The organism is Maribellus luteus (genome assembly GCF_003576475.1).
In the GTDB taxonomy this organism is placed as follows: Bacteria; Bacteroidota; Bacteroidia; order Bacteroidales; family Prolixibacteraceae; genus Draconibacterium; species Draconibacterium luteum.
This window is the reverse complement of sequence record NZ_QWGR01000001.1, coordinates 403,700-461,370: the sequence shown is the minus strand read 5'-3', so window position 1 is coordinate 461,370 and position 57,671 is coordinate 403,700. Positions and strand designations below refer to the sequence as shown.

The following is a 57,671-nucleotide window of genomic DNA, read 5'->3' as shown; positions in this document are numbered from 1 at the left end:
ATCGCCATCAGCAGTGAAAACGGAACGGGTTACAACCTACTCGAAGAAACGATGCAGGCCAATGTTACCTATTGCTTTGTGGGTTCTTCGGGCGTTGGAAAATCAACCATTATCAATCATCTTTCCAACGAAGAAAAGCTCACCACCTCGGCCATCAGCACCAGCACGCAAAAAGGAAGGCACACTACCACACACCGCGAATTGTTTGTACTCGAAAACGGCAGTATTGTGATTGATACCCCCGGAATGCGCGAGTTGGGAATGACCGACGATAGTTCGGGAATCGATCTTACCTACGACCACATTACTGAACTCGCCAGTTCGTGCAGGTACGACGATTGCTCACACACCGGTGAAAAAGGATGCGCCGTGCTCGCAGCTGTTGAAAACGGCGAACTTTCGGAAGAAACCTACCAGAATTACCTGAAACTAAAACGCGAGCAGCAACATTTCTCTAGTACCATTCATGAAAAACGGCAAAAAGGAAAAGAGTTTGGAAAAATGGTTAAAGCGGTGATGAAAGAACATAAAAAGAATAAATACTGACGTCCCTAAAGAATTCTGTTGTAATTTGTAGGAAGCTTTTAATTCTGAAAAATGCATTCTTATGAAAAAAGTCGGAATAGAAATTAAATGGGCCTTCATTTTCATCCTGGTCATGCTTCTTTGGATGGTAGCAGAACGCATTACCGGCCTGCACGACAAAAACATCGAATACCACTACCTCGTAACCAATTTCTTTGCTGTGGCCGCCATTGCCGTTTATGTGCTGGCTTTGCTCGATAAACGCAAAAAAGACTTTGGCGGAAAAATGAACTGGATTCAGGGATTTATTTCCGGCCTTATCCTGACATTGGGCATCACCGTTCTTACACCGGTTGCCCAGTACATAACGCTGGAAGTGATCACACCGCATTACTTCGAAAACATGATCGCCTTTGTGGTTGAAAAAGGGCAAATGAGCCGCGAAGAAGCAGAAGCTACCTTCAACCTGCAGTCGTATATGGTCGAAAGCACGATGTTTGCCCCGCTGATGGGCTTGTTTACGTCTGCTATTGTGGCCATTTTTACCCGTAGGAAATAAAGAGCTCTAAAATTGAAGATGTGAACATGTTCAACAGGAAGCTTTAAGAAATGATTCCGAATAAAAAGAAGCCTTTATTCTTTTGCCAAAAAGAAACAACGCGCGTTTAACGCCGGTTTGAGCGACAAATACAGGAAATGATTTTAGCTTTCGTGAATTAGTTCTATTTTCATCGACAAAATACAATACCCATGAAAGTCTGCATTTCAAGTATCGTCCTGTTGCTTATTTCAGTTGCTGTGGTGGCCCAGTCCGCTCTCGAATTCGACCAAAAGAAAGCCGAATACCTGTATCATTTTGCCTACGAGTGCATCGATCAGGAATACCCGAATAAACCCGGCGGGGTGTTGGGCGACGACAGTTTTTTGATGCCACCACGAGAAATTCACCCGGCTTTTTACGGCTGTTTCGACTGGCACTCGTCGGTTCACGGACACTGGACTTTGGTTACTCTCCTCTCCCGTTTCCCCAATTTTGAACACCGGAATGAAATCATCGCAAAACTTCAGAAAAACCTGACCCTCAAAAACATCCTGAAAGAAATTGAATATTTCAACGACGGGCAAAACACCACATTCGAGCGCACTTACGGTTGGGCCTGGCTGCTGAAACTTGACGAGGCTCTTCGCGAATGGGAAACACCGGAAGCAAAAGAAATGCAGGAAAACCTATCGCCACTGGTAACCGTGATCTCTGAAAAGTTTATAGAGTTTCTCGAAAAGCTAAAATACCCGATCCGAATCGGGGAACACAGCAACATCGCTTTCGGAATGTCGTTCGCCTACGATTGGGCAGAAAAATACCACCCGCAGCTGGCTGACGAGATTCGAAAAAAGGCCATGGAATATTACAGCAACGATTGCAAATGCCCGCTTACCTGGGAACCCGGAGGTTTTGATTTTCTGTCGCCCTGCTTGCAGGAGGCTTCGCTGATGCAGAAAATAATGCCCCAAAAGGAATTTGAAAAATGGATGAAGAAGTTTCTTCCGGGTTTTGAAAGGAATCCGGCAAAATACATACAAATTGCGGAAGTAACCGATCGCAGCGATGGTAAACTCGCCCATCTCGACGGATTAAACTTTAGCCGGGCCTGGTGCCTCTTTGAAATGGGGAACGGATTGAACAATTCCAAAATGATGGAACTGGGAGTGGCGCATTTTAATTACAGTTACGAAAAAAATGGATTCGGGTGAATATGCCGGGGCACACTGGCTGGCCTCTTTTGCAACGTATGCCTTGGCAAAGTATGAGGGAGTGAAGGAGTGAAGGAGTGAGGGACTGATGGATTGATGGATTGAATGAATGCTTGAATGCGAAAATGCTTTAATGGGATGGAATACAAAACATATTCATGAAAGGTCAGACTTTGAACATTGAACGCTGAACTTTAAACTCGCAAGTATGGATTTACAACTACAAGATAAAGTTTTTATGGTAGCCGCATCGAGCAAAGGGCTTGGATTTGGCATCGCTCAGGAACTGGCCCGAAACGGAGCCAACGTTTGCATTGCCAGCCGTACAGAAGCCGATGTGGAGAAAGCGGCAGAAAAGCTCCGTTCGGAAACCGGGGCCAACGTTTATGCATCTGTGGCAGATATGGCAGATCCGGATTCGATTCGAAACTGGATATCTGATGTTTCACAAGCTTTTGAACAAATCGACGGACTGGTGGTAAACGCAGGCGGACCGCCTCCCGGGAATTTCGACGACTTTGACGACCAACATTGGGAAGCCGCCTTTAACCTGACGCTCATGAGTGCCGTTCGCCTTATTCGAGGTGTACTTCCGGCGATGCATGCCGGTGGCGGAGGCTCCATTCTCACCATCACTTCCCTCTCGGTGAAAGAACCCATCAACGGACTGTTGCTTTCCAATGTTTTTCGTTCGGGAGTTACAAGCCTTGTAAAAAGCCTGTCGAACGAGCTGGCTGCCCAAAATATCCGGGTAAACAACCTGGTTCCCGGCCGGATAGATACCGACCGGGTAAAAGCCCTCGATCAAAATATTTCAGAAAAATCGGGAGCAACCGTACAGCAAGTGAAAGAAAAGTTTGAAGCAAGTATTCCCCTCGGCAGATATGGCACTGTCGAAGAATTTGGGAAAGCAGGTGCTTTTCTGCTTTCTCCGGCAGCCTCGTACATTACCGGAGTAAGCCTTGCTGTGGATGGTGGAATTTTAAAAACGGTCTGGTAACATGCGCATTTCATCCATCCTGTTTTTGCTCTGCTTTGCTTTTTCCCTATTTCAGGCAAAGGCCCAAAATCACCAGCAGCGTTCTGAAAGCCTTGACGTGCAGCACTATCGTTTTGAAATTACGATCAATGACGACAACGACCGGATCGCCGGAAAAACAACTATCCTCATCCGTTTTCTTAAAGCGGGCAGCGAAATCCAACTCGATCTGGATGCTTTTGATTTCTCCTCCGGCAAGGGCATGAACGTGGAAAAAGTTTTCGCAAATTCCGCAGAACTGAAGTTCATTCAAACTAAAAAGCAGCTGCTTATCAATACCGGTAAAGAAATAAATGCAGGAGAAACTCTTGAGTTGACCATCGAATACTCCGGGGTTCCGGCCGACGGGCTGATTATTGACCAGAACCGTTACGGAGACCGCACTTTTTTTGGCGATAACTGGCCCAACCGCGCGCATTTCTGGCTGCCTGTCGTCGATCATCCTTCGGATAAAGCCACGCTTGAATTTGTTGTTAAAGCGCCCGGTCATTACAAAGTCGTCTCCAGTGGCAAGCTCGTTGAAGAGAAAAAGCTGGGAAATCGTCAAAAACTCACTCACTGGCAAGAAAACGTTCCTTTATCTACCAAGGTAATGGTATTTGGCGCCGCCGATTTTGTAGTGGGAAACGATACCGTTTGGAACCAGATTCCGGTTAATTCATGGGTATTTAAGGAAAACCGGGAAAAGGGTTTTCACAACTACCGCTACGGCACAAAAGCGCTCGAATACTTTTCGGCATCAATCGGACCTTATTCGTATGAAAAGCTGGCGCATGTTCAATCCAAAACACGTTATGGTGGAATGGAAAATGCCGGCTGTATTTTTTACAACGAAAACAGCGCCATCTCCGACAAAAGTCAGGAGGATTTGTTTGCACACGAAGTGGCGCATCAGTGGTTCGGAAATTCGGCCACCGAGGAAAACTGGCACCACGTTTGGCTTAGCGAAGGTTTTGCCACTTACCTCACGCATGTTTACAACCAGCACTTTTACGGCGAAGAAATGTTCCGGAACGGACTGAAAAAAGACCGCGCGCGGGTAATTGGGTATTTTCACCGTCATCCTGCCCCGATCATTGATACCACCGTTACCGAATACATACGGTTGCTGAATGCCAACTCGTACCAAAAAGCCAGCTGGTTCTTACACATGTTGCGCCACAAACTGGGCGACGACGTGTTTTTTGCCGGGCTAAGAAACTATTACCGTGAATACCAAAATAAAACGGCACTTACTTCCGATTTCAGAAAAGTGATGGAAGAAACCTCTGGTGAAAATCTCGAAAGCTTTTTTGACCAATGGCTACGGCAGGCCGGGCATCCCGTTATTGACTGGAGCTGGCAGCAAACCTCGGACAAAACCATCGAAATAAACATCAAACAAACTCAAAAGCAAGCTTTTTTCAGCTTTCCGCTTGAGGTAAAACTCGACTACAAAAATGGCGGTTCTGCTACCTTCCGGATTAATGTTTCAGACTCAACCACTCAACAAGTTTTACAGGTAAGTGGAAACATCCGCGATATTGAATTAGACCCGGAAGTAAAATTGCTTTTTGAAGCAGTCAAATAAACAACCACGCCTACAAGAAGTGATTTATGCCTTCATTCGGCAAACGGAAATTACCGGCATACAGATAACGCTGATTTACGCAGAAAATGATCACCCATTGGGCTGAATTAAAGAATCCACCCTCAAAGAAGGTGGACTTACTAGAAGGCCCCTATAAGGGGCCAAAGTTGAGCCGTTGTTGCTCTTCAATACGTTCTTGATCTTCTTGATATTTCACGTATTTCTTGATCTTGTCTTCGTCAAGACCAATTGTGTCAACACAATAGCCTTTTGACCAAAAGTGATTGCCCCAATATGGTTTTGTTCGCAACTGAGGATAACTTTTGAAAATCTTAATGGCTGTTTTGCCTTTCAAAATTCCCATTAGTTGCGATATCGAGATCTTCGGTGGAACACTCAAAATCAGGTGTACATGATCCTTTTGAACATTCATCTCGATCATTTCACAAGATTTCCATTCCAACAACATCGGAATGTCATGATGAAGAAGCTCCTTTACAAGACCTTCAAGAACACGAAATCGATACTTGGGTGTCCATACTACATGGTAGGTACACCTGTAAATTACATGATTTAATTTCTTGAAATTACTCATGTAACGAAGTTAAATAATTTTCAGGCTTAGCCAATTAAACATCACCACCCCCGAAGGAGGTGGTTTTAACGATTATAATAAAATTTGCGGTAATCAGCGCAATCAGCGTGAAATAAAAATTACTTTCGAAATGAAGGTAGTAATCAATGCATTTCTGGTTTGAACTATAATTTAAGGGCATTTTCCGTGTAAAATTCACCCTGCATTTCTGGATCAACGTAATTTTATTCAATTTTTGCGGTGTAAATCATTGAATCAAAAACCGACAAAAAGTACATTTGCCTGAATTACAAGCTGCAAAATAATTTTATATGCAATACTGGAAAAAACTAACCCGAAACGAAATCAACCAACGCGTGGATGAAGCGCTGAACCAGAACGTCGATTACCACGAACGAACCATCCTCGGAATTCCGGCCTCTCACCTCGATGAGACCGTATTTAACAGAGACGCTGCTTTTCAGAACAATGCGCCTTTTCTAAAAACAATGGTAGACAACCCCAACCACATTGGATGCCATACAATGGGCGAATCGGAGCCTTTTTTTGCGGGCACCCAGAAGCTGGAAAAAGAACTGATCGGGATTGTGGCCGAAGATATTTTACTGTGTCCGGCCGGACAGTACGACGGATATGTAGCTTCGGGCGGCACCGAGGCCAACATTCAGTCCATATGGATCTACCGGAACCTTTTTAAAAGAAACCACGGGGCTGCCTACAATGAGATTTGTATTCTTTGTTCCGAAGATTCACACTACTCGATGCACAAAGCCGCCAATCTGCTGAACCTGGATCTTGTGGAGGTTCCGGTTACCGACGACACCCGGGAAGTCACCCGACAAGAGGCAACAGCAAGCATTTCGAAAGCCATTTCAAACGGGAAGAAATATTTTATTGTGGTAGCCAACATGATGACCACCATGTTTGGATCGGTTGACGATGTTACCATCTTTTCGGAAACACTGGAGGCTGCCGGTGTTGATTTCAAAATCCATATCGACGGCGCATTTGGAGGCTTTGTTTATCCCTTCAGTACCGACAACGATCGAATGACGTTTAAAAACCCGCACATTAGCTCGGTAACACTCGATGCCCACAAAATGGTACAGGCGCCGTTTGGCACAGGTATTTTTGTGGCCCGGAAAGGCCTTATCGATTATGTATTTACCAACGAGGCACAATATGTACACGGACTGGATGCAACGCTTATCGGAAGCCGCTCGGGCGCCAATGCCATTGCCGTTTGGATGATCCTGCAAACCTATGGTCCGCACGACTGGTTTGAGAAAATTCATATTCTTAATTACCGCACCAACTGGCTGTGCAGGCAGCTGAATGACATCGGGATTGACTTCTATCGTCACCCAAGTTCCAACATTGTAACCATCCGTGCGAAACACATCAAGCCCGAACTGGCCCATAAATACGGGCTTGTACCCGATCAGCACAACAACAATGCCCGCTGGTACAAAATCGTAATGATGGAACATGTGCACGTAGATCATTTAATGCCATTTGTGGAAGAACTCAAAAAAGAAAAAGAGAACGAATCTTTATAATTAAGACCTCTGTTGGCCAGGTAAAATATTTACAAAAGAACAGATTGCTTCTTCCGATAGATTCAGGATCGCAATAATTATGTTGTCAGACAGTTAGCCATACGGGGATGGGTTGATTAGCGGCAATGCCGCTAATCAACCCATCCCCGCATAAAACCCTCGAGTTGGCCGTCATTGCGATCCGTCCGTCAACTGACGGACGAAGAAGCAATCTGTAAGAATTACCCTGACACCAATTATATCATTTATCATAAAACAATAAGTGGCAGTGCATTTACGTTTTTCAAAGAAAAAAAATGGCCCAAAGATTTGTACTGATCGTTCTGCTTCTTTTTTCGATAGAGACTTTTGCGCAAAACCAATATTTGCCCGAAATAAATTTTATTGAGGCCGAAAAAGTTCAAATCCGCCTTTCCTACAACCAAAACAGAAACAGCACCTTTTTCAGTGCATACAACCAAGCTGAATACCCTGTATTCATTCATATAAATTTCAAAGAAGTCAGCAGACTTTCCTTTTTCGAGAAACAGCCTTACGTAAAAAAAATTCCTCCCGGTTTTACCGATCTATTCGTTTTGGAACAATCGCACGAGCGAAACCTCCCCCGGTTTCCGTTCGAGTTTAAAGTGTATCCTTCGAATCCCCTTGCTGATGTAAACCTCGATTTTCCCTATCTGCTTCCGTTTTGCGAAGGAGAATCAGCCGTTCCGCAGAAAGTCGATACCTCCGATCAGGCACTCTCTGTAATTCCCAATAAAGAGGATGGATTTTTTTATGCTTTTCGTGCGGTTCCGGGGCAAGGGATATGCGCCGCCAGAAAAGGTGTTGTGGTGGATATTTTTTCAAACTTAAAAGACGGAGCGAAAGATGGACCAGAGAAAGGATACTCTTATGTTACCTTGCTCCACGAAGACGGAACCCTCGCAACTTATTTTAATGCAACAAGCGATAAGAAGCCACTAAAACTTAATCAGACCATCTACCCGGGCGAGGTATTTTCCTGCCTCGATTCAATATCGGATGAATTAATTGTGGCTGTTTATTACAATCGTTTATTTTCCAGCGACTACATTTTTTTAAGTCCCAAATTTCATTTATCGAATGCCGACTCCCATTCGCTGAAAATAAACACGGAGTACACCGTTGCTCACCCCAAAGAAATTCGGGAGTTGGAGATGACCAAAAAGGAAAAGAAAAAGCTTAATGGGAAAGCATAGTGCAACCTGCTTTTCCGGCTTATTTTAATCGGTATGCAATACCAAATGACAAATTAATTACTGACACCCGTGGGTCCTCGTCTCGCTGAATATCCAAACGCGTGTTAAAAGTCTCCAGGTTCATCATTAAGCACCATTTTTGAATAAAATTATAGCGCAGCATTATTCCCGCTTCGTAACCAGAGCCTGTAGCTTCAGCTGTTTCGGAATAGTCAAAGCTTCTTCTGAGCAGAACAAAACCAAACATCCCCTTGAAGTCCAGGTCAAATTTATCGCTTAACGGAACAGAAAAGAGCGGGCCAGCCATTAAAGCTCCGGCACTCCACATTCCATCGACACTCATTTGGTCGATCGGATTTGCAATACCAAACCATCCTGCGGTAATTCCCACATTCCCCCAAAGCTTGTATCCAAAATTCAAGAGGCTAATGTTTACGCCGGTTCCAGCAAAACCATCCGAATACTGTTCGCTACCCGCAAAACTTCCGTAAGGAAATGAGGGACCGATCATCATTCCGATATACCCTTTCCGCTCACCATCCTGTCCCATTGTGCTCATACTCAGCAATGCAAAAAACACTACAAAAGCAATCTTTTTCATAATGAATTTATTTTAAAGATTCGACAAAGGATAATTTCAGAGAAAACGCTGAATCAGAAGGCAAATCAGCACATCGTATACGGTTAAAACATAGGATAGTTGTGAAACTAAACAAGATTATTTATCGACCAGGGCAAACCAATCGAGTGAAATGATTTTTAGCGTATGAATCAGATTTGTTGACGAATTTGGAAGTAAAACATTGAACTGTAATTGGAAATGGTTCCAATCAAAATTCCGTCAGGCCCAGGCTTTGTACCCGGAAATAACCCGAGCAGTTTTTATTCTCCCAACATGATACGAATGATCTCTTTATCAGTTTCTTTCATCCCGATGCGGCCAAGGCGGCCAATACTTTGAATCGTATTTTCAACACCTTTCTGAATAATTCCATCACCGCCGTAAAACTGTTGTCCGTTTTTATACATATGAAAGCCTAAGATGCCGGCTTCCACTGCAGTGGCAATTTTTCCGGCACACGATGGTTTGGCTCCGTCACATACTATTCCCGATACAATGGCCAAAGCATTAACAATGGTATGAGCCACTTCTTTAAAACCGCCACCATGCAACCAGGCAATTCCGGCCCCGGCGCCAACGCCCGCCGAGATGGCCCCGCAATACGCAGACAGGCGGCCAATGCCAGTTTTCTGATGAATGGTTACAAGATTCGAGACAATTAGCGCGCGGTACAAGGTTTCCCGATCAACCTTCAGTTCCTTCGCATATTCGATCACCGGAACCGAAGCGGCAAGCCCCTGGTTTCCGCTACCCGACACAATTACAACAGGAAGTTCGCAACCACTCATTCTGGCATCAGAACCGGCAGCAGCCATTGCTTTTGCTCTTACCTTTATATCATTGGTGTCCCAGGCGCGCAGCAATACTGCCCCCACATTGGCTCCCCAATTTCCGTGTAATCCTTTTTCGGCAATAGCCGAGTTACAATCGATTTGCCTCTGCAAAAGATCTTCTACCTCCGATAGCTCTACAGATACGGCAAAATCAAGAATGTCTTTTACGTTCATCAATGAACGATCGGTGTTATTTTCAGCGCTTACATCGTCACAAGGCTGAGTATGGTACACCACCTCCTCGTCTTTTGTAATCCGGACGATATTTGTATGATAATGCGAGATTTGAACAGAAGCAGAATTCTTACCGTGGTAAACAGAAACAATCAGGTCGAAAATCAATCCACTTTTCGATGCAACAACAGTTACCTCTTTGGTTGACAAATAATCAGCCATGGCTCTACGCGCATCATCGTCGACATCTGAAATAACTTCCAATACCTTATCAGCGTCGCCTGCAACAATACCAGCCACGGCAGCTGCCTTAATCCCTTTAAGGTTACCGGTATTCGGAACCACAACGCTCTTTACATTTTTGATGATGTTATCGCTTGCTTCAATCTGAACACGTTCGGGCAATTTGTCGAGCACCTTGCGTGCCATGGCTGCGGCGTATGCGATGGCAATCGGTTCGGTACAACCCATGGCCGGCACAAGCTCTTCGCGTAAGATACTTATGTATGAAAAATAACGTTTGTCATTTTTGTCCATCAATTCCGTGTTCTCATATTGAACCTGTGTTAAACAGGCACATTCGCATCGATCTGTCATCATAAGTATTTTATGAGGCGGCAAAAATAGAATACAAATGCATATCGTGAAATGATTTGCTGACAATCTTTTGCCAACGATGTTTTTGAAGACAAACTCAGGTTCTTATATTGAACATGCGTGTGAGGTAAGAAACGGGCAAAAAAAAATCGCAACCGATAAATATCAGTCGCGATTTTAACTTACGGGTGGGAAGAGCAGGATTCGAACCTACGAAGGCTGAGCCAACAGATTTACAGTCTGCCCCGTTTGACCGCTTCGGTATCTTCCCAAGTATTTTTATAAGAGCCGAATCTCAGATTCGAACTGAGGACCCCGAGATTACAAATCACGTGCTCTGGCCAACTGAGCTAATTCGGCTTATATTTTTTCAGTCTTTTTTTAGAACGTTGCTGTCTGAATCAGCGGCTGCAAAGGAAAGTATTTCTTTGAGAACTTCCAAACTTTTTTTTCTCTTTTTTCAGCTTTTTTTCAGAACGCTTTTTCTTTCGAAAAAAGTGGGTAAGCTACCTGTGTCGCACCGCTCAACCGCCTACCCTTGCTGCCTTCCGACCCTGGGGGGATTCAGCAGGAGCTGGTCGCACAGGACTTACCCGGCGCAAAAGTAGAAAATTTTCATTTCCCGCCAAACAAAATTTCGCTTTCACCCCTCACAAGTTTTGTCCTATTGGGCTATCAGGCTGAAAACCTGACATTAAAAACAGATATTTTTTTTGCAACAATTCAAAAATTTTCGAAAAAGCTCCTTTTCTTCGGACACCAAAGAAGTAAAAACATGTTTTGGAAGCTAACTTTATCCGGCAGGCTCATCCTTTTTCAGAAGATGAAAAGAAAAAACGGAAGAAAGTGAGCCCTGCAAATTACATAATGCAACGGACGAGTACCAGGGATAAACCCAAAATTAAGGCCGCCAATTCAGCCGATCATTAAAAATACGTTTATATTTGTTGAACCTAATTAAAAAACAAAAGACATGGAAGAACAAAAACCTGCATCTTTATTGAAATCGTCACTAACCTCGGGTATTTACATTGGCGTTGCCCTGATTCTGATCTCGGTTATTCTTTACGTAGCTGGTTTAATGTTTGAAACCTGGGCACAATATGTTTCGTGGCCTATTTTATTAGGTGGAGCTATTTGGGCACAACTCGCTTACAGAAAGAGCCTCGGTGGAGAAATGACCTACGGACAGGCATTCGGAGCCGGTGTTTTGGCTTTGATTTTTGCTTCAGTACTGTCGTCGATCTATGCCTATTTATTATATGCGGTAATCGATCCATCCTTACAGGAACAGCTGCGCATCCTTACCGAACAACGGATAATTGAAAAAGGGAACGTACCCGAAGAGCAACTGGACATGGTAGTGGAAATGGCCACTAAATTCCAGAAACCGGCCATACTGGCTACCTTTGGCATATTGGGCGGTGCTTTTATTGGATTGATCATTAGCTTAATAACAGCAATATTTACTAAAAAGAACCCATCGGACCTAGTTCCTGAATAAGAACAATAATTTTTAGCAATGGATATTTCCGTAGTTGTGCCTCTTTTTAATGAAGAGGAATCGCTTCCAGAATTAGCGGCCTGGATCAAACGAGTAATGGACGAGAACCAGTTCTCGTACGAAATTATGATGATCGATGACGGGAGTCGTGACGACTCGTGGAAAGTGATTCAGAAACTTCAACAAGAAAACCCGCTGGTCAAAGGGATTAAATTCAGGCGCAACTACGGAAAATCGGCTGCTTTGTATTGCGGATTTGAAGCCGTTCAGGGCGAGGTGGTCATTACCATGGATGCCGACCTGCAGGACAGCCCCGATGAGATTCCGGAGCTTTACCGGATGATCCAAAAAGACGGCTACGACCTGGTTTCGGGCTGGAAAAAGAAACGCCACGACCCTGTTCTTACCAAAAATCTTCCGAGTAAACTTTATAACTGGACCGTTCGCCGGATGACCGGTATCAAGCTTCATGACATGAACTGCGGACTAAAAGCGTACCGCAAAAACGTTATCAAAAGCATTGAGGTTTATGGCGAAATGCACCGCTACATTCCGGTGCTGGCCAAGTGGGCGGGCTACAAAAAAATAGGGGAAAAAGTAGTGGTTCACGCCGAACGAAAATACGGCGTTACCAAATTTGGGCTCGAACGCTTTGTACGCGGGCCACTCGACCTGCTTTCGGTTATGTTTATATCGCGCTTTGTAAAACGCCCCATGCACTTTTTTGGCGTACTCGGAGCCATTATTTTTATCATCGGCTTTCTATCAGCCGGATACCTCGGTGTACAAAAACTTATTTCGCTTAGCCGCGGAATTACCGGACATTTGGTTACTGACAGTCCTTATTTCTACATCGCCCTGACTTCCATGATCATCGGGGCACAGTTTTTTATGGGAGGATTTCTGGGAGAACTGGTATCCAGAAGTTCGAGCGAACGAAACAAATACCAGATTGAAGAGAGGACCTTTGAATAAGGGCAACGGTGTTTATGGAGCAAAAAGATATCCGATTCAGGAAAACGCGTGATCTGGGCGCGATTATTACCGATTCTTTTGAATTTCTAAAACAGGAAATAAAACCCATTTCCAGGATTTTGCTGGTGTATGTATTGCCATTTGTGGTGCTGTATGTAGTCGCGCAAATTTACATGCAACGAAATGTATTGAGTCGTTTCGACCTGAACGACCCGGAAAACCTGATGGCCAACATCGGTCCCTTTTATTCGAACCTCTTTCTTTTTATGCTGTTCGGACTGTTTATTAATTCGCTGCTGGTGGGTACTTATTATTCGTACCTCGAAGCCTATATAAAACTGGGGAAAGGTAATTTTACGCTTCACGACATCAGCTCCCGTTTTTTTAGCAACAGTTTGCTGGCACTTGGTGCCGGACTTTTATACACAGCAGCCATTATCCTGGGTATTTTTATGTGCGTATTGCCAGGTATTTACATCGCCAACACCCTCTCGCTAATCGCCTTTATCGCTATTTTTGAAAAAAAGGGAATCAGCGATGCCATCTCAAAGTCGTGGCGACTGGTAAACTCCCAATGGTGGAATACACTGGCCTTGAATATTGTTTCCATTCTGCTGGTTTATGCCATTGGTACTATTTTGTCGCTGCCCACTATCCTGCTGGGTTTTTCTACCGGCATATTCGCTCCGGCCGATGTTAACCTGGCCGATTTCCCCGACTGGTATTGGATGTGGACAGGTTTCGCCTCGGTTCTTACGACTCTTTTGAGCGTTATCCCGGTTACTTTTCTGGCCTTTCAGTATTTCAACCTGGAAGAGCGTGAAAACCCGGGTGCTGTGAATCCATAACAAGCGAAAGCTAACAGCCGAAAGTTTGCTTTAAATTTACCTTCTCACCAACAAAGCATTCCTTAGTCCTGAGTCAAGGTCTTTCTTCTTGATGGGGCGAATAGCAATGAACCCCAATCCTCCAATATCGATTTTCTTTTACAATTTTTTGTTCCACAGTTTAAAATATGATGAAAAAATTTTATGTTCACCAAAAATCACAGTGCGAAAACTGACTAGTACCGTAAAGACCGTCTGACAATTACAAATGAAACCCATCCAATAAAATCAAAGCATGAAACAGGAAAAGGGATATTTAGAAACTGCGGAGATGAATTTAAAACAGGCTCACAGAATCATAAACGAGCTTCAGATACAGGAAACCTGGCAGAAATACGGAATTACGGCCCATTTAATCGGCTCGGTTCCCACGGGATTACTGATGAAAAACCGGGACATTGATTTCCATGTATATTCTGATCAATTTTCAATCGCAGATAGTTTTAAAGCCATAGCAGAACTGGCAACCAACCCGCAGGTTAAACGAATCACTTACACCAACTTGCTGGATACAGAAGAAAAATGTCTGGAATGGCACATGTGGTATATGGACGACAAAAACGACGAGTGGCAGATCGATATGATTCATATTCTGAAGGATTCGTTTTATGCGGGCAGAATGGAAGAAGTTGCCCGCCGGATAAGCGAAGTGCTGACACCCGAAACCAGGGAAGCCATCTTGTCCATCAAAAACGACATCCCCGCTGACGAAAAAATAATGGGGATTGAGATTTACATGGCAGTAATCAGAGATGGCATCAGAAATTACCAGGCATTTACCGAATGGAAAAAAGCACAAGCCAACGATCAACCCATTATTGACTGGATTCCTTAAAAAACGGCTCAAAAAATACTAAACCTCGTTTTATTATAGTGAGTTCCGTTTAATAAACTCGAACGGGCTTTTTATTCTTCTGAAATCACTATTCAGGATCATACGTGCAACCGTGCGTCCGATTTCATCGTGGTTGGTGGTGATGGTTGTTATGCCGTCCTCCAGAATTTCTTTTACCGGATTGTCGTTGTAGGCCACCACGCCCACATCGGTACCGGTTTTCCATTTTCGCTCGCGGCAGATCTTAATAAATCGGTACAGATCGTCGTCAGAAACCAACACATAGGCCTCCCCCCTTTTTACATCCTCCCCTGCAAACTGATGGATCACCGAAAATGCCAGTTTGTTTACCTGGCAGAAAACCCGGAATCCGCGAATGATGTTTTTCGAATAGAACTCGTTTTGCGGAAAAACCAGGTTAAGCCGGCTGTATTTCCGAATAAGCGAAAGCGCCTCTCCCAGCGCTGCCTGAATGTCCTTTTCAAATTCCTGGTACACCACCGGATAAGCATTCAGCCCATCCAGGTTACGGTCAATCAGCAATACCTTCTTTTTGGGTATCTTCCGGATCATCTCCGCAGCTTTGGCATTCTCGTCGTTAAACTGTGGCAGTATCACAAAATAATCGTACGTGGTAAGATGATCGTTGATGATCTCCTCAAACTTCTCGATGCTGTAATTGTAAATAAACACGTCTACCCCTGCTTTGCTGCCAAGGGTTTCCACAAACGAATAATAGATGTTACGTTTGTAATTACTCAGCTTATTAAAGATCAGCGCCACTTTTAGTTTTTTCTGAACGCTTACCTGGTTTACATAATACCCTTTTCCACGAACCGATGCCAGTACGCCTTTCTTTTTGAGCGAAACATACGCCTTTTCAACCGTGTCGCGCGAAAGCAACAGCTCTTCACTGGTTTCGTTAATCGACGGCACCCGCTGCCCTTTCTTAAAAATTCCTGCCTCTATATCCGAGATGATCAGATCGACCACCTGCTTATATTTGGGTATTTCGGAATCATGATCAATGCGATAATCAACACTCATACCTCTTACTTTTCAATGATTTTAATGGTTGTGCGTCTGTTTTGCCGTTTTCCTTCTGCGGTGTCGTTGGTGGCAATCGGACGTGTATCACCGTAACCATCCGATTTCAGACGACCCAACTGAATTTTGTTCTCAACCAGGTAATCCACTACCGATTTGGCCCTTAACTTCGAAAGCTCCAGGTTCTTCTCCGGGTTACCCGAACTGTCGGTATGCCCCTGAATCTCTACCTTCAGCTTCGGATTTGTTTGCAGGAAAGTAACCAGCTTTTGCAACTCTGGTTCCGACTGAGGCAAAATGCGGAACGAATCGGTTTGGAAATAAATATTGTACAGCTCCATCTGGGCGCCAATTTCGATGGGTTCCAGGTCAATGTTCAGAACGATGGGATCGGCAAGCGAATTAACCTCCGCCAGTTGCATCGACTGTGAATAAAACAGGTAACCGTCTTCCGACACATTAAAGGCATAGTTGCGCCGCAAAGGCAAAGCCAGCATTGCCTGGCCGTCTTCATCCGCTTGCTGGATACGGCTTTTATCCTGTTTCGAGTTAACATTTACCAACTCAATGCTGGCAGCAATCGGTTGCTGTGTCTTCTTATTTCTTATGGTAGCTTTTACATACGTTACCGCCTGCGGTTGCAAACCACGGTCGAGGTTAAACGAGAAAATATCCAGTCCTTTCTCCGATTCCCGCGCCGACGAAAAATAAGCCACATCACCAATCGAACTGATGGTTAAGCCCATATCATCTTTGTTGGTATTGATCGGATAGCCCAGGTTTTTAACATCGTGAACCGCGCCGGTCTCATCCACAAAAGCAGAAAAAAGATCGAGGCCGCCCATTCCAATATGCGTATCCGAAGCAAAATAGAAGTTCTGGTTGTTCGCATGAATAAACGGTGAAACTTCATCGCCTTTGGTATTTACTTCTGCCAGGTTTTGTGGTTGGCTCCACTGAGGGGTTCCGTCCTCGCCAAATCCTTTGAATTCGATCCGCCAAATGTCTTTCTTCCCCTTTCCACCTGCACGGTTGCTCGAAAAATAGAGGTAGTGATTATCCGACGAAAACGAAGGTTGTGCTTCCCACGACGAAGTATTTAGCGGCTCGCCTGCGTTTTGGGGCTCTGTCCATTTTCCGTTCAGAAAACGCGAAAAATAAATATCGCAGCTCCCAAAACCATCCGGACGGTTGCAAGCGGTAAAAAACATGATGCGTGAATCGGCCGATAAAGTCTGGGCTCCCTCATTTTCTTCGGTATTCACACCACTCATTGGTTTGGCATCCCAATTCAGCGAATCCAGTTCAACCATAAAAAAATCTTCCTGCGGCCGGTTTACCGAATCGCGAACCAAACGGGTAAATACCAGGTGCTTTCCGTCTAAAGTAGGTGTGGGCCAGTATTCGTCAAACTCGCTGTTTACGCCTTCTCCCAACCGGTTGGGCTCAAATTCTACCGGGTTGGCAATGGCCTGCATCGCAAATTTGCAACTGGCTATTTTACATGCCAGCAAAAACTGCCGTTTCTCCGGAATGTTTTTGTTTTCCTTGTATTGGTCGTAAAAATTCAAAGCTTCGGAGTACATTCCCAGCTTGTAAAATGCCTCTCCCAAACGAAAATCGATCAAAGGATTGTCACTCGTTTTCCGGGCCTTCGAAAGATGACTGATCTCGAGCCGGGTCGAATCCATGTCCTTGTACATTTCGGCCAGCAAGAGATGCGTATTTACGTTTTGACTGTCGATACCCAGAATCTGCTGGCAAACGTCGATGGCTTTCGAATATTGGTCAGAAGAGTACAGGCTTCGCGCGGTTTCAAACAGTTTTTCGGTGCGTTTGGAGCTTTGCCCAAGCACTGAACTGACAGTCGAGACCACAAAAACCAGCATCAACAAGCCTCTGCAAACACTCTTTATCAAGTGATTATAAGTTTTATTCCGGAAATTCATTTTTACGAATGATAGTATTTCTTTGAATTATTTTTTTTCCTATTTTGCTCTAAAATACAAATTTAAAAAGAGATTCAAATTTAGTGAGCCGGACAGGCAATTAATGCAAAAATAAAGATACTACCGGCTCCATCGTACAACTCTAAAAGACTAAGGTTTTTAAAGCGATGAAAAAGAAAGATAACCGTAAGAGTTTCTCTGAATTTGATAAATTCGACCGAAAACAAAAGAGACATCCCGGTTCCAAGGAAAAAAGTTCAAAACATAAATTCTCTATTTACGATGAATTTGATGAAGAAGCTCTAGACTACTCTTCTTACGACAAAGAAGACGACGACGCTTAAATTAATATCCTACTTTTTATTTTGAGAGCTTCCTGCTTGTGTTGACATCAGGAATTTACCTCTTCGTGAAATGCCTCAATCCCGGGGTAGTTGTACCGTGCTTTGGCTATACGTTCCGGGAAAACAAAATACGAGAGCGTAGCTTTTGCACATTCTTCTCCTGCCTCGTTCAGGAGGGAGGCATCGATTTTTGCCGTTCTGCCCTCGTGCGACACAAGCTTTCCGCGAATGGTAATCTCACTGTTTCCCATGGTTACAGGCTTCAGGTATTGAACAAACATGTCGCTGGTTACCCCGGTAGTTTTTAGCTTCAACATAACTACCCAACCGCCGATCTCGTCCAGTAAGGTAGCCTGGATTCCTCCGTGCAATACGCCTACCCAGCCCTCGTATGCCTTTTCCGGATTCCATTTGCTTACAATTTCATCGCCATCTTCCCAAAACTCGAGTTGCAGGCCGGCACTGTTGTAGGGCGAACAGGCAAAGCAATTGTACACTCCATCGTTTTGCGGGTCTTTCCAGGGATTTCTGATTTTTTTCATAAAACTTCGTTGTTTATCTTTTGCTTTCTTTCGTCACTCTCGTATGGTATCCTGATTCTTTTTTTTGAGTAAGACACCTGCTTTTGGGGGCCACAAAAAAAGGCTGATTTTCATCAGCCTGTCTTTTATCTTACTTGTTAATTTCCTCCCAGTATCAGTGGCAGACCGTCTTTTCCGCTGCCAATCACCACTACCTTCGCGTTAGGCGATTCGGCCAAATCCTGCGTAGCTTCTATTCCACGCTGTTTCAGAATCTTATCAGTCAAACTCTCGTTAATAATCCGGTTGTAGTTGGCAATCCCTTCCGCTTCAATCCGGCGGCGTTCTGCTTCTGCTGTTTCCTTAGTCAATTTATATTCATACGCCAGCGACTCCTGTTCCTGCTGAAGTTTGGCTTCAATAGCTCCCTTGATCTGGGCCGGCAGATTGATCGAACGGATCAGCAAAGCCTTCATATCAATAAAATTCTCGCCCAGCGTTTCGCGGGTTTCCGAGATAATAGCCTGTTCAACCTCGGCTCTTTTGGTCGAGTAAATCTCTTCTGCAGTATAGCGTCCTGCTACCTGCCGAACCGACGAACGAACTTCAGGAATTACCAGTACATTCACGAAATTTACACCAAATTTTTCGTGCAAATGACCGATTTGAGTATAATGAGGATTAAAACGAACCGTTACATCGGTATTGATGGAAAGCCCGTTTTTGTCCAGAACATCCATGGTTTCTTCGCGTTGCTGCTCACGTACGTTGTACACTTTCATGTCGTTCCATGGAGCAATTACATGAAAACCTTCGGTATAAATATTGTCTTTATCGAGACCGCTTGTGTAAGGACGGAATATGACTCCCCGTTCACCAGGCTCAATGATCATAAACATCCGGCCTCCAAAAAGCAGGATCACAATCAAACCAATAACAGCAATAACTACATAAGACGATTTAAAATTAAATTTCATTCTTTACTATTTAAGGTTACTTCACAAATGTACAAGTTTTAGCTTCATACCTACCATTCATTATGCTTTATTTAAAGGAATCGGATACGCTTAAAATCCCGGTATTGTAGTATATTTGAAAGGATCCAAAACAATTCGACATGCAAAAAACACTCTTTCTGCTACTGTTCGTATTTACAGCACTTAGCTCTTACTCCCAGGATTTTTTCGATCGGAACGTTGATCAAGACAAGTGCTATGTGCTCCTTTGCGACCCGACCGTTTCCCGGATTCAGACCATTCTCTACCTTACTGAAAACAAAGTTTTTAAAGTGGAGGATGAAGTGGAATTTGTGGGTGTTTATTTTGAAGATCAGAAGTACGATTTTGCCAAAACGCAGCAATACATTGAAGATAAAAAGCTGGACAAGTTTCACCTGCAGGCCATCTCGGGGAATTTGAATGTAAACAACCTGTTTCAGGAAAACGGGATTAGCCGGCAACTAAAAAAAGCATTTGACAACTCGGCAGGCGTCATCTTTTTTGGAGGCCCCGATATTCCGCCAGCCGTTTACGGGGAGGAAAATACGCTCTCGGTGGTTACCGATCCCGAAAGACACTTTTTCGAAGCCAGTTTTCTGTTCCACCTGCTTGGCGGTTTCCAGGACGAAACCTTTACACCTTTCCTCGCCGCCCGACCCGATTACCTGGTCACCGGTTTCTGTCTGGGCATGCAAACCATGAATGTGGCAACAGGCGGGACACTGGTACAAGACATTCCGGAAGAAGTTTATGGAGCCGGCAATGCCGAACAAACTGTAAAAACCGATCGCGAAGACCTGCACCGGAATTACTGGCAGGAACTGGCGGAAGATACCCTTTTGATGGGCATTAACCTGCATCCCATCCAGTTTACCGGGAATAGTTTCTTTGGGAAAACGGTGAAAGTAAAAAAGAACAGAACACCCAAAATTCTGAGTGCCCATCACCAGGCAGCAGAGAAAATTGGGAAAAACCTCGAAGTAACAGCGCTTTCACACGACGGGAAAGTGGTGGAAGCCCTCGCCCACCGCGTTTACCCCAATGTTTTTGCCGTTCAGTTTCACCCCGAAGTTGCATCCTTGTACGAAAACATGGCCGCCCTGAAATTCGCTCCCGACGATGAACCAAAAACGTACCACGAGATTATCGGAAAAGAAGGTGTCCGCTTTCACAAAGCTTACTGGAAACACATCTCGAAGGCACTTCAATCGGTCAAGAACTAAAGCGTTTGGGATAAAAAATGCGAGAATAAGCTATGAGCTGCGAGCCATTGATAATTGAGCATTGGATACTCAAAATCAGTCCCTCTGTCCTTCACGCCCTGAATCCTTCCTCCTCGGCAAACTAAATATTCGAATGGGATTGCAAACTATGATCTCAGGAGTAAACAACCACGCCCAAAGGACTTTATTTTCCACACAAAACACAATTATTATTCATTCTCACATTGATTTGACTTATACCTTAGTTCCGCAAGCGGAATTTAACGGCACACAGATAATGCAGATATACACAGAAAATGATTTCACCCAAATGGGTGAAATAAAATTTGCGCTAATCAGCGCAATCAGCTTGAAAAAAAGCAGTTAGAGAATTGAGGTTATAATGAAAGCAGAATGCAGAGCTTCTCTGACCATATTCATAATACATGGGTTTCTTCGTTGATATAAATTGCTGGAGATAAACATGGGGCAAATCTTTCCCATAAACAGCAACACCGCAATACAGAAAAACAGCAGAACAAAAAAAGACAAGCAGATACTGATTTTTTAACATTCGAGGCTAATTTTATCAAAATCAGGCCTGTGCCGGTGGCTTTTCCTAATTTTGCCCGCAAATTGATAAATAGCCAATGTCAGGAATCACACTCGAAAGCATAATAGAAGAGGGCATTACCTCCGGAAAGCGAAGAACCCGCCTTGCTGTTGCACTGGTTTATTTCAGTATGGGCTTGGCCTTTGCATCGTGGGCAAGCCGGATCCCTGATATCAAAACAAGCCTTCACCTGAGCGACGGAGCTTTTGGTAGCATCCTCTTTGCTCTGCCGGTCGGGCAGTTTCTGATGATGCCTTTCTCGGGAAAACTGGTTACCCGTTTTGGCAGCCACAACGTCCTAAAAGTGGGTTTACCTCTCTACACGCTCGCGCTAACCGGCATTGGGCTCGTGCAGGCCGGCTGGCAACTGGCGGTCGTTCTTTTTCTCTTTGGACTTACCGGAAACATGTGCAACATTTCGGTCAACACCCAGGGAGTGGCTGCCGAGCGTCTTTACGGCCGCCCCATTATGGCGTCGTTCCACGGAGGCTGGAGTCTTGCTGGCTTTACCGGAGCACTGATCGGCTTACTGATGATCAACCTGAAAGTTCAGCCCATGTGGCACTTCATCACCATCATTTTTATCGTGTGGGTGATTGTCCGCATCAATTACCCCTACCTGGTAAGGGTGGATGCCGATCCCCAAAAACATGAACCCCGGCGAAAGTTTTTTATGAAACCCGACGGTGTTTTGCTCCAGCTCGGAATCATCGGCTTTTTTAGCATGGCCAGCGAAGGCGCTATGTTCGACTGGAGCGGGGTATATTTCAAAGATGTGGTAAAGGCACCCGAATCGCTGGTGATACTGGGCTACACCTCTTTTATGATTATGATGGCTACCGGACGGTTTTTAGCCGATTACCTGATTTCGAAAATAGGAAGAAAACGCCTGATGCAAATTTGCGGGGTAATGATCTCCACCGGACTTTTCACCTCTGTCATTTTCCCGTACCTGGTTCCCAGCACCCTTGCTTTTATGCTGGTTGGCCTGGGTGTTTCGAGCATTGTTCCAACGGTTTACAGCACTGCCGGAAAACATGAAAAAATCCCTCCGGGAATTGCCCTTGCCACTGTTTCAAGCGTTAGTTTTCTGGGCTTTTTGATGGGCCCGCCGCTGATCGGTTTTATTGCCGAAGCATTTGGCCTACGGTACTCCTACGCCGTAATTGGCATTTTTGGCATCGGAATCACCCTGATGGTAGCAAAGGTAAAAGCGCTGCAACAGGAGTAAAATAAAGGACTGAGGGACTGAAGGATTGAGGGATTGAAGGATTGAAGTCAGAATTTTCAATGTTCAATTACCAATGAATAGCAGCTCGAAACTTATTCTCACATTAAAGCATTCAAGCATTTAAGCATTTATTCCTGAGACTGATTACTGAGACTACGACTCTCCAATTCTGTTAACTGAAACTGAATACTTTAACTTTGACCAATAAACCTTGCGCATAAAAACAAAAACTTCCAACTTCTTTACTAATTTTGCGCCCTATTTTTAAACACGCTGATAATGACATTTCTGGAAGAAATAAAACGCCGACGTACCTTTGGAATTGTGAGCCATCCCGATGCCGGTAAAACTACGCTTACCGAAAAGCTGCTTTTATTCGGAGGAGCTATTCGGGTGGCCGGTGCCGTTAAAAACAACAAAATTAAAAAAGGTGCCACTTCCGACTTTATGGAAATCGAACGCCAGCGTGGTATTTCGGTGGCCACTTCGGTAATGGGTTTTGAATACAGCGGCTACAAAGTCAACATTCTTGATACCCCCGGTCACCAGGACTTTCAGGAAGACACCTTCCGCACACTTACCGCAGTAGACAGTGTAATTATTGTGATCGACGCCGCCAAAGGTGTGGAGCCGCAAACCGAAAAACTGATGAACGTTTGCCGGATGCGCAAAACACCTGTGATTGTTTTTGTCAACAAAATGGACCGCCCGGCACAAGACCCCTTCACCCTGATGGACGAAGTGGAGAACCAACTTAAAATAAAAGTACGTCCTTTGAGCTGGCCCATCAACAACGGCCCCGATTTTAAAGGCGTTTACAATATTTTTAACCGCAGCCTGAAATTATTCACGCCTGATATCCAGGAAATTCAGGAACGGATCAAATTTGAAGATCTTTCCGACCCGCGACTGGAAGACCACATTGGCAGCGATGCCGAAGTTCTGCGGGAAGAGCTGGAACTGGTGGAAGGAATTTACCCTGAATTTGAGCAGGACGAATACCTTTCCGGTAACCTTGCCCCGGTATTTTTTGGAAGTGCCCTTTACAACTTTGGCGTACAGGAACTGCTCGACAGTTTTGTGCAAATTGCACCAATTCCGCAGCCAAGCACAACCGAAGAACGAGTGATCGATCCAAAAGAAGAAGCTTTCAGCGGCTTTGTTTTTAAGATACACGCCAACATCGATCCGAACCACCGCAGCCGTATTGCCTTTGTGAAAATATGCTCCGGGCGTTTTGAGCGAAACAAAGTGTATAAAAACATCCGGCTCGGGAAAACCTTTCGTATTTCCAGCCCCACTGCTTTTATGGCTTCGCAGAAAGAAGTCATCGACGAAGCTTTTCCGGGTGATATCATTGGGGTGCCGGATACCGGAAACCTCATTATTGGCGACACGCTGACCGAGGGAGAAGAAATCCACTTCAAAGGTCTGCCTAGCTTCTCGCCCGAATTGTTCCGTTTTGTGGAAAATGCCGACCCGATGAAATCGAAACAGCTGGCCAAAGGTGTTGACCAGTTGATGGACGAAGGGGTGGCCCAGCTTTTCACCAGCACGTTTAACGGCCGGAAAATCATTGGTACCGTGGGACAATTGCAGTTTGAAGTTATTCAGTACAGGCTGGAGCACGAATACAATGCCAAGTGCCGCTTTGAACCTTTGCAGATGTACAAGGCCTGCTGGATTGAAAGCGACGACCCAAAAGTGCTGACCGAATTCAAAAAAAGAAAATACCAGAAAATGGCCAAAGACAAACTGGGCCGCGATGTATTTATGGCCGATTCGTCGTTTATACTGCAAATGGCACAGGACGAGTTTAAAAGCATTCGCTTCCATTTCACTTCGGAATTCTGATATTTCCGGGGGAATAGAAAATGCGGTGCAACCTACATTTCTGAATGTAATATTTTTCGACAGTTAGTTAGTCACTAGTTGCCTCAGAGTCTGTTTACTGTGGGCAAAATACCGCTTCAAAAGAATTCGTGTTGTATTGATTTTGATTGACATTAGTTTTATTATTTTTACTCTATGGAAACGAGTTTTTACGATAGTTCGCTTTTCACCTATGTCCTTCTGCCGGGCTTGATTTTTTTCTCCCGGATCATGGACGTGACCATTGGAACCGTTCGCATTGTAATGGTTTCGAAGGGGCATAAATTCTGGGCACCCATTCTTGGTTTTTTCGAGATACTGATTTGGCTGATTGCCATTTCAAAAATATTTGAGAACCTCGACAACTGGATGTGTTACGTTGCCTACGCGCTGGGGTTCGCTGCCGGAAATTACGTGGGGCTTAACCTGGAGGAAAGACTCGCAGTGGGAATTGTAAAAATCCAGATCATTACACGCAAAGAAGCCACCAAACTGATTGAAAACCTGAAAACGGCCGGTTACGGGGTTACTTTTCACAATGCGCAGGGAGCCAGTGAGAAAGTCAGTATCATCCACAGCATTATCAAACGGGCTGAGATAAAAAAGGTGGAAAACATTATCAAAGCCACCAATCCCAAAGCTTTTTACTCGATCGAAGACATCAAGTTTGTGAACGAAGGCGTTTTCCCGATGGTAAAAACCAAGTTGCGCTGGCGAAAAGGAAAGTAAACCAGGAGCCTGCCCCACATGCTTTAGCGGATGGGTATTTTTTCACTACCCGCTTACTTCATATTCCAAGCCAGGTAGTTTCGGATTATTCAAAATCACAAACCGTACAGCTGTTTTTCAATCAACTGTATCAGCACATGAATCACTTTTATATGAATTTCCTGCATGCGGTCTGAAAACCCGGAAACCGGTGCACAAACGGCGATATCAGAATGCTTGCGCAGCAGGTTATCGCTGTCGCCGGTGAGCGCCACTACCGACATTCCCTTGTTTTTTGCAGCCAATGCAGCATTCACCACATTGGTGGAGTTACCACTTGTGCTGATGGCAAGAAGTACGTCTCCTTTTTGCCCGAATGCCTCCACATACCGGCTGAAAACCTCCTCAAACGAAAAGTCATTTCCCACACAGGTAATGTAGGCCGGATCGTTGATCGCGACTGCCGGCAAGGGCTCCCGGTTGGTCCGGTACCTTCCGGTTAATTCTTCGGCAAAGTGGCTTGCGTCGCACAACGAACCGCCATTTCCGCAACTGATTATTTTATTCCCGGCCTTTAAAGCCCCGGCCATTGCCAGCGCCGTTTGTTCGATGGCTTCTATGTTGGCAGCATTGCTCATGAATTGCTGCAGCTTGTCCAGCGATTCGCCCAGACTGTCCTGAATCATTTTCTTCATCTCTTAATGCGTTTCGTTGATTAAGTTGAACGCGATCGACACGGCGGCATAATCGCCAATGCTTTCGCCCAGCTCGGCCGGTTTGATCCGGCATACCTGGCGGGCCACACTCAAGGCTTCTTTTTCCAGTGTTTTTTCAACCCAGGGATAAAAAAGGTTTTCGTTACGCGCATAAATACTTCCCAATACAATGCACTCGGGGTTCAGAATATCAATCAAAACCGATAAGCCCAATCCCAGGTAGCGGGCTGAAGTCCGGATGATTTCCAGCGCCAGTGCATCTCCGGCCTGAGCATGTTCGGCCACCATCTTAGCCGAAACATCATCGATGTTTTCCCGCGCACACCAGGCTACCGTCTCGCCCATCTGGTACTTTTCCATCAGCGCCATTTTTGCCAGCTGGGCAATCCCCCCTCCGCTGGCAAAACCTTCAAACGACCCCGCTTTTCCGTATCCCACCGGGCCAAATTCAGCGAGCCTGATGTGGCCCACTTCACCGGCATTGTCGTTGGTGCCGCTGTACAACCGCCCGTTAAGGATGATACCCGCCCCCAGACCGGTTCCAAAGGTCAGGAAAACCATGTTTCGGGTTCCTCTTCCGGCGCCAAATTTCCATTCGGCCAGGGCACAGGCATTGGCATCGTTCTGAAGCGCACAGGGAACCTGAAACCGCTCGGAAATCCTCTGCACAATCTGAATGTTATCCCATCCCGGCAAATTGGGAGGCGACATAATCACTCCCTTTTCGCTGTTCAGCGGTCCTCCGCAGCTGATCCCTATGGCACTCGTATTTTGCGGGTTTAAACCGTACTTCTGCATCGTTTGCGCCACATGTTCGAATAGCTTAGTGAGCGTGGTCTCCACATCGCTTGTGGCAAACATCGTTTTATCTACGATCTCGATCCCTCCGGGTACTTCCCGGGCATATACAAGGGCCGTTTTAGTTCCCCCGATGTCGATCCCCAAAACGTTTCTGTTCATCATATTTCTACGTTTAATAAAACCCCTGCAAGAGCCGGTAGCTTGAAGGCCTTAGACCTTTGAGGAAGTTTGCTGGCCTATGTTTTTGAATTCCGCCAATCAACCATTCTTCGAATATAGGAAATATTGCAGAAGTTGAAGGTCTGACTTACAAAGCACCCATCACAAAAAAACGGAACTCACTTTCGTAAATTCCGTTTTCCTTATCGTCTTTTTTTTTGACTTACAAATCCGCATTCAGCGCCGGGTATTTCTTTAACAACAGTTCCAGCTCCTGTACCACTTCCCTTTTCTTCTCGCCAAAAAGAGTTTTGTAATACTCGATTCCGTCCAGCAGGTTTTTTCTGAATTTCTCCAGGTTCCGCTTCTCCTTTACATCTTCCGCATTCTGAAGAAAGGCTTCCACTCTTTCCTTAAAAATATCGAGGTACATGCTTAGCTCCTTGATAAACATGTTCGGACGCGGCATTTTACTCAGTAGGTTTATCCGGCCGTAAATATGGTCCACCATCTCCTTTAGTGTCGCCACCTTGTCGAAATAAGCCAGGTTAGGTCCCGGGCAAATCGTTACTTTATCGGTAGAAGCCACTTTTATGTCTTTCGCCAACAGGGCCGAAATGCCCAGCCCAATGCACAAACACTCGGGCTCAATAATTTTATCGTAGGCTTTCTGGTACGCTTCGCCGCTTAGCTTCTGTTCTTCCAGCTCTTGCAGCTTTTGGGTCTGGTACTGGCGCGAAGCCGTACAAATGGGTTTTTCGGTATATTCGGTATTGAATTTCAAAAAGCCTTTGGTGCACGGAGTACCTGCTTTCCCCTCGGCGGCAAGTGCCAGTCTTCTCACGCTCATCGAGGCACCTTTAATGCTGTTAAACGGCACTCCCAGCGGCGACAAACCGCTAAAGTAGTAATCCTTTTCGCCGCCTTTGGCCAAGAGGTCCATCGTTTCGGTGTCGATGCTCACTGCTTCGGGCACCAGCAAAAAAGGTGATCCCCAGCCCACACTGTCCATGTTGTAATAATCAAGCAGGAAATTGTGTTCTTCATTGGTTCCCACGCCTCCCTGTGCCGTCACTTTAATTTCAGGCGTTTCGGCAGGCTGCGGCAACGATTTCTTTTGCAAGGCCTCTTTGTAGCCTTCCAAACAGGTAGTGTACAGCTGGTCGCGGTTTTGCCTGAATTCTTCCAGAATCGGTCCCAGCAAAACGCCTTGCGTTGGGAACGCATGCCCTCCGCAATTTACTCCCGATTCAATCCGGTATTCGGAAATCCACAATCCTTTGGCGGCAAGCATTTTCCCCTGTACCAGTGCCGAGCGAAAATCGCTCACCTTCAGAATAATTTTCTTTTTGATGTGGCCTTCGCTGTCGGGAAAGAAGTCCCCGAAATTTTCGATGTAGCTGTACAGGCGCGGACTCATTCCGGCCGAAAGCACCAGCGACGAGCTCAGCGTACTGTTGGCAAAACCACGCAGGGCAGCGTGCGCATCGTTGTACTCGGCAGGCAGATCTTCACCATCTTTCTGGTGCGACTGGTCCAGCTTTGTCATGATGTTAACATCGATCGACCCCAGCGGCAATTTTTCGTGTACCCACTTCGAAAACTCTTCCACCGCCTTTTTGCCTTTTTCGCCAAGGTTCAGTTTTTTCTTTAGCGAAGAAGTATCGGGCAGTAACTCCAGGTACTTCTCGAACTCTCCGCCTGCGTGTGTTACACTGTGTTTTAACTCGTCGAACTTTCGTGCCACAATTACTTCTACCATGTTCAGATACGAAGTAATGCGTTTGGCCCGAAAATCATCCACCTTCTGGGTAATTCCCTTGAAAGGCATATCAAACTTGTTGCAGTAAAATTCCCGCATTTTCTCCATCAGTCCATCATCTACCAGCGAGATAACCGACGAAATACCATAAGGCGCAACATTCATGGGTGTGTCTATGGAATATCCCACTCCCAGAACCGGGATGTGGAAAGAATGTCCTTCAAAAATCTTCATATAAAGCTGCATAAAAAAAGGAACGGAATATGACTCACGTTCCAGGTTATCGTTCATATATTCGAGCATAAAGTAAGCAAGGAATTCTGAAGCAATTTGCAACTAATGGTGCATCCCCCTATTTTGTCGGCTTATTTTGAATTAATCTTCAATCCCCTGTCCATTCATCAAACTTATTCGTCTAATGTTCGAAAAAATCGCTTTTTAATTGACCACCTGGTCACTTACTTGTCCATTTTTTGGGAAGTCTCAAAAGAAGCCACTATCTTTGACCAACCGTTCAGTCATAAAAATAATAAAAGATGCCACGAAGTCCGGAACAATTCAACGATATCCGAAAACAGAAGAAACAATTAATCATGGATACGGCGCTGGAACTGTTTGCCGAAAACGGGTTCCACGCCACCTCCATCAGCCAGATTGCCGCCAAAGCCAAAATTTCGAAAGGCCTTACCTATAATTACTTTGAAAGCAAAGACCAGATTCTTAGTGAGATCATGGATCAGGGATTTAACGAGATCTATGAGAACCTCGACATCAATCACGATGGTGCTTTAACCGAAGAGGAGTTCATCTATTTTATTCGTCGTAACTTTATGCTGGTGCGCGAGAATACACAATACTGGAAGCTTTTATTCTCTCTCTTGCTACAGCCAAAAGTCTCGCTGCTTTTTGCTGAAAGCTACAAGGAAAAAGCCGGACCTATTATGGGAATGTTCTACCAGTTTATTGTTTCGTGCGGCAGTAACGATCCTGAAAAAGACCTGATGGCCGTATCGGCGATGATTGAGGGCGCCTTTCTTTACCTGGTAGCAGCCCCCGAAATATTCGAGGGCGATAAAATGGAGCAGGCCGTCATCGACAATTGTCTGAAAATCATAAAAACAAACTAAAAAATAAACCATGTATCGCATAAAACGATCAATAAAACAGGCATACCCGGTATTTTTCATCTTTCTGATGATGGCCGGCGCCCTGCCAGGAAAAGCGCAAACCATCAACATTGAAGAAATAGTACGGCAGGCCGATGAGAAATTCAGGGGAAGCTCCAGTATTGGAGAGCTAACGATGATCATTGAACGCCCCACCTGGTCGCGCACCGTATCGATGAAAAACTGGACGCTTGGAAACGACTACTCGCTGATCTACATCACCGCTCCGGCCAAGGAAAAGGGGCAGGTATTTCTGAAGCGCAACAACGAAATGTGGAACTGGGTGCCCAACATCGAACGCATGATCAAAATTCCACCGTCGATGATGATGCAGTCGTGGATGGGCTCCGACTTTACCAACGACGACCTCGTGAAAGAATCGTCGATGGCCGACGACTACGACCAGGAACTGCTGGGAGAAGAGAAAATACAGGATTACCAGTGTTATAAAATACAACTCATTCCCCACGACGATGCGGCCGTGGTTTGGGGAAAAGTGATCATGTGGATATCGAAAGAAGAACTGCTTTGGCTGAAAGCCGAGTTTTACGATGAAGACGGCTACCTTGTTAACACAGAGGTTCTGAGCGACATTAAAAAAATGGACGACCGCGTAATGCCAACCCGTTTGGAAATGATTCCGGCCGATGAAGAAGGCAACAAAACGATCCTGATCTTTAACCAAATCGACTTTAACGTAAAAATCGACGAAAGCTTTTTCTCGCAACAGAATATGAAGAGGATTAGATAGCAATGCGTAAATGCGTGAATGCTAAAATGCTTAAATAGTAGAAATCAAACCATAAAACGAACTGAATGAATCCCAAAGATAATTTTATCGAAGAAATGAAAGCGCGGACAAAAAAGTTTGCCGTCGATGTGATTTTGTTCTGTGATACATTAAAAGAATCAAAGGGCAGCTCGGTGATTTCTTATCAACTTATCAAGTCGGCAACTTCAACAGGTGCCAATTACCGGGCTGCTTGCCGGGGGCGTTCTCAATCTGAATTTTTCAGTAAAATATGTATTGTAGTAGAAGAATCGGATGAATCAGTTTACTGGCTGGAAGTAATTAAAGATGCCAATCTTTCGGGCAATCCGGAGGAATCGACTCGTCTTTTAAATGAAGCCACTGAGCTTTCAAAAATAATGACGAAGTCGAAGGATACAACCTATCGAAACATGAATCAAAAAAATTAAAGCATTCATGCATTAACGCATTTAAGCATTTCAAATGAACACCAACATCAAACTGGCCTGGCGCAACCTCTGGAGAAACCGGCGACGAACGTTCATCGCGATTTCCTCCATTGTTTTTAGTGTGTTGCTGGCATCGTGGATGCGATCGATGCAGGAAGGATCGTACGACAGCATGATCGAAAACTCGGTCAAATTTTATTCCGGCTATCTGCAGGTGCAGGACACCGCTTTCTGGAACGAACGAACACTCGACAACAGCTTTTCCGCAAGCAACGAATTAAAAGAGTCGATCAGTCAGATTCCCGATGTCACGCTGGTGGTCAATCGAATCGAATCTTTTGCACTGGCTGCCAATCACCTGAAAAGCAAGCCTGCCATGGTAATGGGAATTGAGCCCGAAGCAGAAGACCAGATCACCAAAATATCGCAGAAAGTAAAAAAAGGCAGTTTCCTGAAAACCGGCGACAAAGGGGCCATTTTGGGTGAAGGACTGGCTAAATATCTTGGGCTAGACGTTGGCGACACGCTGGTGATGATCAGTCAGGGCTACCACGGAATAAGCGCCAGCGGGTTATTTGTAATTAAAGGTCTGCTCTCCCACCCCAACCAGGAATTTAACAACCGGATGGTGTACCTGGATATCGAAGCGGCGCGGGATTTCTACTCTGCCAGCGGACTTTCAACCTCGCTGGTGGTGATGGCGCACGACCATTACGAAGTGAAACACATAAAAAAAGCAATCGAACGTGTACTTCCGGCGGGCAACCGCGTAATGACCTGGACCGAAATGCAACCCGACCTCGAACAGCTTATTGAAAGCGACCGGGGAAGTGGCAAAATCATGCTGGGCATCCTGTACATGGTGATCGCATTTGGCATGTTTAGCGTTGTGCTGATGATGGTTAAAGAACGTTCACGCGAATTCGGAGTGGTTCACGCAGTCGGTATGCAAAAAAGCAAACTCTCGACGATTGTATTTTTTGAAACGATCTTTATCGGCCTGATTGGCTGTTCGGTGGGTGTACTCATCAGTTACCTGTTTTGCACCTACTTCTACTTTCATCCGATCCCCATGTCGGGAAAAATGGCTGAAGCCTACGAGCAATACGGAATGGAACCGTTTCTCTACTTTTCGCTGAAAGCCTCTCTCTTTTACAGCCAGATGATACTGGTGTTCCTGCTCAGTGTGTTTATTTCGGTCTTCCCGATGTACAACATTCAGCGGCTGAAGATTACCAAAGCGATGCGAAATTAAATCAGTCAACAGTTAAGAGGCACGGAAATGAGAAATAAAAATAGCAGTAAGCAAAAACTGGCATTACATGTTGAAGGAAATACTTCCGTCTTCGGTCTTCTAACTTCAATCAAATTTTAGGAATTATGATTTTATCAATAGCCTGGAGAAACGTATGGAGAAACAAGGTGCGCAGCATTATTATGATTGTTGCCATTGCCCTGGGACTGACCGCCGGTGTTTTTGCCACTGCATTTATGCTGGGCGCGGTTGAATCCAGGATTGAATCGGCGACCCGCACCGAACTGGCACACTTGCAGGTACATGCTCCCCGTTTCATGGATAACAACGAAACCGGATTATTCATCAGCAACGCCGGTGAGTTAACACAGAAAATCAACCAACTAGCTGAAGTGGACGCTGCCTGTTACCGGCTGATTGCCGAGCCTTTTATTATGGCAGCACACGGAACCGGCGGAGGAAAAATGCTGGGAATTGTTCCGGAAATGGAAAAAGAGGTCACCAACATCTCGCAAAAATTGGTTGATGGAACCTACCTCGAAAAAAACAGCCGGATGCCGCCGGTACTGATTGGCGAAAAACTGGCCAAAAAGCTAAAGTTGAAAGTCGGTTCGAAGCTAAACGTACAAATGGTGGATATGAACGGCGATCTGTCGTCGAAAGGCTACCGCGTAAGTGGAATCTACCGCACCGTAAATACCGGTTTCGATGAAACCAACCTTTTTGTTTTGTACGACGACCTAAAAAAACAATTGGGCCTGCACGGCGACGTGGCGCACGAAATAGCCATGATTTGCGACGATGCCAACACGGTGGATGACGTAAAAACAAAAGTGCAGCAACTGGCCGGAAACGACGATGTAAAGACCTGGAAAGAAATCAGCCCCGAAATGTCGATCCTTACCGAGTCGATGGATCAGTATATGTACATTTTTATTCTGATCATTTTGCTGGGGCTCTGTTTTGGCATCGTTAACACCATGCTGATGGCAGTGCTCGAACGCACCAAGGAAATCGGAATGTTAATGGCGGTTGGCATGAACAAGCGAAAAGTCTTTGGGATGATCATGCTCGAATCGGTGATGCTGACATTAACCGGCGGATTACTCGGAGTGCTGACCGGCTCGCTTATTACCAGGTATTTTGAAACGCGGCCCATAGATGTCTCGGCATTTTCAGAAGGGCTGGAGAAATACGGGTACGCAACAAAAGTGTACACCGCACTTCAGCCTAATACACTGGTCATCATTACCATTTTGGTAATACTCACCGGAATAATCTCGGCAGTTTATCCGGCACGAAAGGCATTGAAACTCAACCCGGCGGAAGCAACGAGAACAGAATAAAAATGCATGAATGCGTAAATGCATAAATGCTTTAATAATAGAAATCGTTCATCAAAAAAATTTAATCATGAACCCAAAAGACATTTTTGTTGAAGAAATGAAGAAGCGCACAAAAAAATTTGGTGTGGATGTGATTCTATTTTGTGATTCCTTAAAGCAGAGCAAAGCAACTTCTGTAGTTACTTACCAACTCATCAAATCGGCAACTTCAACCGGAGCAAATTACCGTGCTGCATGCCGTGGCCGATCGCAGGCTGAGTTTTTCAGCAAAATAAGTATTGTTGTGGAAGAAGCGGATGAATCCTTATTCTGGCTTGAAGTGATTAACGACTCTAAACTTTCGGAGGATCAAACTGAACTCGAACGCCTCACGAACGAGTGTACAGAAATTTTGAAAATTGTTACGAAATCAAAAGATACTACCTATAGAAATATTAACCATTAATGCATTCTTGCATTTTAGCATTCCCGCATTACAATGAAAATCATAGAAATAAAAAACCTGCACAAGATTTACAACAGCGATTCGGTGGCCGTGCATGCCGTAAACGGAATCGATGTTTCGTTTGAAGAAGGCGAATTCACCGCCATTGTGGGTCCTTCTGGATCGGGAAAAACCACTTTGCTGAACATTATTGGCGGATTGGATGATGCCACAGAAGGCAGTGTCGAAATCGAAGGAATAAAAATAAACGAGCTTTCGGCACGCAAACTCACCGATTTCCGGATGAAAAACATCGGATTTGTTTTTCAGGCCTACAACCTGATTCCCGTTTTGACAGCCAAAGAAAACGTGGAGTTTATCATGCACCTGCAAGGGAGAAATAAAGCCGACCGCGAAGCCAGAACTTCTGAACTTCTAAAAGCAGTAGGACTGGGAGAGATGATGGACCGAAGGCCGTCAAAACTTTCGGGTGGGCAACAACAACGCGTAGCTGTGGCCCGTGCGCTGGCATCGAAACCCAAGTTCGTTTTGGCCGATGAACCAACTGCCAACCTGGATTCACATTCCACTGAAAATCTTCTCGATATCATGGAGCAACTTAATAAAGAAGAAAAAATTACGTTTATTTTTTCGACACACGATCAACGCGTGGTCAACAAAGCCCGCCGCGTAATTACGATCGAAGATGGGAAAATAATAAGCGACATTTCAAAATGAAACAAATTCAGGGACTCATATTATTTTTATTGATTTCTCTTTTTGCAACGGCAGAAGATGGAAAGCATCCGGCACTAAATACGGCAGAAAAAGCCAATTACCTGACTCCGCTGGAGAAGGATGTGATTTACGAGATCAACCTTTTTCGCTCCAATCCGGCCCGGTATGCCGAACAGTACATTGAGCCCCTCGCGAGGTATTACGATAAAAAGATACTTCATTACCCGGGAGATAGATCCATTCAAACAATGGAGGGCGTCAGAGCGCTCAATGAATGCGTAAGGGACCTAAAAAAAGCAAGTCCGCAAGCCCTCATGTATCCCAGCAAAGAGCTATCGCAGGCTGCACGGAAACATCAGAAAGATCAGCAAAAGACAGGAAAAACCGGCCATACCGGCAGCGATGGTTCAAACATGCGGCAACGGGTTGAAAAATTTGGCAAGTGGCAGGTGCGAATCGGAGAAAACATTGCCTATGGAAATTCGAGCGCCCGGCAAATTGTGATTTTTCTCTTGATCGATGACGGCGTAAAAGACCGCGGACACAGGGCTACCCTTCTCCACCCTGCCTTTAAACTGGTGGGAGTAGCTTGCGGTTTGCATCCCGTATACGAAACCATGTGTGTGATGGATTTTGCCGGAGGAATGGCAGAATAGAATGGAGTAGTGAGTACAAAATAGTTAGTAATGAGTAACAAGCAAGAAAAGCATTGGCACAGAAATAATATCCGAAAATTTCAGTCCGGATTCCGGCAACTAATTGCCAGCTTTCATTTACCGATTATTCTTTCCATATTTTCGTTGGTTGTTATCTCAGTTGTCAAGTCAAATGCTCAATCAAGTGTTGATTTTAACGGATACATTAAGGAGTTGAGTATGTATTACAAACCCGTAAATCCGATGCCGGTTTCAGAAACAAAGTCACTGGATGACCTCTTCCTCAACCAATTCCACAACCGTCTGAATTTTAAGTGGTACGCCAATTCAAACTTAACCTTTGCCGTGGAAGCCCGAAACCGCCTGTTTTTCGGACAGATGATCAAGGATTTCCCGGAATACAAAAACATGATTGAGTCGGACAACGGGCTACTGGATATGGGCACCGTTTTAGCCTCGGGCGGTGGATGGTTTATGCATTCGATGATCGACCGAGCGTGGGTGGATTACACCAACGGCAAGCTCCAGTTTCGCCTGGGGCGTCAGCGAATTAACTGGGGCACCAACCTGGTCTGGAATCCCAACGATGTGTTCAACACTTTTTCCTACTTCGATTTCGACTACGAAGAGCGCCCCGGAACCGACGGCATCCGGATGCAGTATTACACCAGCGAAACCTCATCGGCAGAGCTGGTTTATAAAATCGGCCGTAAAGATTCATCTGAAACAGCAATAGCAGGAATGTATCGTTTTTCAAAGTTTGATTACGACATTCAGTTTATGGGGGGCTGGGTTGGTCCCGATTATGTGCTGGGTGGTGGCTGGTCGGGCGATATAAAAGGCGGCGGTTTTCGGGGCGAAGCCACCTGGTTTAAACCACGCAACAACAATGATCCCGAAAACTTTGAAACTTTTGTGGCCTCAGTCTCGGGCGATTATACTTTCAGAAGCAGTTTATACGTACATGCAGCAGTCCTGTTTAACAGCCATGGCACAACCGGCGATGCCGGAGGAAGGAGTTTCTTTGCCAGCAACTTGTCGGCCAAAATGCTTTCGTTTGGCCGGTACAATCTTTTTGCACAAAGCTCCTACCCTTTTACGCCGCTTTTCTCGGGCAACATCTCCGCCATGCTCAATCCCTGCGACGGTTCTTCGTATATCGGACCTTCGCTCACTTACTCCATTGGCAACAACTGGGAAGTGATGTTAAACGGCCAACTTTTCCTTGGCCGCGCAGGCACCGAATACGGCGATTACGGGCAAGCGTTTTTTGCACGAATTAAATGGTCATTTTAATGCACAAAAGTGATTATCGAATGCATTTATTATTTATTTTTGGGCGTTCTTAAAAAGCGAGTGTGTCCGTCAACGGATGGACAAAGCTCAGAGGTTGTCCCGAATGTTCGGACTCCCAAGCTGAGGATCGCAAAAACAAAAATTAGTAAGCGTCTCAGTGGTAGACCCGAGTGCTCGGGATCCCAGGTTGAGGGTCGCCAAACTAAAAACAAGCGGGAGTAGCTCAGTGGTAGAGCATCAGCTTCCCAAGCTGAGGGTCGCGGGTTCGACCCCCGTTTCCCGCTCTGAAGCCGAACTTTTGTTCGGCTTTCTTTTTTTTAGTCATTTTCCTCTATAACTTTGCCTCATTCACCAAATCCATTGAAAATGAAACTCACTTTCTAAATACAACTATTAAACATCTTCGATAATACTTCGTACAAACACAAAATCAACAATCTTCAATCATGAAAAATTTGCCTGTTTCTTTACTTATCTTGCTCATACTAATCGGAGCCTGTTCTACAACCAACAAATTGGCCAACGAAGCCATTCATTACGCCATAGTCGGACAAAATGAGAAGATTATTTTTAAAAGACTGGGAGCCCCTTCCAGCGTTACAAACACTTCTGACGGAGGAAAAGTGATGCTTTACGAATACCAAAGCAAAGGCATGTACACCACACCCAACAAGTCCAAATTAACACTAAACTATACCGGCGACAGGGCCAACACCGAACCGCATCTTAACTGGCAATATTCCAGTGCCAGCACACAAACCAATGCACCCGAGTACACAATCTATCAAAAAGATATATCTGTTATCAAGGTTTTTCTGGACAAAGAAGGGAACTGTAGCCGCATTGAGCACAACCTGACCAAAGATGAGCTGGAGTATTTCTATAAAAGTTTCAAACAGTTTGTTCCCCAGAACTAAGCAAGTCAAAACAAGCCCTCCGGTTCGGAAGGTCAAAAATAAAGGAGCCGGATGATTTCCGGCTCCTTTATTTGTCGCATCAAACACCTTTTTCAAAAAGGTGTACGTTCTTTTACATTCCCGATCCAAATTTCGGGTTGCCCCTGGACACCGGCATTTTTCATGGCATTTTTCAGCTCTTCCGATTCAAAAAAACGACTTGCCACATCCAGGTTATCAAACTCATGAACAACAATTACCGTTTCCGGGTCACTGATTTCCTGCAAAACACTGGCTCCAATAACCCCCTTTTCTTTTCGCACTTTCGAAAACTCTTCATAAACTTTCTTCCATGCTTCGAAATTGTCTACTTTATGTTTAACAAAACTTGCTATCATTTAAAATAGTTTTAAAATAAAAACCGCTTCTCTCCGACTGATCAACACCAGTCATAACATTTCGAAAGCCAATTCAGGCCTCTACCTTCATTATGGATTTAACTTTCTGCACCACCTCTTCAGTAATCTCCGTCAGGTTGTGCGCTTCTTTGGCATGAGCCGCCACCTGCGCCATCAATTCTTCTTCTGATTCGGACCGGAAAACAGCATCGCAATCAAATCCTGCATCGCTGCAACGAATAACTTTTACACTTCCCATAACTTATCCTCCTTTGTTTACAATTATTAAAACAAGTTCTTTTATCGCTAATAATAAACAAGTTAGTCCAATTGACCGCGAATCACAAGAATTAAGGACATGAATATCCTTAAAGTGTGTTAAACGGTGGTTATTCGGCGCTTATGAAGCACCAAGCTTCGCTTTTTGTATGATACAAAAGCTGAAATAATTCTAATGTCACTCTAATTGTTACTCAACTATTTTGAAATATTTAGCCAAAAACATTGACCTCCTTTTCTCAATCATTAACATATTTTTTATTAAAGGCGAAAGTAGATTTTTCCCGTCCCCAAAATACAAACAAGCACCATAAGTCTTTTTTTACATTTTCTGAGTATTTCCAAACTAATTGTAATTGCGACAATAAAACACTTACAGGTATTTATATGCCACTCTATTGGATTTAACTATGTTATAGACTACATTTAATAGACGCAAAGAACATTTCTGTTCAAAAAATCAACCAAATCTTGCCGCATATCAAATGTTCTGTGAAGTAATTTGAATCGATTTTACTGGAAAAAGTGGGCACTCATCTGACATCCCGTCTCTGGGTTCCGCTATTATCCGACATATTTCTAACTAAAAACAAAAAGAATGAGAGAAGATCAGGTAGAAACAAAGACATTGTATGAAAGACTTGGAGGCATAGATGGAATAACCAGTCTTGTTGACGACATTGTAGAAAACCACATGACCAATCCGGCGGTAAATGCCCGTTTTCTTCCACTTAAAGAGCATCCCGCTCATTTTGCAGAAGTAAGACAGCATCTAATCAATTTTCTGGCTGCCGGCAGTGGAGGACCACAGGAGTACAAAGGCAAAGACATGCTGGCCTCTCATAAAGGCATGAACATCAGCCAGGGAGAATATATGCACGTAATAGACGACATCATGAAAGCTCTGGGGAAAAACAAGGTGGACGAACCAACCCAAAAGGATGTTTTGGCCATCGCCTACTCGTTGAAAAAAGATATTGTAGGAGTTTAATTATCCATTTTAAAACAAAGCAACATGAAAACATTCAAATTTACCCTGTTATTTTTATTCGTTTTCGCCATCGTATCTTGCGAAAAAGAAGATCTAACAACTGATCAGCAAGACGAGCTTCAACTTAAGAGTGCACAAAAAGTACTGAATTTCAGGGCTCATCTTTCGGGAGAAAACGAAGTTCCGCCAGTTTGGACCGATGCAAGCGGACAGGCCATCTTTCAGTTGAATAAAGAAGGAACGGAATTGTCGTATAAACTTATTGTCGACAGTATTGAGAACGTATTAATGGCACACATCCATTTCGCACCTGCAGGACAAAATGGATCTATTGTAGTATGGCTTTACCCATCATCAGCACCGCCGGTTTTAATTCCGGGAATGACCAGCGGCATACTCGCCGAAGGAGTGATTACCGATGCCAACCTGACTGGACTGACTTTGATGGACCTTGTGGATACCTTTTATGCAAATGGAGCATATGTAAACGTGCATACCTCACAAAACCGCGGGGGCGAAATACGGGGGCAAATCAAAGGAAATAAGCCGGGAGGTAACAATTAAAAAGAACGTTGTTCAGGTTTAGTTGAGGATAAATCTGAAAGCAGGGATGCAATTGGCTCCCTGCTTTTCTTTTGATGCAGAATGAAGCCAGGCTAAACAGCCGATTTATCCAGCATCAGCATTTGATTGATTACAATTTCGGTGATGTATTGATTCTCACCGTTCTTATCTTCATACGTCCTGTTGGTCAGTTTTCCCTCGATCGATATTTCCGATCCTTTTTTCAGGTATTTTTCCGCAATTTCGGCTTGCTTGCCCCAGGCTACCAGCCGGTGCCAGGTGGTTTCGCTTTTCTTTTCGCCGTTACTGTCGCGGTAAATTTCGTTGGTTGCTATACTAAAATTAGCAACGGTTTTTCCACTGCCAAGCTTTCTTACTTTTGGGTCGTCTCCCAGGTGTCCGAGAAGCCTGACGCTGTTTTTTAATGCATTCATGATCTGTAATTTTTTTGTTAATATAGTGGAGCCGTTTTTTGCTTCGGGCCCCTTGAACGAAAGAACTGAAACAAAGGTAGAGGGCTACAAAAAGCTTATTCGGTAGTTAAACATTTATAAACGACAATAAACGTTTGCAAGCGTTTGCAAATGGATATTTTGCTGTAATTTAAGAACTTAGAAAATTAGAACCTGCAAAAAGAGATAAGCTTGAGGTGTATATATTTTAGGCGCAAGCTTGAAAACCGAACATAAATGATAGATTGGGATAATAAAATAGAATCTAACTTTCCAAGATCAGACTATAGAAATCGAGATTTCTCCGGTTATTGGACAAAGCATTTCGTTAATGACTTTGTTGACTCTATATTCAATTCAGGCATCGTCGAAACGCAAGAAAAGTATGCCGACTATAAAAATGAGCACCTACCTAAAAGTTTATTTAAATTTTTTCCTCCCTCTCAATACAGTTTAATAAATTTAGAAAATGACTCACTTTTCCTATCGTCACCGAGAAATTTCAATGACCCATTTGATAGCTTTGTTTGCATAGAAGCTGAGAAGTTTAAGAAAATATATTTACTAAAAAGACTAAAAGAATTAAACCTAATTTCAAAAGTAGAGAACGAGGATAAAATCTCTGAAAAGGAATATTATCAACTTTACCACTCATGGACTAAAGAATCAGAACCACCTTTTATGCTAAATAAGAGACGTCCAAAACATTTCATTTTTGCACTATTTGATATTAGAAATAAAAAAAGTGGTTCACTAAGTTCCTTACTTTATGAGATTGTTGAGGAAGCAAGGAGAGAATGTAGAAAAAAGATTGATTACATAAGGAATATGGAGTTCAAAATTTCTTGTTTCTCAAATTTCGAGGATGAAACAGAATTGTTGAATAATACGACCATGTGGTCACATTATGCAGATAATCATCAAGGTTTTAGTATTAAATATAAAACCGACTTCGACAATATAGTTAATGGAAAAGCTATTAAATGTGGACTCTTCCCCATTCATTATACTGCCAAAGTACCACAAATTTCTCCTAGAGAACTTATGAGGTCAAAGTTTTCAGGTGAAGAATTGAAGTTAAACAAACCAGTTCTGAAAACAGCTTACAAAACCATGACAACGAAATCACGCTCATGGAGTTATGAGAAAGAATGGCGATTAATCCTTAGCAACTATGATTCTGATATATTAACCAATAATACAATTCCATTTTTAAAAGCAGAAGCAATTTTTCTCGGTGCGAGAATTGAATCAAATCTCAAAAAGTTCCTTGTGCAAATTGCGGAAAAGAAAGAAATTCCAATCTATCAAACTAAACTAAGTAACGAAACCTTTCAACTAAGACTAGAGAATTTATATTTGAGAAACATACAGGAGGAAGAATATCGTAATCGAAGTCAAATTATATATCAACTCGAAAACCATAATGACAAACAAGAAAAAATAAATTTATTAAATAAAGAAAGGTATAATTTATAAAAAGCCTGTACCTAACATTTGTGCCCGTCGCCCAACCCCATAATTTTTAACCACTTGTTACTATTAACTGAATCATTCAATAAAATACCCCCTTGCGTTATAAAACCTCCGCCAAAAAGAAAAATGGTGAAATTGGTTTACTTTTGCCCAAAGAATGTGAAGTGGCAAATAATGATCCGGTAGATTTAGATTCACCATTGAAGAATATGACAGAAATAGAACTTTTAGCTCCTGCCAAAAACCTTGAGTCCGGGATGGCTGCAATAAACTACGGAGCCGATGCGGTATACATCGGGGCCAGCCGTTTTGGAGCAAGAGCAGCTGCGTCAAATTCAGTGGCCGATATTGAGTTGCTGGTTCAGTTTGCACACAAGTACAGGGCGAAAGTTTTTGTCACACTAAATACCATCCTGTATAACAACGAACTGGAAGAGGCCGAAAAACTAATTCACCAGATTTACAATGCCGGAGCCGATGCGCTGATTATTCAGGACATGGGCATTTTGAAAATGAACATCCCTCCTATTCCGCTTCATGCCAGTACACAAACCAATAATTATGCAACCGATCGCATCTGCTTTCACGACCAGCTTGGTTTTGACCGCATAGTGTTGGCGCGTGAGCTGTCGCTCCGGGAAATCAAAAAAATCAGAGCTGCGACCAGCACAGAGCTGGAATATTTTGTTCACGGGGCATTGTGCGTTAGCCTGAGCGGGCAGTGCTACTTTAGCGAGGTTACAACCGGAAGAAGTGCCAACCGGGGAATGTGTACCCAGGCCTGCCGGCATCCGTACAATTTGGTGGATGGAAACGGCAAAAGAATCATCCTCAACAGCCACCTGCTTTCGCTGAAAGACCTGAACCTAAGCAGCAATTTATCCGAGTTGATTTGTGCCGGAGTAACCAGTCTGAAAATTGAAGGAAGGTTAAAAGACATCAACTACATCAAAAATGTGGTAAGCTATTACCGGAGAAAGCTGGACGATATTCTTAACTCCGAACGGGAATATGTAAAAGCATCATCCGGGAACACGGAGATTAGTTTCGACCCTGATCCGGAAAGAAGTTTCAACCGGCACAGCACCCATTACTTTTTATCTGGAAGATCAAAAGATCTGATCAACACTTATTCTCCCAAATCGATCGGAAAAAAGATTGGCACTGTCGAGAAAGTTGGCTCGGATTACATAACTATGAAAGCGACTGAAACCGTAAATAACGGCGATGGATTGTGCTTTATTCATAAAAATGAACTCATCGGATTCAGGATTGACAAGGTAGTTGGCAACAAGGTTTTTATCAGCAACACCTCCAACCTTTTGCAGGGAATGGTGCTTTACCGCAACCATGATCACGAGTTCATAAAAATGCTGGAAGCCGATAAATCGGTACGCAAAGTAGCTGCCACCATCAGTGTAACCGAAAAGGATAACTCCCTGCATTTCGAACTTTCTGACGAGGATCACCTGTCGTCCGGTTACACGATGACGGAGTTACCCGAACAGGCCAAAAATCCTGAATCTGCTGACAGAAATCTTGTTTCTCAGCTTTCCAAGTCGGGCAATTCAATGTTCAACATAACGGACGTGAAGAACAACTGCCAAGCAAGTTATTTTTTCCGCATGTCGGAATTGAACGAGATCAGAAGGATACTGTTTGAAAAACACGAGGCGGCCCGGATTGCAGCATTTGCAAGAAAAGATACAGGTCAGCAGCTAAAAACGATTGATTTCCCCCAGAAGGAAGTAGATTTTTCTGCAAACATTTCAAACGAAAAAGCGGCGCAGTTTTACCGGGAACATGGCGTAGAAAAGCAGGAAAAGGCGCTTGAAGTAAGTTCGGCAAAAGAAAAGCAGTTGTTAATGACAACGCGTTACTGTTTAAAGTATGAACTGGGGTATTGCGAACGGTTTCAGGAAGCTCAAAACACGCCACCCGAACCACTTTTCCTCGAAGACCAAAACAGAAAATATTTGCTCCAGTTTGATTGCAAACAGTGTTTAATGAGAATAAGGCTTGAAGATAAAAGCTAAGCGCTGAATCCACATCACAAAGGCCATAAAGAAACCGTTGCCGTCATTTTCTCGCCCTCAATCTTTAAGAGCCATTGCCTTTTTTAGTAGAGTTCCATTCCCAAAAATAATAAGCTCAGCATGCAGGATGTCGCAAATTTCCAAGTTTAAGCAATGGACGTGAGATACTTTTGTGTTGTAATTTTTAAAAAGCAAAACAATGACAAAGTTAATTTCATGGGTAGAGATCCCGGCAACAGATTTCGAAAGAGCAGTTAAATTTTACAGTTCGGTGCTAAACATCGAGCTGCAGGTGGCCGACTACGGGCACGAGAAAATGGCTTGTTTTCCCAACGGAGAAGGCGCCATTTCGCAAGCCCCCGACTTTAATCCAAGTAAAGACGGAACACTGGTAAGTTTCAACACGGGGAAAGACCTGGACGGCACCATCGAAAGAATTAAAAAGAACAATGGAACAATGGTACGTCCGAAAACAAAAATTGAGCTCGAAAACCTGGGATACTTTGCCCTGTTTATCGATAGCGAAGGCAACAAGGTTGGACTTTACGGAGACGAATAACAGAAAAATGAGATTAAGGTTTTGTGCTTGCAAAGCCTTAATCTCTGCTCCAAAACATTAGATTTGTATTGCTGAATAGCCTGCCTATGAAATACCATATTTCGAAGCCTTCGCCGTGGCTGTCAAAGTTTGTGAAGCACTACTGGAGCATTGACAATTGCATTCCTGCCGGTCAGGAACATACCCAGCGAATAGTTCCCCACGGACTGTTGGAGCTTACGTTTTACCTGGGCGATAAACCCGTATCAAAAACCCCGGGCAAATCGTTTAGCGAAAGCACCTTGATCACAGGCCAGTTAAGCGAATTTTACGACATTCAGATTGCAGGAAAACTGTCCTTGTTCTCCATCCTTTTTTATCCGCATGGTTTGTCAAGGTTCACAGATCTTCCACTTTCGGAGTTGTCCAATCAAAATGTTCCGTTAAAATTTATATTCAAAGAGGAGACCGATGAATTGGAGTCGCGTTTATACGAAGCCGCTTCGTTTGCCGAAAGAATAGCGATTGCTGAGCGCCATCTGCTCCGTATTTTGCAAAAGAACAAGGGCAACAATTATTTCAACCGGATAGAAGAAAGTGTTCAACAAATCAACCAGTCGAAAGGGCTTGCCAGTATCGACTTTCTGGCATCGGAAGCCTGTTACAGCCGAAAACAATTTGAAAGAGCTTTTTCGCACAGCATCGGAACTTCGCCCAAACAATTTTTGAAGATTGTACGCTTTCAAAATGCCCTGGCTGAAAAGGCAAAAAACAAGGTACAAAACCTCACGGAGCTTACTTTCAAATGCGGTTATTACGACCAGTCGCACATGACAAACGATTTTCAGAAGCTCTCCGGCATGTCGCCCAAACAGTATTTCAACGAGGGCGAGGCATACTCCGACTACTTTCAGTAAGCCCCGGGATTGATTTAAGTAAACATATACAATTGATAACGTCCTAAACAAAACCAGTAAAACCCTTCTTGCCAAACTTCGAAACCCTCAAAACCACTGGAATAACTTCCACATTCTGAATATTAATTAATATATTTGATAGCATTCTAAACCATTTAACCTGATACAATGAATTCACTTACAAGAAGAAATTTCATTCGGTCGACTTCTGCTGTGGTTGCCGGAACAGCGATCATCCCCCACCTTCTGAGTTGCTCTCCTTCCAAAAAATTAAACATTGCCATTGTGGGTGTTGGCGGCCGCGGAGAAGCCCAGTGGAGCTCCTGTCTCGATGAAAACGGGCAAGCCGTGCACAATGTGGTTGCCATGTGCGATGTAGATGATCAGCGAGCAGCAAAAGGCTTTAACACTTTCCCGAATGCGCGTAAATTCAAGGACTTCCGGAAAATGCTGGATGAAATGAGCAACGAGATCGATGCGGTGATGATCTCCACACCCGACCATACGCATTTCCCGGCAGCGGTGGCGGCCATGCAACTCGGGAAACACGTGTATGTTGAAAAGCCGCTTGCGCACAACGTGTGGCAGCTAAGAACCCTGAAAAAGGCAGCTCATCATTACAATGTAATCACCCAAATGGGAAACCAGGGACATACCACCGATGGAATCCGCCGTGTAAAAGAATGGGTGGATGCCGGCGTTCTGGGACAGGTAAAGGAAGTAATTGCCTGGTTTGACGGCCCTGAGTTTGGCCCCGACAAATATTTTAACAAAGCAGATAATTATCCGCCACAGGCACAGGCCATCCCTGAATCTCTTGATTGGGATTTGTGGCTTGGCCCGGCTGCCAAAAGACCTTACAACAGTGTGTATGCTCCGAAAACCTGGCGCGGCTTTTACGATTTCGGCAACGGCGAACTGGGCGACTGGGCCTGCCATACACTCGACGCACCTTTCTGGTCGCTCAACCTGGGAATGCCCCACACCACCGAAGCACTTTTTCACTCGGGTGCTCCCGAAGGATTTTTACCCGATCAGTCAATCATAAAATTTGAATTTCCGGAGCGTGGCAACCAGCCGCCCGTTACCTTAATGTGGTACGAAGGGGGTTTGAAACCCGAAAACCGGCCCGAATGGAAAATACCGGAATTACCCGGATCGGGAATGATTATGGTAGGTGAAAAGCAAAACATTATTACCGGCGGACGCCCCAACAACGCTCAGCTGATGATGTCGAAAGCTGAATGGGACAACTGGGTGGAAAAAGAAATGCCAGAAGCAAGTATTCCCCGGATTGAAGGAGGCCCGCAGCAGGAATTCTTCCGCGCACTTACAGGAGACGGCCCGCTACCGGGCTCGAATTTTGATTATGCCGCCGACTTAACCGAAATGGCCCTGCTGGGCGTTTTGGCCCAACGTTTTAACACCCGGGTTGAATACGATGCCCAAAATATGAAAGTCACCAATAACGAGGCCTTAAACAATTACATAAAGGAACCGGTTCGTGATGGCTGGCAATACGGGGAAGAACTTTAGTTTTCCCTGTTTGAAAAAACTACAACAAGGGTGTTCCAGAGTTCTTTCGGGACACCCTGTTACAATTCCCTTGCTTTTGACATAGCCAGGTCGAAACTCGGAAGAATCATTCCTTCGCCCAGCAATCCGGTAACCTCATGTTTTTCCAGCTCTTTTAACACCTCGGGGCGAACACCCGAAAGGATAACCCTTGTGTGCCCGTGTTTTAGTTCCGATACCACCGCCTTGAGGTTATGAATACCCGTTGCGTCGATAAAAGGAACGTGGCGCATACGGATGATCAGCACCCGCGACCTGGACCCAATCGATTTCAGAATGGAACAATATTGTTTGGCCGATGCAAAAAAGAAAGGCCCGCTAATTTCGTAAATTGCCACACCTTCAGGCAGCGATGCATAATTTTCCAGCACATCGCTGTCTACTTCCATGGTGGCATTTTTCCCCGAATCGGCCATGCGTTTCATAAACAACAGCGAAGATAGTACCACTCCGATCTGGATGGCGTATGTTAGATCAACCAAAACCGTCAGGAAGAAAGTAACCAACAATACAAGAATGTCAAAACCCGATCCTTTCAGAATGGAAATAAACGAACGCCATTCGCTCATGTTATAGGCTACCACAATCAGAATACCTGCGAGGCACGACATCGGGATCAGCTTTGCCCACTTCCCTACAAACAACATAATCAGCAATAAAGTGATGGCGTGAATAATTCCTGCCAGAGGCGTCCGTCCGCCGTTTTTTACGTTGGTGGCTGTACGGGCAATCGCTCCGGTAGCCGGAATTCCGCCAAACAAAGGAGTTACCACATTGGCTACCCCTTGTGCAATCAGCTCCGTGTTCGAACGGTGGTTTCCGCCAATCATCCCATCGGCCACAACAGCCGATAGCAGCGACTCGATACCGCCCAGCAAAGCAATGGTAAGTGCGGGTGCCAGGTAAGCGCCCAACTGGCTCCATTCGATGGAAGGAAACGCCAGCTCTATTTTATTGGGAATCTCTCCAAACACTGTTTCAATGGTAGTTACCGGCACATCCAGCACTTGTACGAGCGCGGTTATTACCAAAATAGCCACAAACGAACCCGGAATTTTGCTGGTTACTTTTTTGAAGAACACAGTGATCAGTATCGTAACAACGGTAATACCAAGCGCCCAGTAATTCATGCTTCCCAAACCGGAAAAATAGGCTCCCCATTTCGGGATAAAAGCCGAAGGAAGTTCTGCAATCGTTAAGCCCAGTGCATCTTTTATCTGGGTAGAGAAAATCACCAGGGCAATACCGCTGGTAAAGCCAACAATTAAGGGATGCGGAATAAATTTCAGCAAGGATCCCAGCCTCAGCAGGCCAAACAAAATCAGGATGACACCGGCCATCATCGTGGAAATAAGCAAACCATTAAAACCATAGGTTTGCAGAATTCCGAGTACAATAACAATAAAAGCACCGGTAGGCCCGCCAATCTGCACGCGGCTTCCACCAAGTACCGAAATAATTAAACCTGCCACTACCGCCGTCACCAGGCCTTTTTCGGGCGAAACACCCGAAGCCACTGCAAAAGCGATGGCCAGCGGCAAAGCCACAATTCCTACTATAATTCCTGCAAAAAGGTCTTTGGTAAACTGTTGTTTCGTGTATCCCTGTTTTAATACACTAAAAAATTTGGGTTGAAATAAATGTGCCATGAACGACCAGATCTAAAAATTAAGCCGCAAAGGTATGGACAATCCTACGTCGTTGTCTGAAAGTCCGCCAATATTTTTATTCCGGCGGCATTTGTTAATTAATCTGCACCAATGTCATTTATTAACGACGCTCTTTTTTGTACTACTCAACTTTGCCGGCTAACGGCTGTTATACTCCTTTAAATTATCACCCTTTTGAAAATGAACACGAAAACAAAAGCAGCGCCTGCTCCGGGTTACGATGAAATGATGCTCAGCCGGATCATTGATTTTCTGAATGAAATAGGCATAAAAGTAAAGGAAACCGTTTTGAAGGATGATTGCTTTCTGCCGGGTTTGTTCCCCAAATAAAGCGGGATACTTCTCGACAAAACCCGGCTGAAGTATCCGGGCGATCTGCTGCACGAAGCCGGCCATGTTGCGGTTACGGAAGCTCATTTACGCCCCCTGATCGGCACCTCGGAAATGCCTGAGCAATGGCCCAAACCAGGCGACGAACTGGGAGCCATTCTTTGGTCGTATGCAGCACTGCTTCATTTGGAAATACCTGCCCGGGTTGTATTTCATCCCGATGGGTACAAAGGCGATGCCGACTGGCTGATCGAACAATTTGAAAACAAAAACTACATTGGCTTACCGCTTTTAACCTGGATGGGCTTTTGCAAAAATGATGAGAATCAACCAGGTGCTACCACTTTCCCCAAACTGGAAAAATGGCTTCGCTAGTTCGCTTAAATTTCTTCTTCTTTTCAGCGTCTCCCCTACCTTAATTAACAAAAGATTACTATTTTTAAAAGCGTATTAAAACACTCAACTACTCTGAACAACCGGTTTATTCGAAAAATTAATAATTCAAAAAAATCAACCAACGAACATGGACCCATTAAAATTAACAACCAAAGATTACTTCAAATCGTTAAAGATTATCCATTTTGCATTAACCCTGGGCGTACTCTTTTTTACAATCATCTCCACCGTATTAATGGAGATTGGATTCGAATCGCTTGCCACCGACGAGATGAACAAAGCATTTCTGTTTGCAATTCCGGTTTTTGCCCTGGCAGGTATTTTTGGAAGTAATTTTCTGTTCAACTCAAGACTTAAGGTTTGCAAAAGACAAACCAACCTCAAAAAGAAACTGGACGAGTACCGTTCGGCTCTTGTTGTTAAATTCGCGTTGATTGAAGGACCTTCCTTTTTAACGGTTATTGCTTATCTTCTATCCGGAAACGTCCTATTCCTCGGGCTTATTCTTGTCCTGCTGACAATTATGATAAGCTACAGACCCACAAAAGAAAAAGCCATCAACGATCTGGAGTTGGATTACAACGCCCGGCAAATGGTTGAAAATCCGGATGCAGTGATTGAGTAAAATAGGTTTTTCGGTCTTTAAACAGTCCAGGATCGAAATGAAACAATACACTTATACTTTCCCAATACTACAACAATGAAAACAATAAGCAGAATTCTTATCGCATTCATTTTCTTCGCCTCCTGCAAGAAAGAAGAGCTTCCAGCTGAGATCTCAGATTCAGTTGTTAAAAAGAAATTCACCGCATCATCCTCCTATGCGGAACCCATGGAATTTCCCGACATCTCGGAATACTATAACGCAGACAACTTCATTGCCAAAAGAGAACTTATTTTCCCCTCAGGTGAAATCAGAACAGAGATTTATACCTACAACGATCAGCTGCAACTTGTTACTTATAAAGGAAACGGATCGTATGTGGAATACGAGTATGAAAACAACTTCCTTAAAAAGAAAGTAACCCGTGACGATCAGCTGGGGTCGTTGCAAAATTACAAGGAATATGAATACTCCGGTTCAAAGCTTGTAAAAACCGGGTATTTCAACAGAGACAGTTTTCAGGTGAGTAACTCTCTTTATTATTATTCCGAAAATACGCTCGACAGCACCTATATTTACTTTCGGGCCAACACCGACAGTATCGAAGGAAAAAAGATTTACCAATACGATTCTAACGGTCATTTAACAAGGGAATATGCCTGGAAATGGTCACATGACGACCAGAACTTTTACCTCGTATCCACGCGTTTCTCCGAATACCAGGATAATAAATTGATCCGAAAGGAAATAAGAACAGAGGGAAATGAACTATTTGGGTTCATTGATAAGTTCTATTACAGCGAAGATGGAAGACTCATAAAAAATGAGGTTTATTATGAAGACATTATGCTGGGATATTACGACATCACTTACACTACAAAAAATACGGAGCACAATATTCCCGAGATTTGAAAATCAAATCAATTGATTTGTTCCGATTGATTCATTTTGCTGCAATTTACATATTAACCAGATGAAGCTTCGCGTTTGGCCACCTGTTGTAAAATGCCACAGATACAGGCTTCAAACTGTGATTTCTCAAAATATATGCTTATGTTGCATCGAATAAAAAGACCTGATGATCCGAAATAACGAATTAAACTTCCTGAGTTTTAATGAATCCTCTTCGCCCGTTGAGTTATCCGCCTCCATCCGTTTTCTGATTCGGGCCATTCGTTTTCTGAAGCCGGGCAAGATGGCTTACAAACTCGATTTCTATGAACGCTTTCTGAATTATTTACGCATAATCGGTTTGGCTTCGCTTTCTCAGAATCAGTCGGTTTTGGATGATTTAAATGCAGAAAATGAATCTACCAACCATTCTTTTGCCCGCTTTCTCATCCATCTGGGCCTTGTTGAAAAACAGGACAGCCAATGGAAAGTAAAGGCTGAATACAGCAGTCTGGCTAAAAATCAGCTCCTTGCCTTGTTGGAAAAAAGTGAAAAGCCCGCGAGCACAAAATTATCAGAAGCGGAGCGGCAGCTGGTAGATGATTTTCTGCACATACGCGACCTGGTAAAAAAATACCGCCAGCCTGAAACCTCGTTTAAGCACATCCGAAAACACCGCAAAACCTGGGAAAGACTCGTTCAGTCGAATCAACTGGATTACGAAATACGGCTAAGCGAGACTTTGTTTCATCTCTGGAAGTTTCGGTCAGGCAGCAAAATCCGCAGTCCTTTCGACGAAGCTTATTATACCGAATCAGGCCGCAGCGCCTTTCGCAATTTTACCCGCCCCCTGTTTCAAAAATACATCAGCCAACTTGCTTCAAACCTGCAACACCACCCCACAGTATTCGATCTGGGTTGCGGTTATGGCAATTACGTGGAACTGGTTCGCGAAACCTTTCCCGGTTCGCAGCTTACCGGTGTTGAAATTAACCCGGAAGTTTACCACGCAACCCGTGAAAAATTTTCAACCGACGCCAATGTGGAGATAATCAATACCGACTTTTTTGAACTGAACGCCACCAAACAATACGATTTTGTGCTGATGAACTATGTGCTGTTCTATTTCAGTCAGGAAGATCAGAAAGCGGTTCTGAGAAAAGCGGCATCGTTGCTTAACCCGGGAGGTTCCATCGTGCTCTGCCAGTATTTCTCAGGAATTGAAAATCTAAAAGAACAACTGGCGGAAAGACAAAAGGAATTCACGCTTTTCAAAAAGATAGTGATGTATTACAGCGACAAAATACTGTATGCCAACACACTTTGGAACGACAGTGTGGATACCTTTGCTTCGGCCGTAAAATGGGACCACTTTCGGCAAAACCTGCGCGAGTCGGGCCTGTACATCGAAAGCACAACCAATGCCGATCCGTACTATTATTCGCTGTTTGTGGAAATCAAAAAGCTATCCTAAAAGTTGTGGCTACCAATTACTATTGTCCGGTTAAAATAATCATAAATGAAGAGATTGCTTCACTTCGTTCGCAATGACGATGCATTCATACTGTTAGCTTTGCGGGAGGGGTTGGTTGGCGGCACCGCCAACCAACCCCTCCCGTGTAATAAAACCTTTTATTGTAAGTCATTGCGAGCATCGCGAAGCAATCTTGAAAATTTGCCGGACACTAATGGCTATCAAGCAAACTTATCACTTTGAACAGCATCTTTGGCCGCACGGTATTCACGGATCAGTTTTTCCATGATCATACGTACCGGAAGTATCTCTGTCAACTGTGCCGACACCTGCCCTATTTCGAGTTCACCGTCATCCAGGTCGCCTTCAAACATGCCTTTTTTTGCACGTCCGCGCCCCAATAATTCCTTTAAGTCTTCGGTTGATGTTCCGGCTTTTTCGGCCTCATCCACCTGCATAAAAAAGCTGTTTTTGATCAATCGCACAGGAGCCAGTTTTTTAAGTGCCAGCTTTGTGCCTCCCTCCGACAGGGCGATGACCAGCTTCTTAAAATCGGGATGTGCCGACGACTCTTCCGCCACGGCAAAGGCCGATCCGATCTGCACTCCATCGGCTCCCAACACCATGGCGGCCAGCATGGCTTCGCCCGAGCCAATACCACCGGCAGCCATCAGGGGTAAACCGGTCACTTTCCGTACCGACGGGATCAACGACAAGGTGGTGGTTTCTTCCCGTCCGTTGTGCCCTCCGGCTTCAAATCCTTCGGCAACAATGGCGTCCACACCGGCTTCTTCGCATTTCTGCGCAAAATAGGAGCTCGAAACCACATGCACCACTTTAATACCCCGCTCTTTTAACCAGCCCGTCCATTTTTTAGGACTACCGGCTGAAGTAAACACCACCGGAACCTTGTGGCGGGCAATAATATCCATGACTTTCTCCTGCTCGGGGTACATCAGCGGAACATTCACGCCGTACGGTTTATCGGTGGCCTGTTTCATTTTCACAATGTGTTCTTCCAGCGTTTCCGGGTGCATTGAGCCCGCACCCAGCAATCCCAATCCGCCACTGTTACTGACTGCCGAAGCCAGTTTCCAGCCCGAACACCAAACCATTCCGCCCTGTATCAAGGGGTATTGAATGCCAAATAAATCACAGATTCTGTTCATCGTCGCAAAAGATTTATGCGAAGGAAACAATTATCCCGCACATTCGGGCTTTCGTTGATCCCGAAAAGCGGATTCTTCAATTTTCAGAAACATTTGAAAAAATTGATTATTGATTATTTAGGTTTAAAGGGACAAGCGCTAATAATTCGGGAACACGTTTCCTGGTGCTAAAACAGGGTTAGAAGGATCGGTGAATTTTATTCGCCGGATACTCTTAACGCGGTTAAAAACCGCACATTCCTGTTCCTGATCCATAGAGCCAGCCCCCGGACGGCGGCTTATTCGCTTCAACAGAGAACCTCCCCGTCAAGTTGTTTACTCTTTAGGAAACTGCGCAATTTGATAAAATACTGCGATCATATCTTTAGAAAACTGGATAATTTGATAAAGTATCGCGGTCGTATCTTTAGGAAACTGGATAATTTGATAAAGTATCGCGGTCGTATCTTTAGGAAACTGCGTAGTTTCATAAAATATCTCAGTCAATTCTTTAGGAAACTGCATAGTTTCATAAAAATTTGTGCTCAAATCTTTAGAAAACTGCGTAATCTGATAAAGTATCGTCACCTTATCTTTAGGAAATTACGTATTTTCATAAAGTATATTTCGCTTGTAATATGCCTTTTGTCTCGCGGCATTCTTCTATGTCGGTTTTAACGCAAGCGCCAACGCCTGGGCGGGTGGATGAACTTTAGAAAATAGGCTTAGAACAAGTGCGGCCATTAAAGCAGTACTTTCTCCATGCCCTTTGCCCTATGCAATTTAGCCATTTTACAATTTAGCAATCACTGTAACTTTGTGTTGCGGTGTTGCTGGTCAACTGTTTTTTGCTTTTCTGCGCCGCAGGAATCTGAAAATTTTATGCAGGACGAGAAAAAATGATGCAGAAATTCAAAAAAAGGCCGCAGAAAACCAAAATTCCCAGGCAGGGCGAGTAACGAAAAGTATTAAGGTTGACTATTCACGAGGAATTATTTGATAAAATTACCTGCTCGCGCCATTGGACAACCGGGGAGTAAATCTGTTGCATCAGAATTTATCGCTACAGATAGGGTCAAACTTGCACCGGAGTACCTCGTTAAAAATACAACATCCCTGCTTGTCTTCTTCTGAATACCGGCTACCCAATACTCAGTACTCTTTACTCAGTTCTGAGTACTCAACACTGAGCAGCCAATATATTTATGCGTCCACTTTTTCAGCAAAGGCAAGGATGTACCCGTTTATGTCTTTTACATAAAACTCCTGCATGCCGTACCATGCTGTTTTTAGTTCGGTCATCTGCAAGGCTTTTCCTTTCAGTTTTTCGTACAATTCAGCCACTCCTTCCACTTCCATGTAAAACGAAACGCTTGCCCCAATGCGCGGTTCAGTCGAAAGAACCACATCGGTTTTAAACGAATCGGAACGTTGAAACATCAGTTCTACCTGGTCTTTTTGCAAGAGTGCATAAACATATTCTTTTCCGTCGGCCAATGCCTGTTCCACACCGTCCATGCTTTCGGGAACTGCCATTACCAGATCAAAACCAAAATTATCGCGATAAAAATCAACGGTTTGTTTAATGTTCACTACTTCGAGGTTGGGCGTAAGTTTTCCTGCTTTCATTTTTTATATTCTAAAATTTGTGAGGTAAAATTAGTCCTGCCTTCTGGTTGATAATTGTAAAAATCGGTCGTTTTTATTCTGGTAGAGTTTTCGCGGTGTTGTTCCGGTGTATTTCTTTACATCTTTGATAAAATGCGCCTGGTCGAAATAACCTTTTTGAGGAAAGAAATTTCCTTTTGCAATGTCTTTATACGAAGATTTACACCTGACTATTTTTAAAAATTCCTTTAAGGGAAAGCCAAACTGCTGATTGAAATAACGATTGATTTGCCTGCTGCTCCAGTACACATTTTCAGAAAGTTCCTTTACAGAGCCGGGGGTATCGCTGTAGATAAGTTCAAAAAGCTTTAGTTTCCTAGAGTCTATCTCTCCCAGGTGTTTGATCGAATTTGTAAGCTGGTTTGAAATACCCGCAACAAAATTTTCGAACGCATGACTTTGGTAGTGACTGACGTTCCAAAAATCGGGTGACAGTTGCTTTGTTTCATCCAGAATTGATTTTATTTCGTGCTGAAAGAGGTATTCGGCGGCCAATAGTTTAAACCGGATGGCAAACAAGGTGGTGGTTGCGGGCAGGGTTACATTTGCCGGCTTTGTCCAAACACCTGTAAGCCGCAAAGCGACAAACGTTGTTCCCCGGTATTCGGCGATTAAATCAAAATAGCCATCGGGCAAAATCGTGTGCACGGTTTCGGCTTCCGGATTTCCATATTCCCAAAAGCACTTAATAAAGTTCCTTAAAAATCCGCTTGGTTTTATCTCCCGGTATCTCATGCACGTTTACGTTTTCATGAAGTTCAGTAACCCTGTCGTCACTTCAGCTTTTGCAATAACAATAATACTGCGGGAGCTTCATTTTTCCAAATAGAAGCTGACTTCAGTTTACTCATTGAAACAAAGCGATGCGTACAAAAGAGCATACTCTTTGTGCTAAGACAAAGAGTAAAATCCGGCTGATAAGCCAATGATCAGTTAAAATGAAAGATCCGATCCGTTTTCGTTTCAACTCATACGGATCGGATCCCTCTATTTTACAGATAATCGAAAAAGTACTGGCTTACCTTTTCCATCAGGTGTACCCGGTCTTTTCCGCGCACATTGTGCGGATGAATGGGATAGGCAAAAAAGTCGACCGGCTTGTTTTGCTTCACACACTCGCGTAAAAATTTCATGCTGTGCTGCATCACCACGGTTGCATCCTGTGCACCGTGAATCAGCATCAGTTTTCCCTGCAAATTTGTTACATGGTTTTCCATGTTGGTCTCTTTGTACCCTTCGGGATTCTCCTGCGGCATGTCCATGTAACGCTCGCCGTACATTATTTCATACATGCTCCAATCCACAACAGGACCACCGGCCACACCTACATTAAACACTTCGGGGTGACGCATCATCAGGTTCAGTGTCATAAAACCGCCATAGCTCCAGCCATGAACCCCCATCCGGTCAGCGTCCACATATGGCAGGCTTTTCAGGTATTTCACTCCCTGCATTTGGTCTTCAGTCTCCAGGATGCCCAGCTGACGGTGAATCGCCGTTTCAAAAGCCCGCCCACGGTTGTTGGTGCCGCGGTTGTCCAGAGTAAAAGCAATGTAGCCCTGCGATGCCATGTAATACTGCCACCAGCGGGTTTGGTACTGCCAGCTTTTGTCCACCATTTGCGAATGCGGCCCGCCGTAAACATACACCACCACCGGGTATTTTTTGGCAGGATCAAAATTCGGAGGAAGAATCAAACGCCCGAACAAATCATATTTTCCGTCGGCCGTTTTTAGCGTAACCAGTTTTGTTTCACCCAGGTCGTAATCGGCTAAAGGGTTGCCCGCTTCAAAAATATTCTGCTGAACTTTCCCATTGGCCGACAACAAGTCAACTTTTCGTGGCACCTCCACTCCGTTCCAGTTATCAAGCACGTAGGAAGCACCGGGGCTTAACACCGCCCTGTGCATCCCCTCGCCCACCGAAAGCCGGGTACTTTTACCGCTCTTCACATCAATCCTGTAAATATGATTTTCGATGGGGCTGTCCAGCGTTCCTTCCACAAAAAGGCTTTTCTCTTTCGGATCAAAACCAATCAATCGGGTAACTTCCCATTCGCCCTTTGTAATTTGCTGCACCAACTTTCCTTCGGTGTTGTATTTATACACGTGAAACCAGCCATCCTGCCGGCTCAGGTAGTAAAACTCCGCCGGGTTTACTTTTGAAAACTCTATCGGGAACAAAGGTTCTACATAGGTATCGCCTGTTTCTTCGAACAAGGTTTTTACTTTATCACCAGTAGCAGCGTCGTAGCAATTCAGCTGCATATGCTTTTGCTCCCGGTTGAGCTCGGCCATGTAAATATTTTTCTCATCGGGCGACCAGGCAACGTTGGTCAGAAAATGATCGAGCGGTTCTCCCGTTTTCAGAAAAGTAGTGGTACCGGATTGAATGTTGTAAACCCCCAACGTAACATGGTGACTTGCCAGTCCGGCCATTGGGTATTTTACCGGTGTATAGGCGGCTTCGCGGGCCATATAATCCACCAGCGGGTAATCGCTTACCATGCTTTCGTCTTTGCGGTAGAAAGCGATAAAATTTCCCTTGGGCGAAATAAAAATACCGTTGGAAATTCCGAATTCATTGCGGTGAACGCTTTGGCCATTTAAAATGCCATTGCCACCATCGCGGGTAATTTGTTTTACGGTGCCGTCGCTCAGAGCCACATACAAATCATCGC

The 57,671-nt window shown here is 44.4% G+C and carries 56 protein-coding genes, 3 tRNA genes and 1 other RNA gene (2 of these 60 running past the window's edge); 39 read left to right on the top strand and 21 right to left on the bottom strand.

Annotated elements, in window-relative coordinates:
* From rsgA to D1614_RS01750, 5 genes are all read left to right on the top strand, one after another.
* Positions 1-546: the 3' portion of a ribosome small subunit-dependent GTPase A gene (gene rsgA / locus D1614_RS01770; protein ID WP_119436150.1), read on the top strand. The gene continues 510 nt to the left of window position 1, outside the view; only the last 546 of its 1,056 coding nucleotides appear in the window; its start codon lies beyond the left edge, outside the window; its stop codon occupies positions 544-546.
* A gap of 61 nt (positions 547-607) precedes the next feature.
* Positions 608-1,084: a DUF4199 domain-containing protein gene (locus D1614_RS01765; protein ID WP_119436149.1), complete on the top strand. Its 477-nt coding sequence runs from the start codon at positions 608-610 to the stop codon at positions 1,082-1,084.
* 191 nt (positions 1,085-1,275) lie between these two features.
* Positions 1,276-2,277, top strand: coding sequence for a DUF2891 domain-containing protein (locus D1614_RS01760; RefSeq protein ID WP_119436148.1), 1,002 nt, complete (start codon positions 1,276-1,278; stop codon positions 2,275-2,277).
* A 208-nt stretch (positions 2,278-2,485) separates the two neighbouring features.
* Positions 2,486-3,277 carry an SDR family oxidoreductase gene (locus tag D1614_RS01755; RefSeq protein WP_119436147.1) on the top strand — a complete coding sequence of 264 codons (792 nt, stop codon included), beginning with the start codon at positions 2,486-2,488 and terminating at the stop codon, positions 3,275-3,277.
* 1 nt (position 3,278) lies between these two features.
* Entirely contained in the window at positions 3,279-4,886 is a 1,608-nt protein-coding gene (locus tag D1614_RS01750) for a M1 family metallopeptidase (protein ID WP_119436146.1), read from the top strand.
* 151 nt (positions 4,887-5,037) lie between these two features.
* Here the strand turns inward: D1614_RS01750 and tnpA are convergent, their stop codons facing one another.
* Positions 5,038-5,481, bottom strand: coding sequence for an IS200/IS605 family transposase (gene tnpA / locus D1614_RS01745; RefSeq protein ID WP_119436145.1), 444 nt, complete (start codon positions 5,479-5,481; stop codon positions 5,038-5,040).
* Between the two features lie 311 nt (positions 5,482-5,792).
* Between tnpA and D1614_RS01740 the strand changes: the two genes are divergently transcribed.
* Positions 5,793-7,040, top strand: coding sequence for a pyridoxal phosphate-dependent decarboxylase family protein (locus D1614_RS01740; protein WP_119436144.1), 1,248 nt, complete (start codon positions 5,793-5,795; stop codon positions 7,038-7,040).
* Between the two features lie 296 nt (positions 7,041-7,336).
* Entirely contained in the window at positions 7,337-8,257 is a 921-nt protein-coding gene (locus tag D1614_RS01735; RefSeq protein WP_119436143.1) for a hypothetical protein, read from the top strand.
* Positions 8,258-8,276: 19 nt separating this feature from the next.
* On the opposite strand, the gene D1614_RS01730 is transcribed toward D1614_RS01735, so the two are convergent.
* From D1614_RS01730 to ffs, 5 genes are all read right to left on the bottom strand, one after another.
* The gene (locus D1614_RS01730; protein WP_119436142.1) at positions 8,277-8,858 is read right to left on the bottom strand and encodes a hypothetical protein; all 582 of its coding nucleotides are present in this window, start codon (positions 8,856-8,858) and stop codon (positions 8,277-8,279) included.
* 281 nt (positions 8,859-9,139) lie between these two features.
* Positions 9,140-10,486: an L-cysteine desulfidase family protein gene (locus tag D1614_RS01725; RefSeq protein ID WP_206609897.1), complete on the bottom strand. Its 1,347-nt coding sequence runs from the start codon at positions 10,484-10,486 to the stop codon at positions 9,140-9,142.
* A 186-nt stretch (positions 10,487-10,672) separates the two neighbouring features.
* Positions 10,673-10,754: transfer RNA gene (locus tag D1614_RS01720), tRNA-Tyr, on the bottom strand.
* Positions 10,755-10,769: 15 nt separating this feature from the next.
* Positions 10,770-10,843: transfer RNA gene (locus tag D1614_RS01715), tRNA-Thr, on the bottom strand.
* A gap of 136 nt (positions 10,844-10,979) precedes the next feature.
* An RNA gene (gene ffs / locus D1614_RS01710) (signal recognition particle sRNA small type) lies at positions 10,980-11,078 on the bottom strand.
* 378 nt (positions 11,079-11,456) lie between these two features.
* On the opposite strand from ffs, the gene D1614_RS01705 reads away from it, so the two are divergent.
* The 4 genes from D1614_RS01705 (at position 11,457) to D1614_RS01690 (ending at position 14,684) form a co-directional block, all read left to right on the top strand.
* Entirely contained in the window at positions 11,457-11,987 is a 531-nt protein-coding gene (locus D1614_RS01705; protein WP_119436141.1) for a DUF4199 domain-containing protein, read from the top strand.
* 18 nt (positions 11,988-12,005) lie between these two features.
* Entirely contained in the window at positions 12,006-12,962 is a 957-nt protein-coding gene (locus D1614_RS01700) for a glycosyltransferase family 2 protein (RefSeq protein WP_119436140.1), read from the top strand.
* Between the two features lie 14 nt (positions 12,963-12,976).
* On the top strand, positions 12,977-13,810 hold the full coding sequence (locus D1614_RS01695) for a YciC family protein (protein ID WP_119436139.1): 834 nt from the start codon (positions 12,977-12,979) through the stop codon (positions 13,808-13,810).
* 274 nt (positions 13,811-14,084) lie between these two features.
* Positions 14,085-14,684, top strand: a complete 600-nt coding sequence (locus D1614_RS01690; RefSeq protein WP_119436138.1) for a phosphoglycerate mutase family protein — start codon at positions 14,085-14,087, stop codon at positions 14,682-14,684.
* Positions 14,685-14,717: 33 nt separating this feature from the next.
* On the opposite strand, the gene D1614_RS01685 is transcribed toward D1614_RS01690, so the two are convergent.
* On the bottom strand, positions 14,718-15,731 hold the full coding sequence (locus tag D1614_RS01685) for a GntR family transcriptional regulator (protein ID WP_119436137.1): 1,014 nt from the start codon (positions 15,729-15,731) through the stop codon (positions 14,718-14,720).
* Between the two features lie 5 nt (positions 15,732-15,736).
* A complete protein-coding gene (locus D1614_RS01680; RefSeq protein ID WP_162304376.1) occupies positions 15,737-17,650 on the bottom strand; it encodes an OmpA family protein in 1,914 nt (637 codons plus the stop codon).
* Positions 17,651-17,847: 197 nt separating this feature from the next.
* On the opposite strand from D1614_RS01680, the gene D1614_RS25615 reads away from it, so the two are divergent.
* On the top strand, positions 17,848-18,024 hold the full coding sequence (locus D1614_RS25615; RefSeq protein WP_155523328.1) for a hypothetical protein: 177 nt from the start codon (positions 17,848-17,850) through the stop codon (positions 18,022-18,024).
* A 47-nt stretch (positions 18,025-18,071) separates the two neighbouring features.
* Here D1614_RS25615 and D1614_RS01675 read toward each other — a convergent pair whose 3' ends face one another.
* Positions 18,072-18,566, bottom strand: coding sequence for a PaaI family thioesterase (locus D1614_RS01675; protein ID WP_119436135.1), 495 nt, complete (start codon positions 18,564-18,566; stop codon positions 18,072-18,074).
* A gap of 137 nt (positions 18,567-18,703) precedes the next feature.
* Positions 18,704-19,522 (bottom strand): prohibitin family protein, encoded by an 819-nt coding sequence (locus D1614_RS01670; protein ID WP_119436134.1) that lies wholly within the window; start codon positions 19,520-19,522, stop codon positions 18,704-18,706.
* Between the two features lie 140 nt (positions 19,523-19,662).
* Here D1614_RS01670 and D1614_RS01665 point away from each other — a divergent pair, with 140 nt between their 5' ends.
* The 4 genes from D1614_RS01665 (at position 19,663) to D1614_RS01645 (ending at position 25,190) form a co-directional block, all read left to right on the top strand.
* Positions 19,663-20,766 carry a gamma-glutamyl-gamma-aminobutyrate hydrolase family protein gene (locus D1614_RS01665; RefSeq protein WP_119436133.1) on the top strand — a complete coding sequence of 368 codons (1,104 nt, stop codon included), beginning with the start codon at positions 19,663-19,665 and terminating at the stop codon, positions 20,764-20,766.
* Positions 20,767-21,395: 629 nt separating this feature from the next.
* Complete coding sequence (locus D1614_RS01655) at positions 21,396-22,589, top strand: MFS transporter (RefSeq protein ID WP_119436131.1); 1,194 nt, start codon at positions 21,396-21,398, stop codon at positions 22,587-22,589.
* Positions 22,590-22,868: 279 nt separating this feature from the next.
* A complete protein-coding gene (locus D1614_RS01650) occupies positions 22,869-24,443 on the top strand; it encodes a peptide chain release factor 3 (RefSeq protein ID WP_119436130.1) in 1,575 nt (524 codons plus the stop codon).
* A 174-nt stretch (positions 24,444-24,617) separates the two neighbouring features.
* Positions 24,618-25,190, top strand: coding sequence for a DUF2179 domain-containing protein (locus D1614_RS01645; RefSeq protein ID WP_119436129.1), 573 nt, complete (start codon positions 24,618-24,620; stop codon positions 25,188-25,190).
* 95 nt (positions 25,191-25,285) lie between these two features.
* Here the strand turns inward: D1614_RS01645 and lpcA are convergent, their stop codons facing one another.
* The 3 genes from lpcA to D1614_RS01630 form a co-directional block, all read right to left on the bottom strand.
* On the bottom strand, positions 25,286-25,864 hold the full coding sequence (gene lpcA, locus D1614_RS01640; protein WP_119436128.1) for a D-sedoheptulose 7-phosphate isomerase: 579 nt from the start codon (positions 25,862-25,864) through the stop codon (positions 25,286-25,288).
* A 3-nt stretch (positions 25,865-25,867) separates the two neighbouring features.
* Positions 25,868-26,848 (bottom strand): ROK family protein, encoded by a 981-nt coding sequence (locus tag D1614_RS01635; protein ID WP_206609896.1) that lies wholly within the window; start codon positions 26,846-26,848, stop codon positions 25,868-25,870.
* 220 nt (positions 26,849-27,068) lie between these two features.
* Positions 27,069-28,910, bottom strand: coding sequence for a hypothetical protein (locus tag D1614_RS01630; RefSeq protein WP_206609895.1), 1,842 nt, complete (start codon positions 28,908-28,910; stop codon positions 27,069-27,071).
* Between the two features lie 233 nt (positions 28,911-29,143).
* On the opposite strand from D1614_RS01630, the gene D1614_RS01625 reads away from it, so the two are divergent.
* From D1614_RS01625 to D1614_RS01575, 11 genes are all read left to right on the top strand, one after another.
* Positions 29,144-29,734 carry a TetR/AcrR family transcriptional regulator gene (locus tag D1614_RS01625; RefSeq protein WP_119436127.1) on the top strand — a complete coding sequence of 197 codons (591 nt, stop codon included), beginning with the start codon at positions 29,144-29,146 and terminating at the stop codon, positions 29,732-29,734.
* 10 nt (positions 29,735-29,744) lie between these two features.
* Positions 29,745-30,524 (top strand): outer membrane lipoprotein-sorting protein, encoded by a 780-nt coding sequence (locus D1614_RS01620; RefSeq protein ID WP_241558062.1) that lies wholly within the window; start codon positions 29,745-29,747, stop codon positions 30,522-30,524.
* Positions 30,525-30,589: 65 nt separating this feature from the next.
* Positions 30,590-30,973: a four helix bundle protein gene (locus tag D1614_RS01615; RefSeq protein WP_119436126.1), complete on the top strand. Its 384-nt coding sequence runs from the start codon at positions 30,590-30,592 to the stop codon at positions 30,971-30,973.
* Positions 30,974-31,007: 34 nt separating this feature from the next.
* Positions 31,008-32,228, top strand: a complete 1,221-nt coding sequence (locus D1614_RS01610; protein ID WP_119436125.1) for an ABC transporter permease — start codon at positions 31,008-31,010, stop codon at positions 32,226-32,228.
* 125 nt (positions 32,229-32,353) lie between these two features.
* Complete coding sequence (locus D1614_RS01605) at positions 32,354-33,574, top strand: ABC transporter permease (protein WP_119436124.1); 1,221 nt, start codon at positions 32,354-32,356, stop codon at positions 33,572-33,574.
* A 67-nt stretch (positions 33,575-33,641) separates the two neighbouring features.
* On the top strand, positions 33,642-34,019 hold the full coding sequence (locus D1614_RS01600; RefSeq protein WP_119436123.1) for a four helix bundle protein: 378 nt from the start codon (positions 33,642-33,644) through the stop codon (positions 34,017-34,019).
* Between the two features lie 33 nt (positions 34,020-34,052).
* On the top strand, positions 34,053-34,736 hold the full coding sequence (locus D1614_RS01595) for an ABC transporter ATP-binding protein (RefSeq protein ID WP_119436122.1): 684 nt from the start codon (positions 34,053-34,055) through the stop codon (positions 34,734-34,736).
* Positions 34,733-35,392: a CAP domain-containing protein gene (locus D1614_RS01590; protein WP_119436121.1), complete on the top strand. Its 660-nt coding sequence runs from the start codon at positions 34,733-34,735 to the stop codon at positions 35,390-35,392. Before D1614_RS01595 ends, D1614_RS01590 begins: the two co-directional genes overlap by 4 nt.
* A gap of 30 nt (positions 35,393-35,422) precedes the next feature.
* The gene (locus D1614_RS01585) at positions 35,423-36,688 is read left to right on the top strand and encodes a hypothetical protein (RefSeq protein WP_147383964.1); all 1,266 of its coding nucleotides are present in this window, start codon (positions 35,423-35,425) and stop codon (positions 36,686-36,688) included.
* 212 nt (positions 36,689-36,900) lie between these two features.
* Positions 36,901-36,972: transfer RNA gene (locus D1614_RS01580), tRNA-Gly, on the top strand.
* A 162-nt stretch (positions 36,973-37,134) separates the two neighbouring features.
* Complete coding sequence (locus tag D1614_RS01575; protein ID WP_119436119.1) at positions 37,135-37,605, top strand: hypothetical protein; 471 nt, start codon at positions 37,135-37,137, stop codon at positions 37,603-37,605.
* 92 nt (positions 37,606-37,697) lie between these two features.
* On the opposite strand, the gene D1614_RS01570 is transcribed toward D1614_RS01575, so the two are convergent.
* Positions 37,698-37,982 (bottom strand): putative quinol monooxygenase, encoded by a 285-nt coding sequence (locus D1614_RS01570; RefSeq protein ID WP_119436118.1) that lies wholly within the window; start codon positions 37,980-37,982, stop codon positions 37,698-37,700.
* 73 nt (positions 37,983-38,055) lie between these two features.
* Positions 38,056-38,241 carry a DUF1059 domain-containing protein gene (locus D1614_RS01565; protein WP_119436117.1) on the bottom strand — a complete coding sequence of 62 codons (186 nt, stop codon included), beginning with the start codon at positions 38,239-38,241 and terminating at the stop codon, positions 38,056-38,058.
* A 618-nt stretch (positions 38,242-38,859) separates the two neighbouring features.
* Here D1614_RS01565 and D1614_RS01560 point away from each other — a divergent pair.
* Together D1614_RS01560 and D1614_RS01555 are read left to right on the top strand one after the other, a co-directional pair.
* Positions 38,860-39,252 (top strand): group I truncated hemoglobin, encoded by a 393-nt coding sequence (locus D1614_RS01560; RefSeq protein WP_119436116.1) that lies wholly within the window; start codon positions 38,860-38,862, stop codon positions 39,250-39,252.
* 24 nt (positions 39,253-39,276) lie between these two features.
* Positions 39,277-39,816, top strand: coding sequence for a CHRD domain-containing protein (locus tag D1614_RS01555; protein WP_119436115.1), 540 nt, complete (start codon positions 39,277-39,279; stop codon positions 39,814-39,816).
* A gap of 92 nt (positions 39,817-39,908) precedes the next feature.
* On the opposite strand, the gene D1614_RS01550 is transcribed toward D1614_RS01555, so the two are convergent.
* Entirely contained in the window at positions 39,909-40,250 is a 342-nt protein-coding gene (locus D1614_RS01550; RefSeq protein WP_119436114.1) for a single-stranded DNA-binding protein, read from the bottom strand.
* A 255-nt stretch (positions 40,251-40,505) separates the two neighbouring features.
* On the opposite strand from D1614_RS01550, the gene D1614_RS01545 reads away from it, so the two are divergent.
* The 5 genes from D1614_RS01545 (at position 40,506) to D1614_RS01525 (ending at position 46,771) form a co-directional block, all read left to right on the top strand.
* The gene (locus D1614_RS01545; protein WP_119436113.1) at positions 40,506-41,747 is read left to right on the top strand and encodes a DUF2971 domain-containing protein; all 1,242 of its coding nucleotides are present in this window, start codon (positions 40,506-40,508) and stop codon (positions 41,745-41,747) included.
* A 92-nt stretch (positions 41,748-41,839) separates the two neighbouring features.
* A complete protein-coding gene (locus tag D1614_RS01540) occupies positions 41,840-43,780 on the top strand; it encodes a peptidase U32 family protein (RefSeq protein ID WP_119436112.1) in 1,941 nt (646 codons plus the stop codon).
* A 199-nt stretch (positions 43,781-43,979) separates the two neighbouring features.
* A complete protein-coding gene (locus tag D1614_RS01535) occupies positions 43,980-44,339 on the top strand; it encodes a VOC family protein (RefSeq protein ID WP_119436111.1) in 360 nt (119 codons plus the stop codon).
* 86 nt (positions 44,340-44,425) lie between these two features.
* Positions 44,426-45,235: a helix-turn-helix domain-containing protein gene (locus tag D1614_RS01530; protein WP_119436110.1), complete on the top strand. Its 810-nt coding sequence runs from the start codon at positions 44,426-44,428 to the stop codon at positions 45,233-45,235.
* A gap of 168 nt (positions 45,236-45,403) precedes the next feature.
* Positions 45,404-46,771 (top strand): Gfo/Idh/MocA family protein, encoded by a 1,368-nt coding sequence (locus tag D1614_RS01525; protein ID WP_119436109.1) that lies wholly within the window; start codon positions 45,404-45,406, stop codon positions 46,769-46,771.
* A gap of 59 nt (positions 46,772-46,830) precedes the next feature.
* Here D1614_RS01525 and D1614_RS01520 read toward each other — a convergent pair whose 3' ends face one another.
* Positions 46,831-48,459, bottom strand: coding sequence for a SulP family inorganic anion transporter (locus D1614_RS01520; RefSeq protein WP_119436108.1), 1,629 nt, complete (start codon positions 48,457-48,459; stop codon positions 46,831-46,833).
* A gap of 201 nt (positions 48,460-48,660) precedes the next feature.
* Between D1614_RS01520 and D1614_RS26030 the strand changes: the two genes are divergently transcribed.
* The 5 genes from D1614_RS26030 to D1614_RS01500 all read left to right on the top strand — a co-directional run bounded on the left by D1614_RS26030 (position 48,661) and on the right by D1614_RS01500 (position 52,175).
* Entirely contained in the window at positions 48,661-48,810 is a 150-nt protein-coding gene (locus D1614_RS26030) for a hypothetical protein (protein ID WP_206609894.1), read from the top strand.
* Between the two features lie 114 nt (positions 48,811-48,924).
* Complete coding sequence (locus D1614_RS26025) at positions 48,925-49,185, top strand: hypothetical protein (protein ID WP_206609893.1); 261 nt, start codon at positions 48,925-48,927, stop codon at positions 49,183-49,185.
* Positions 49,186-49,333: 148 nt separating this feature from the next.
* Positions 49,334-49,831, top strand: coding sequence for a hypothetical protein (locus D1614_RS01510; RefSeq protein WP_119436107.1), 498 nt, complete (start codon positions 49,334-49,336; stop codon positions 49,829-49,831).
* Between the two features lie 75 nt (positions 49,832-49,906).
* Positions 49,907-50,722: a hypothetical protein gene (locus tag D1614_RS01505; protein ID WP_119436106.1), complete on the top strand. Its 816-nt coding sequence runs from the start codon at positions 49,907-49,909 to the stop codon at positions 50,720-50,722.
* A gap of 166 nt (positions 50,723-50,888) precedes the next feature.
* Complete coding sequence (locus tag D1614_RS01500; RefSeq protein ID WP_119436105.1) at positions 50,889-52,175, top strand: class I SAM-dependent methyltransferase; 1,287 nt, start codon at positions 50,889-50,891, stop codon at positions 52,173-52,175.
* Between the two features lie 221 nt (positions 52,176-52,396).
* On the opposite strand, the gene D1614_RS01495 is transcribed toward D1614_RS01500, so the two are convergent.
* From D1614_RS01495 to D1614_RS01470, 4 genes are all read right to left on the bottom strand, one after another.
* On the bottom strand, positions 52,397-53,344 hold the full coding sequence (locus D1614_RS01495) for an NAD(P)H-dependent flavin oxidoreductase (protein WP_119436104.1): 948 nt from the start codon (positions 53,342-53,344) through the stop codon (positions 52,397-52,399).
* A gap of 1,182 nt (positions 53,345-54,526) precedes the next feature.
* Entirely contained in the window at positions 54,527-54,952 is a 426-nt protein-coding gene (locus D1614_RS01480; protein ID WP_119436101.1) for a VOC family protein, read from the bottom strand.
* Positions 54,953-54,982: 30 nt separating this feature from the next.
* The gene (locus D1614_RS01475) at positions 54,983-55,726 is read right to left on the bottom strand and encodes a helix-turn-helix domain-containing protein (RefSeq protein ID WP_119436100.1); all 744 of its coding nucleotides are present in this window, start codon (positions 55,724-55,726) and stop codon (positions 54,983-54,985) included.
* 257 nt (positions 55,727-55,983) lie between these two features.
* On the bottom strand, positions 55,984-57,671 hold the 3' portion of the coding sequence (locus D1614_RS01470) for a S9 family peptidase (protein WP_119436099.1). The gene runs 436 nt beyond the window's last position; the window shows 1,688 of its 2,124 coding nt (coding positions 437-2,124); its start codon lies beyond the right edge, outside the window — the gene reads right to left on this strand; its stop codon occupies positions 55,984-55,986.

Bases quoted from the DNA above. Each gene is read 5' to 3' on its own strand.
- D1614_RS01570 (WP_119436118.1), bottom strand. From the start codon at position 37,982: ATGATAGCAAGTTTTGTTAAACATAAAGTAGACAATTTCGAAGCATGG.
- D1614_RS01480 (WP_119436101.1), bottom strand. From the start codon at position 54,952: ATGAAAGCAGGAAAACTTACGCCCAACCTCGAAGTAGTGAACATTAAA.
- D1614_RS01615 (WP_119436126.1), top strand. From the start codon at position 30,590: ATGAATCCCAAAGATAATTTTATCGAAGAAATGAAAGCGCGGACAAAA.
- D1614_RS01765 (WP_119436149.1), top strand. From the start codon at position 608: ATGAAAAAAGTCGGAATAGAAATTAAATGGGCCTTCATTTTCATCCTG.
- D1614_RS01590 (WP_119436121.1), top strand. From the start codon at position 34,733: ATGAAACAAATTCAGGGACTCATATTATTTTTATTGATTTCTCTTTTT.
- D1614_RS01760 (WP_119436148.1), top strand. From the start codon at position 1,276: ATGAAAGTCTGCATTTCAAGTATCGTCCTGTTGCTTATTTCAGTTGCT.
- lpcA (WP_119436128.1), bottom strand. From the start codon at position 25,864: ATGAAGAAAATGATTCAGGACAGTCTGGGCGAATCGCTGGACAAGCTG.
- D1614_RS01530 (WP_119436110.1), top strand. From the start codon at position 44,426: ATGAAATACCATATTTCGAAGCCTTCGCCGTGGCTGTCAAAGTTTGTG.
- D1614_RS01685 (WP_119436137.1), bottom strand. From the start codon at position 15,731: ATGAGTGTTGATTATCGCATTGATCATGATTCCGAAATACCCAAATAT.
- D1614_RS01700 (WP_119436140.1), top strand. From the start codon at position 12,006: ATGGATATTTCCGTAGTTGTGCCTCTTTTTAATGAAGAGGAATCGCTT.
- D1614_RS01645 (WP_119436129.1), top strand. From the start codon at position 24,618: ATGGAAACGAGTTTTTACGATAGTTCGCTTTTCACCTATGTCCTTCTG.
- D1614_RS01605 (WP_119436124.1), top strand. From the start codon at position 32,354: ATGATTTTATCAATAGCCTGGAGAAACGTATGGAGAAACAAGGTGCGC.
- D1614_RS26030 (WP_206609894.1), top strand. From the start codon at position 48,661: ATGAACACGAAAACAAAAGCAGCGCCTGCTCCGGGTTACGATGAAATG.
- D1614_RS01695 (WP_119436139.1), top strand. From the start codon at position 12,977: ATGGAGCAAAAAGATATCCGATTCAGGAAAACGCGTGATCTGGGCGCG.
- D1614_RS26025 (WP_206609893.1), top strand. From the start codon at position 48,925: ATGCCTGAGCAATGGCCCAAACCAGGCGACGAACTGGGAGCCATTCTT.
- D1614_RS01565 (WP_119436117.1), bottom strand. From the start codon at position 38,241: ATGGGAAGTGTAAAAGTTATTCGTTGCAGCGATGCAGGATTTGATTGC.
- D1614_RS01560 (WP_119436116.1), top strand. From the start codon at position 38,860: ATGAGAGAAGATCAGGTAGAAACAAAGACATTGTATGAAAGACTTGGA.
- D1614_RS01630 (WP_206609895.1), bottom strand. From the start codon at position 28,910: ATGCTCGAATATATGAACGATAACCTGGAACGTGAGTCATATTCCGTT.
- D1614_RS01495 (WP_119436104.1), bottom strand. From the start codon at position 53,344: ATGAACAGAATCTGTGATTTATTTGGCATTCAATACCCCTTGATACAG.
- D1614_RS01505 (WP_119436106.1), top strand. From the start codon at position 49,907: ATGAAAACAATAAGCAGAATTCTTATCGCATTCATTTTCTTCGCCTCC.
- D1614_RS01610 (WP_119436125.1), top strand. From the start codon at position 31,008: ATGAACACCAACATCAAACTGGCCTGGCGCAACCTCTGGAGAAACCGG.
- D1614_RS01600 (WP_119436123.1), top strand. From the start codon at position 33,642: ATGAACCCAAAAGACATTTTTGTTGAAGAAATGAAGAAGCGCACAAAA.
- D1614_RS01535 (WP_119436111.1), top strand. From the start codon at position 43,980: ATGACAAAGTTAATTTCATGGGTAGAGATCCCGGCAACAGATTTCGAA.
- D1614_RS01550 (WP_119436114.1), bottom strand. From the start codon at position 40,250: ATGAATGCATTAAAAAACAGCGTCAGGCTTCTCGGACACCTGGGAGAC.
- D1614_RS01500 (WP_119436105.1), top strand. From the start codon at position 50,889: ATGATCCGAAATAACGAATTAAACTTCCTGAGTTTTAATGAATCCTCT.
- D1614_RS01525 (WP_119436109.1), top strand. From the start codon at position 45,404: ATGAATTCACTTACAAGAAGAAATTTCATTCGGTCGACTTCTGCTGTG.
- D1614_RS01755 (WP_119436147.1), top strand. From the start codon at position 2,486: ATGGATTTACAACTACAAGATAAAGTTTTTATGGTAGCCGCATCGAGC.
- D1614_RS01690 (WP_119436138.1), top strand. From the start codon at position 14,085: ATGAAACAGGAAAAGGGATATTTAGAAACTGCGGAGATGAATTTAAAA.
- D1614_RS01545 (WP_119436113.1), top strand. From the start codon at position 40,506: ATGATAGATTGGGATAATAAAATAGAATCTAACTTTCCAAGATCAGAC.
- D1614_RS01665 (WP_119436133.1), top strand. From the start codon at position 19,663: ATGCAAAAAACACTCTTTCTGCTACTGTTCGTATTTACAGCACTTAGC.
- tnpA (WP_119436145.1), bottom strand. From the start codon at position 5,481: ATGAGTAATTTCAAGAAATTAAATCATGTAATTTACAGGTGTACCTAC.
- D1614_RS01730 (WP_119436142.1), bottom strand. From the start codon at position 8,858: ATGAAAAAGATTGCTTTTGTAGTGTTTTTTGCATTGCTGAGTATGAGC.
- D1614_RS01635 (WP_206609896.1), bottom strand. From the start codon at position 26,848: ATGATGAACAGAAACGTTTTGGGGATCGACATCGGGGGAACTAAAACG.
- D1614_RS01650 (WP_119436130.1), top strand. From the start codon at position 22,869: ATGACATTTCTGGAAGAAATAAAACGCCGACGTACCTTTGGAATTGTG.
- D1614_RS01655 (WP_119436131.1), top strand. From the start codon at position 21,396: ATGTCAGGAATCACACTCGAAAGCATAATAGAAGAGGGCATTACCTCC.
- D1614_RS01750 (WP_119436146.1), top strand. From the start codon at position 3,279: ATGCGCATTTCATCCATCCTGTTTTTGCTCTGCTTTGCTTTTTCCCTA.
- D1614_RS01475 (WP_119436100.1), bottom strand. From the start codon at position 55,726: ATGAGATACCGGGAGATAAAACCAAGCGGATTTTTAAGGAACTTTATT.
- D1614_RS01510 (WP_119436107.1), top strand. From the start codon at position 49,334: ATGGACCCATTAAAATTAACAACCAAAGATTACTTCAAATCGTTAAAG.
- D1614_RS01725 (WP_206609897.1), bottom strand. From the start codon at position 10,486: ATGATGACAGATCGATGCGAATGTGCCTGTTTAACACAGGTTCAATAT.
- D1614_RS01735 (WP_119436143.1), top strand. From the start codon at position 7,337: ATGGCCCAAAGATTTGTACTGATCGTTCTGCTTCTTTTTTCGATAGAG.
- D1614_RS01675 (WP_119436135.1), bottom strand. From the start codon at position 18,566: ATGAAAAAAATCAGAAATCCCTGGAAAGACCCGCAAAACGATGGAGTG.
- D1614_RS01555 (WP_119436115.1), top strand. From the start codon at position 39,277: ATGAAAACATTCAAATTTACCCTGTTATTTTTATTCGTTTTCGCCATC.
- D1614_RS01575 (WP_119436119.1), top strand. From the start codon at position 37,135: ATGAAAAATTTGCCTGTTTCTTTACTTATCTTGCTCATACTAATCGGA.
- D1614_RS01705 (WP_119436141.1), top strand. From the start codon at position 11,457: ATGGAAGAACAAAAACCTGCATCTTTATTGAAATCGTCACTAACCTCG.
- D1614_RS01625 (WP_119436127.1), top strand. From the start codon at position 29,144: ATGCCACGAAGTCCGGAACAATTCAACGATATCCGAAAACAGAAGAAA.
- D1614_RS25615 (WP_155523328.1), top strand. From the start codon at position 17,848: ATGAAAAAGAAAGATAACCGTAAGAGTTTCTCTGAATTTGATAAATTC.
- D1614_RS01620 (WP_241558062.1), top strand. From the start codon at position 29,745: ATGTATCGCATAAAACGATCAATAAAACAGGCATACCCGGTATTTTTC.
- D1614_RS01670 (WP_119436134.1), bottom strand. From the start codon at position 19,522: ATGAAATTTAATTTTAAATCGTCTTATGTAGTTATTGCTGTTATTGGT.
- D1614_RS01740 (WP_119436144.1), top strand. From the start codon at position 5,793: ATGCAATACTGGAAAAAACTAACCCGAAACGAAATCAACCAACGCGTG.
- D1614_RS01585 (WP_147383964.1), top strand. From the start codon at position 35,423: ATGAGTAACAAGCAAGAAAAGCATTGGCACAGAAATAATATCCGAAAA.
- D1614_RS01520 (WP_119436108.1), bottom strand. From the start codon at position 48,459: ATGGCACATTTATTTCAACCCAAATTTTTTAGTGTATTAAAACAGGGA.
- D1614_RS01595 (WP_119436122.1), top strand. From the start codon at position 34,053: ATGAAAATCATAGAAATAAAAAACCTGCACAAGATTTACAACAGCGAT.